The sequence below is a fragment of the Colwellia sp. genome, from assembly GCF_013214175.1.
GTDB lineage: Bacteria > Pseudomonadota > Gammaproteobacteria > Enterobacterales > Alteromonadaceae > Colwellia.
Window position 1 is genome coordinate 346028 of the sequence record NZ_JABSPA010000003.1, and the last position, 57671, is coordinate 403698.

General features: G+C 37.8%; 40 protein-coding genes (2 of these 40 running past the window's edge). 25 read left to right on the forward strand and 15 right to left on the reverse strand.

The features are described from left to right. Positions 1-2069, reverse strand: partial view of a PKD domain-containing protein gene (locus HRT55_RS09980; protein ID WP_291620903.1) — the start only. Its footprint begins 3325 nt before the window's first position; only the first 2069 of its 5394 coding nucleotides appear in the window; it begins with the start codon at positions 2067-2069; its stop codon lies beyond the left edge, outside the window. 331 nt (positions 2070-2400) lie between these two features. Further along, complete coding sequence (locus HRT55_RS09985) at positions 2401-3753, reverse strand: sodium:alanine symporter family protein (RefSeq protein ID WP_291620904.1); 1353 nt, start codon at positions 3751-3753, stop codon at positions 2401-2403. Positions 3754-4438: 685 nt separating this feature from the next. Between HRT55_RS09985 and HRT55_RS09990 the strand changes: the two genes are divergently transcribed. From HRT55_RS09990 to HRT55_RS10005, 4 genes are all read left to right on the forward strand, one after another. Next, positions 4439-5443 carry a hypothetical protein gene (locus HRT55_RS09990; RefSeq protein WP_291620905.1) on the forward strand — a complete coding sequence of 335 codons (1005 nt, stop codon included), beginning with the start codon at positions 4439-4441 and terminating at the stop codon, positions 5441-5443. A gap of 245 nt (positions 5444-5688) precedes the next feature. Continuing rightward, complete coding sequence (locus HRT55_RS09995; RefSeq protein ID WP_291620906.1) at positions 5689-6039, forward strand: hypothetical protein; 351 nt, start codon at positions 5689-5691, stop codon at positions 6037-6039. A 527-nt stretch (positions 6040-6566) separates the two neighbouring features. Then, positions 6567-6926, forward strand: a complete 360-nt coding sequence (locus HRT55_RS10000; protein ID WP_291620907.1) for a hypothetical protein — start codon at positions 6567-6569, stop codon at positions 6924-6926. Between the two features lie 228 nt (positions 6927-7154). Then, positions 7155-7637: an FKBP-type peptidyl-prolyl cis-trans isomerase gene (locus HRT55_RS10005; protein ID WP_291620908.1), complete on the forward strand. Its 483-nt coding sequence runs from the start codon at positions 7155-7157 to the stop codon at positions 7635-7637. 141 nt (positions 7638-7778) lie between these two features. On the opposite strand, the gene HRT55_RS10010 is transcribed toward HRT55_RS10005, so the two are convergent. Further along, entirely contained in the window at positions 7779-8546 is a 768-nt protein-coding gene (locus HRT55_RS10010; RefSeq protein WP_291620909.1) for a hypothetical protein, read from the reverse strand. Between the two features lie 342 nt (positions 8547-8888). Next, the gene (locus HRT55_RS10015; protein ID WP_291620910.1) at positions 8889-10172 is read right to left on the reverse strand and encodes a lytic murein transglycosylase; all 1284 of its coding nucleotides are present in this window, start codon (positions 10170-10172) and stop codon (positions 8889-8891) included. Positions 10173-10923: 751 nt separating this feature from the next. On the opposite strand from HRT55_RS10015, the gene HRT55_RS10020 reads away from it, so the two are divergent. After that, complete coding sequence (locus tag HRT55_RS10020; protein ID WP_291620911.1) at positions 10924-11592, forward strand: OmpA family protein; 669 nt, start codon at positions 10924-10926, stop codon at positions 11590-11592. A 513-nt stretch (positions 11593-12105) separates the two neighbouring features. Continuing rightward, the gene (locus HRT55_RS10025) at positions 12106-13599 is read left to right on the forward strand and encodes an ATP-binding cassette domain-containing protein (protein WP_291620912.1); all 1494 of its coding nucleotides are present in this window, start codon (positions 12106-12108) and stop codon (positions 13597-13599) included. Positions 13600-13759: 160 nt separating this feature from the next. Here the strand turns inward: HRT55_RS10025 and HRT55_RS10030 are convergent, their stop codons facing one another. Beyond that, on the reverse strand, positions 13760-13912 hold the full coding sequence (locus HRT55_RS10030) for a hypothetical protein (protein WP_291620913.1): 153 nt from the start codon (positions 13910-13912) through the stop codon (positions 13760-13762). Between the two features lie 487 nt (positions 13913-14399). Between HRT55_RS10030 and HRT55_RS10035 the strand changes: the two genes are divergently transcribed. Both HRT55_RS10035 and HRT55_RS10040 read left to right on the forward strand, forming a co-directional pair. After that, entirely contained in the window at positions 14400-17297 is a 2898-nt protein-coding gene (locus tag HRT55_RS10035) for a pitrilysin family protein (protein WP_291621314.1), read from the forward strand. 315 nt (positions 17298-17612) lie between these two features. Continuing rightward, entirely contained in the window at positions 17613-18215 is a 603-nt protein-coding gene (locus HRT55_RS10040) for a hemerythrin domain-containing protein (protein ID WP_291620914.1), read from the forward strand. A gap of 135 nt (positions 18216-18350) precedes the next feature. On the opposite strand, the gene HRT55_RS10045 is transcribed toward HRT55_RS10040, so the two are convergent. After that, positions 18351-19874, reverse strand: coding sequence for a DUF3360 domain-containing protein (locus tag HRT55_RS10045; RefSeq protein ID WP_291620915.1), 1524 nt, complete (start codon positions 19872-19874; stop codon positions 18351-18353). Between the two features lie 523 nt (positions 19875-20397). Here HRT55_RS10045 and HRT55_RS10050 point away from each other — a divergent pair. Continuing rightward, entirely contained in the window at positions 20398-21750 is a 1353-nt protein-coding gene (locus HRT55_RS10050) for a M20/M25/M40 family metallo-hydrolase (protein WP_291620916.1), read from the forward strand. A 353-nt stretch (positions 21751-22103) separates the two neighbouring features. Next, positions 22104-22886 (forward strand): hypothetical protein, encoded by a 783-nt coding sequence (locus HRT55_RS10055; RefSeq protein WP_291620917.1) that lies wholly within the window; start codon positions 22104-22106, stop codon positions 22884-22886. 259 nt (positions 22887-23145) lie between these two features. Here the strand turns inward: HRT55_RS10055 and HRT55_RS10060 are convergent, their stop codons facing one another. Then, the gene (locus HRT55_RS10060) at positions 23146-26094 is read right to left on the reverse strand and encodes a cellulose-binding domain-containing protein (protein ID WP_291620918.1); all 2949 of its coding nucleotides are present in this window, start codon (positions 26092-26094) and stop codon (positions 23146-23148) included. A 642-nt stretch (positions 26095-26736) separates the two neighbouring features. Between HRT55_RS10060 and HRT55_RS10065 the strand changes: the two genes are divergently transcribed. Then, positions 26737-27459 carry a methyltransferase gene (locus HRT55_RS10065; protein ID WP_291620919.1) on the forward strand — a complete coding sequence of 241 codons (723 nt, stop codon included), beginning with the start codon at positions 26737-26739 and terminating at the stop codon, positions 27457-27459. A gap of 117 nt (positions 27460-27576) precedes the next feature. Here the strand turns inward: HRT55_RS10065 and HRT55_RS10070 are convergent, their stop codons facing one another. Next, the gene (locus HRT55_RS10070; RefSeq protein ID WP_291620920.1) at positions 27577-28527 is read right to left on the reverse strand and encodes a transporter substrate-binding domain-containing protein; all 951 of its coding nucleotides are present in this window, start codon (positions 28525-28527) and stop codon (positions 27577-27579) included. Between the two features lie 540 nt (positions 28528-29067). On the opposite strand from HRT55_RS10070, the gene HRT55_RS10075 reads away from it, so the two are divergent. Both HRT55_RS10075 and HRT55_RS10080 read left to right on the forward strand, forming a co-directional pair. Continuing rightward, positions 29068-29652 carry a chalcone isomerase family protein gene (locus HRT55_RS10075; protein WP_291620921.1) on the forward strand — a complete coding sequence of 195 codons (585 nt, stop codon included), beginning with the start codon at positions 29068-29070 and terminating at the stop codon, positions 29650-29652. A gap of 305 nt (positions 29653-29957) precedes the next feature. After that, positions 29958-30569 (forward strand): DUF5610 domain-containing protein, encoded by a 612-nt coding sequence (locus tag HRT55_RS10080; RefSeq protein ID WP_291620922.1) that lies wholly within the window; start codon positions 29958-29960, stop codon positions 30567-30569. Between the two features lie 136 nt (positions 30570-30705). Here the strand turns inward: HRT55_RS10080 and HRT55_RS10085 are convergent, their stop codons facing one another. After that, complete coding sequence (locus HRT55_RS10085; RefSeq protein WP_291620923.1) at positions 30706-32532, reverse strand: DUF885 family protein; 1827 nt, start codon at positions 32530-32532, stop codon at positions 30706-30708. Positions 32533-33071: 539 nt separating this feature from the next. Between HRT55_RS10085 and HRT55_RS10090 the strand changes: the two genes are divergently transcribed. After that, on the forward strand, positions 33072-35621 hold the full coding sequence (locus HRT55_RS10090) for a hypothetical protein (protein WP_291620924.1): 2550 nt from the start codon (positions 33072-33074) through the stop codon (positions 35619-35621). A 60-nt stretch (positions 35622-35681) separates the two neighbouring features. Here HRT55_RS10090 and HRT55_RS10095 read toward each other — a convergent pair whose 3' ends face one another. Further along, positions 35682-36800: a c-type cytochrome gene (locus tag HRT55_RS10095; protein ID WP_291620925.1), complete on the reverse strand. Its 1119-nt coding sequence runs from the start codon at positions 36798-36800 to the stop codon at positions 35682-35684. Positions 36801-37280: 480 nt separating this feature from the next. Between HRT55_RS10095 and HRT55_RS10100 the strand changes: the two genes are divergently transcribed. Further along, positions 37281-38816 (forward strand): DEAD/DEAH box helicase, encoded by a 1536-nt coding sequence (locus tag HRT55_RS10100; protein WP_291620926.1) that lies wholly within the window; start codon positions 37281-37283, stop codon positions 38814-38816. A 292-nt stretch (positions 38817-39108) separates the two neighbouring features. Here the strand turns inward: HRT55_RS10100 and HRT55_RS10105 are convergent, their stop codons facing one another. Further along, the gene (locus HRT55_RS10105) at positions 39109-40206 is read right to left on the reverse strand and encodes an endonuclease/exonuclease/phosphatase family protein (RefSeq protein ID WP_291621316.1); all 1098 of its coding nucleotides are present in this window, start codon (positions 40204-40206) and stop codon (positions 39109-39111) included. Positions 40207-41140: 934 nt separating this feature from the next. Between HRT55_RS10105 and HRT55_RS10110 the strand changes: the two genes are divergently transcribed. After that, complete coding sequence (locus tag HRT55_RS10110; RefSeq protein WP_291620927.1) at positions 41141-41998, forward strand: phytanoyl-CoA dioxygenase family protein; 858 nt, start codon at positions 41141-41143, stop codon at positions 41996-41998. Positions 41999-42214: 216 nt separating this feature from the next. Then, entirely contained in the window at positions 42215-42976 is a 762-nt protein-coding gene (locus HRT55_RS10115) for an ABC transporter substrate-binding protein (protein WP_291620928.1), read from the forward strand. 136 nt (positions 42977-43112) lie between these two features. Here the strand turns inward: HRT55_RS10115 and HRT55_RS10120 are convergent, their stop codons facing one another. Next, positions 43113-43568, reverse strand: coding sequence for a hypothetical protein (locus HRT55_RS10120; RefSeq protein WP_291620929.1), 456 nt, complete (start codon positions 43566-43568; stop codon positions 43113-43115). A 244-nt stretch (positions 43569-43812) separates the two neighbouring features. Continuing rightward, a complete protein-coding gene (locus HRT55_RS10125; protein WP_291620930.1) occupies positions 43813-44472 on the reverse strand; it encodes a peptidylprolyl isomerase in 660 nt (219 codons plus the stop codon). Positions 44473-44822: 350 nt separating this feature from the next. Here HRT55_RS10125 and HRT55_RS10130 point away from each other — a divergent pair, with 350 nt between their 5' ends. The 5 genes from HRT55_RS10130 (at position 44823) to HRT55_RS10150 (ending at position 49718) form a co-directional block, all read left to right on the forward strand. Further along, the gene (locus tag HRT55_RS10130; protein WP_291620931.1) at positions 44823-45083 is read left to right on the forward strand and encodes a DnaJ domain-containing protein; all 261 of its coding nucleotides are present in this window, start codon (positions 44823-44825) and stop codon (positions 45081-45083) included. A 122-nt stretch (positions 45084-45205) separates the two neighbouring features. Beyond that, positions 45206-45667 carry a hypothetical protein gene (locus HRT55_RS10135; RefSeq protein ID WP_291620932.1) on the forward strand — a complete coding sequence of 154 codons (462 nt, stop codon included), beginning with the start codon at positions 45206-45208 and terminating at the stop codon, positions 45665-45667. 74 nt (positions 45668-45741) lie between these two features. Then, complete coding sequence (locus tag HRT55_RS10140) at positions 45742-46389, forward strand: hypothetical protein (protein ID WP_291613647.1); 648 nt, start codon at positions 45742-45744, stop codon at positions 46387-46389. 50 nt (positions 46390-46439) lie between these two features. Continuing rightward, a complete protein-coding gene (locus tag HRT55_RS10145) occupies positions 46440-47372 on the forward strand; it encodes a hypothetical protein (protein WP_291620933.1) in 933 nt (310 codons plus the stop codon). A 321-nt stretch (positions 47373-47693) separates the two neighbouring features. Continuing rightward, positions 47694-49718, forward strand: a complete 2025-nt coding sequence (locus HRT55_RS10150; RefSeq protein WP_291620934.1) for a tetratricopeptide repeat-containing sensor histidine kinase — start codon at positions 47694-47696, stop codon at positions 49716-49718. 50 nt (positions 49719-49768) lie between these two features. Here the strand turns inward: HRT55_RS10150 and HRT55_RS10155 are convergent, their stop codons facing one another. Beyond that, positions 49769-50980, reverse strand: a complete 1212-nt coding sequence (locus HRT55_RS10155; RefSeq protein WP_291620935.1) for an EAL and HDOD domain-containing protein — start codon at positions 50978-50980, stop codon at positions 49769-49771. A 380-nt stretch (positions 50981-51360) separates the two neighbouring features. On the opposite strand from HRT55_RS10155, the gene HRT55_RS10160 reads away from it, so the two are divergent. The 3 genes from HRT55_RS10160 to HRT55_RS10170 all read left to right on the forward strand — a co-directional run bounded on the left by HRT55_RS10160 (position 51361) and on the right by HRT55_RS10170 (position 56355). Beyond that, the gene (locus HRT55_RS10160; RefSeq protein ID WP_291620936.1) at positions 51361-52158 is read left to right on the forward strand and encodes a PEP-CTERM sorting domain-containing protein; all 798 of its coding nucleotides are present in this window, start codon (positions 51361-51363) and stop codon (positions 52156-52158) included. A 281-nt stretch (positions 52159-52439) separates the two neighbouring features. Continuing rightward, a complete protein-coding gene (locus HRT55_RS10165) occupies positions 52440-54746 on the forward strand; it encodes an EAL domain-containing protein (protein WP_291620937.1) in 2307 nt (768 codons plus the stop codon). 175 nt (positions 54747-54921) lie between these two features. After that, positions 54922-56355 (forward strand): catalase, encoded by a 1434-nt coding sequence (locus HRT55_RS10170; RefSeq protein WP_291620938.1) that lies wholly within the window; start codon positions 54922-54924, stop codon positions 56353-56355. A 132-nt stretch (positions 56356-56487) separates the two neighbouring features. Here HRT55_RS10170 and katG read toward each other — a convergent pair whose 3' ends face one another. Beyond that, positions 56488-57671, reverse strand: the 3' portion of a protein-coding gene (katG, locus tag HRT55_RS10175; RefSeq protein WP_291620940.1) for a catalase/peroxidase HPI. The gene runs 1039 nt beyond the window's last position; the window shows 1184 of its 2223 coding nt (coding positions 1040-2223); its start codon lies beyond the right edge, outside the window; it ends in the stop codon at positions 56488-56490.

Genomic DNA, 57671 nt, shown 5'->3' on the forward strand with positions numbered 1-57671 from the left:
GTAGCAGTATCAGTTGTAGCAAAATCCAAAGTGTACGGTGCCGGATCTGAGATAATTATCCCATCATCAATGCCTTGAGCAACATCAAACGATTTAATTAGTATATGGGTTAGGCCGCCAGAATCTTTTACTTGTAATCGAACATACTTTTCGCCAGCAACGCTATATTTATATTTAAACTCACTTGAAGAAAGAAAGTGGCTATCCCAAGTGTTGTCGTTATCAACATCCCAGCGATACTTTAATTCACTGCCGTCTTGTTTATCAGAACTCTCTGATGCGTCAAAGGTATATTCTTCACTAGTATCGCCATTTATTGGCGAATAAACGAAGCTAGCAACAGGTTTTACGTTACTACCACAATTGAAACACGGATGATATTTTTTAACCACCACAAGCTCATTGTCTACTGTCGTTATATAATACGCATGATTTTTTTCTGAGTAGGTAAATAGAACGTTGCCGATAACTGATATTTCATTAATAACTTCATATGTTGTCAAATTTAAAATACTTACGGAACCATCGAGTAACACAAGGTTGACAATATTTTCTATCTCGTCATAAATTATATGGGTAATATGTTGAGAAAAGTCTACTAATTCACGAACTAATTGAAAGTCCAGGGTGCTATACATAGCGCCAGAAGATGTGATCAGGTTGGCACCATCAGGACTTAACCAATAGTCATTACTGTAATCCCAATTATAATAAGCATTTGAAAGTTGACTAATTGATACTCCTGTAACGTCAAACTTGCGAATAGAACCGCCTTCAAACGCGTAAACAATTTGTCTTTTTTCGTCATAAATAAGTTTAGAACCTTGATAAACTGAGGATACAGACGCTAACAGTTGTCCGGTTGATAAATCATAAGCATGAACAGCCCCCCATTGGCCAGATCCCGGCGAGACAATAATTTTTTCATTGTTAGTAATGACAAAATCAAAAGGGTCTATTTGTAAAGAAAGCACTGATAATTTTTCAAAAGTATTGGCGTCTATTACGGCAATAGAACCGGTTTGCTCGTCGTTCCACCAATAAGAGCTATGTTCTTGGTGCAAAAGGGATACATATATCCTTTGGCTCCGTGAAGAATAAACAACTTTTTCAGGCATATAATCGAAGGTGATAACCGATAATTCGTTACCTGTTTCTATATCTAACAAGGTCAACGAATTATTATTTTTATTGGTTAAAACGATTAACTTTAATTCACCAATAACCGTAATATTGTCGTCTTGAACCTGGTCTTTGTAGCCAATAATGTTAATTAATTGGTTGTTTGAGTCATCTTCGTCACTAATGCCGTCATTATCGTCATCGGTATCGCTGTTATCTCCTTGGCCATCGTTATCAAAATCGTATTGTTCGAGGGCATCCCACGGGAAGGCGTCCTCATCATTATTGAGGCCATCATTGTCATTGTCGAGATCTACCATATTCATGATGCCATCTTCATCGCTATCTATATCATTTGCAGCGGCCAGTATCTGGCTAAAGTGAACTTGGGCTGACAGTCGTGATACCAGTGATAATTTTGTGATGGCGGAAAACTTACTGTCCGATAAATCGAAATCATTAATTGAAAGGTTTATGGTATTAAGTGCATCTATTTGATCTTGCGCAAGTGTTATACTTTCTGAGAAGTCACCGTCATCATCGAGTGATTGCATCAAACGTAAAAAATTTACCAGTGGTTGATAGGTTATGTCGCGTGTATCAAATAATTCAAACGGGGTGATAATCGTGTCAGCTTGAACACTTGGAAACTCTATTGAGCCTATTTTGAAGGTTACGGTATCGCCTTCTTCATAACTAAACTCGCCTGTTATAGATGTTTTACCATTTTGGCCTGAGCTGGTTTCATAGCTTAAATTTGCAATTGGCGAGTCAATGATCTTACCCGTGAAAATGGTTGGCTCTGGTGTTGGTTCTGGTGTTGGCTCTGGTGTTGGGGCTGGTGCGGGAGTTGGTGTAGGTTTTTCATTACTAGTCTCGGAGTCTCCCCCACAAGCTGTCAGTACAGACAATAAGATACAAGTAATTAAAAGTTTAATTAGCGACATGATTAAATCCATTTAAGTTGATAAGTTTTATTCGTTTTTATTATAAAATCTATAAAATCTATATTATCTAGTTAGTTAGCTTTCCTCAAGCTTCTTTATCACCTTTACATTAAAATCCTTTTCAACCCAAGTAAAAAGTTATAACTAGAGTATAACTAGGACACCCACTGTTAATTACTTGGCTCGTCTAATAACATTTGACTGGATTTTAGTAGGTTGTGGCGGTGGCACCCAAAAGATAAGGGGGAGTAAACGCACTGCTCAATAGGGCGCCACTGGGGTTCCAAAGGGGAGGCACTGCGGTACGTAGCCCCTTGGGAATTCTCATCATTTATAAGTAATCTTTTATATATTTTTGTGTAGCTTTTCTTACCTTTGAGGAAAGTAATAATGTTGATATCATGGTGGGAATTGCCATTAAAGCATACATGAAGGTGATGAAATTTATCACCATAGACAAGGATGCTACAGCGCCTACGATAATAAGTATCAGGTAAAACTGCTTATAAACCTTTTCAAATGTTTTACCAAACAAAAACTCACTACATTTACTGCCGTAATACCAAAAAGTTAACACAGTGCTAGTACTGAGAAAAAACACCATTACCATTAACAGATAGCTGCCTACGTTTGGAAATGTTTGCTCAAAGGCATAAACCGTCATGCCAACGCCTTGATGATCTGTTTGCCATGCACCGGTAACTAATACCGCTAAAGCAGTACATGTGCAGACAATTAACGTATCAACAATGGGGCCAAATGAAGCAACAAATCCTTCTCGAATGGGTTCGTTGGTTTTAGCTGCTCCATGGGCTAAAGATTCAGTGCCTATACCCGCTTCGTTAGAAAAAGCACCTCGTTGAACTCCGATAATAATAACAGTACCTATAAGTCCTCCGGCAGCAGATCCTGGATTAAATGCACCTGAAAAAATAAGCATAAATGTTTCCGGTATTTTATGGTAGTTCATCACCAGTAGCACTAATGTCATTATAAAATAACCTATGACCATTATAGGAACAACTTTAGTGGCTACTGCGGCAATTCGTGTTAATTTCCCCATGACAATCCAAGAAATCATCATAAATAATGCCAGGCCAACTAACAGATCGAAAGTGAAGTGATTGTCTGTTTCCGCTAACCCATAGGGGATGGCAATAACATCTCTTAATATTTGCACTAATTGGTTTATTTGAAAAAGAGGCAAGGCACCAAATATACAGCCGATGCAAAACAACCAAGCGAGGGGCAGCCATTTTTTATCTAAGCCTTCTCTAATCACATACATTGGCCCGCCCTGTAATTTACCACTACGGTCCTCACCTCGATACATAACAGCTAAAGATGCGGTATAAAATTTGGTTGCAATACCAACGATTGCCGTCAACCACATCCAAAATATTGCTCCTGGTCCACCCATGGTAATGGCGACAGCTACCCCGGCAATATTTCCAAGACCTAGCGTTCCTGACAGCGCGACAATTAACGCTTGAAAGTGACTAATATCTCCTTTGGTATTCTTTTCATTGTCATACTTGCCACTAATGATGCTAATAGCATGTGCAAGTCTTTTATAGGGAGCTAGTCTAGAGTGAATAACAAAATAGGCACCACCGCCGACAAGTAACAAAACCATGGGAAGTCCCCAGGCAAAGTTAACTAAAGTAACTAATATATCTTCCATTTTAACCTTTTTTTAAATGTGACAACGTATTGATAAATCAGCTAACACTATATTCTAGGTTAAAAAAAATTTACAGTTATTAACTCAGAAAAATTAGATTATTTGTCGCAGTGACAGCCAAAAGGAAGAGTGAGACTGTCTCCACTCTTTATTCCCTGCCTTTGGATTCCCCCAGAGCGGCTAGTAAACGTATTCTTTAATTCTCTCAACTGTTGTTGAGGCTTTTTCAAGTAAAGGCGCTGATGACGAAGACTGCCACTATTCATGGACGACTTATATTCTGATCTTAGTGGCAGGAATAGTGGTTTACGCTAGTTGAAATTAAAGGTTGAATGTTCTGCTGAGTAGGGCGTCGCAGAATCTTATTCTGCCACCGATAATAACTTGGTGGTAATTATTGGGGAACCCTCAGTATCTGACCCCATTTATTGTCAAAGCTTGCACAATAAAGAGTTCAGCTTGACGGCTTAATGGAATGCTTTGTGGCTTTCTTAAAGTGACTTCAATCTTTGCTAATAATACCTGCACTTTAATTTTATAATTAGGCTGTTCTAACAAGGGGTCAATTCGCCACCTCGTGCGTGGATTTTTTACATCTGGCTCTGTCTCTGATGATACAATCAATTTATATAGATAAAATCCAGCTAATCAATACTATTGGTTGGTAAATTACAAGGTTACTCCTGTGGAATATAAACAAATTGAATTTAAAAAGATCACTATTGATCACTTAACATGCCAGTCTTGTGGTTCTAAGCAGCATAATGTTATTGGAAAACTGACTTATTTGTATTTTTTTTTAGAAGTCATCCCCTTTGTCCCGGTTAAAAAATCCATCAATATCGTCTGTAACCATTGTGATAGCTCTTTTGATGTCGACTCACTTTCATCGTCTGCCTATAAAATACTTAGTAAAAAACTATTCAAATTATATGCCTTGGTCCCCATGTATACTGGCGTTATTCTGATTTTACTGGCGTTGTCTTATTGGCAGTATGATAAATATCAGGACAATTTACTCAGTAAAGAATATATTGAAAGCCCTAAAGTTAATGATTTTTATTATATTAATCAAAAGAGTATTAACGATAAAATACCACCCAATAAAAAGTATGTCTTGGGCAAGGTGGTCAGCCTTACTCCTAACACTGTTTCTTTGGTATTTTCACGCTTTCTTTTTGAAAACGAGTCCTCCTTAGCAAGTGACATACGAGGTGCCAAGGTCATAGATGCCAAGTATTTCAATAAAAAACATCATGTATTTACCCGCGAACAACTGATTAACTTCTATCAAAACGATACGGTATTATTGGTGCTACGTCCGAAAAACTTAAAGTTGTTTGGCACCATAGTTCTGACAACCAACATCGGTGTTAATAGGAAGGTAGAAGGTTATCGTGAAAATAGAATCGGTTTATCTTTTATGTTAGATGCTGATAATAAAGAAAGTTTAGAAGATGCCGAAAGATTTTTCTTGGAATCTGCCAATAAAGGTTATGTTCAAGGCCAACTTAATTTAGCTCGTTTGTATCTTGACAGCAATAAAATAAACCAAGCATTAGAGTGGTCAAAAATAGCAGCATTAAAAGGTTATGATTTGGCGATAGAATTTTATACTCAACACTGTAGCCTTAGTGAAGATTGTGATGTAGCCGCCTTTAATGCAGAACTCATCGAAGTAGGATTTTAATTAACTGGGCTAATTAACTGGGCTAATTAACTGGGCTAATTAACTATGCACCTACTGTTAATTTTTATTCTAACTTCAGCTTCTCCAACTGTGATGACTAAGTCTTTATAAACAAAAGTATCTGACTTTAGGTGTGTTCATATCAATAATAGTTTGTTATTTTAATGTATTCTGTCATCAGATTAGCTTATTAGGTAAAGCCCTCTAAGCCACTAAAAAAACAAATTAAATTGGGAGAATGAACAATGGTAAACATGTTAATTACATATCAACTTAATGACGGTGATGTTATTGAAATTAATCATCCAGAAGAGTTTGAGTTTAGAGATTTAGATGGCAACAGTTTAGGCAATGCTGAGGTTATCAAGCTTCATAATAATGATCTTATATTGGCTGAAGCCGCATTTGTAATTTCAGCCGAACATGAGAAAATTATTATACCAAGCGATGCTGCATTCATGGAATCAAAAGCAGGAGTAAAACAACCGTTCGATTTTAATGGTCTGGTAAAAGTCTGTGGTTTTTCTTCTGTTAAATATAAATTTGATAGACAAGGTGATGAGAGCTCTGCTTGGGTTGTCGCCTATCCTCTGTAATAATTGAGCGGCGCTTTGGGGATTGAAAAGGGGCTCGAAAGTTCCCCTTTCGTGCAGTCGTCATCCGACGCCAAGCAGGGAGCCGGGCTCTAAATAACCCCTTAAGTACTAAGGTAATGAAAAGGCTGGAGTTGTTTTCGGATGAATTATCTTACCAGCTCAATTACACGTTGAACTCAAATTAAATTATAATTTCACTGTCGCCTAAAAGCGACATAACTCTCATCTACCAAAAAATATCTACTCGTTGTTTTCTAAGAATTTATAACGCTATTCACTAATAATTTAGATCCAAATAGCCACGTTATCTTTTCATCTGTTGTCGGGTGGCGACAGTATTACCATCGTTTTCTTTCAACGTCTGCTGAAAATAGTTTAAAAACAGCTTATTACCACTATGGTGTGTTTTGTGCTAACCAAACCAACAAAGGTAAAATATAAATTAAGAGCTATTTATTATGAAAGTTGCTTGAGTTGCTATCGACATTCACAGAATAAAAGGCTTAACATCAAAAAAGGTAATTTACATGTCTAAGAATATTTCTACTTCTCTCCAGAAAACAGCAACTCGTTGCATTAAAATTGATAATTGGATTTTTGAAATTAAAGCTGTTCGAGCGATACGCGTAGAGGAATATGGGCAGCCTTATTCTGGTATCGCAAATATAAATATTAATGGCGATAAAGCTTATATTGATGGATTAATGACAAACTCAAATGTTGAGTTTGGCCGAGAAGATTTTGCGGCTTTTAAAGCCTATTTACAACAATTAGACATTACTAAAGTCGACTTTGACCGTTATAAAAACCAAGAAGCTATTGCTAAATCATTGGATGTTCCACCATTAACTGCCCGTTCAACAGCGTTAAAATTAGTGACCATCTGATGATTCATCAATAAATAGGCGCATGGTTATCCAATTAAAATAATAGTGTGCAGGGGAAGATGTATTGCTTACTTTAAAGTTATGATTTTAATATCATGACTTTAAAGGAACTTAGCTATAAAATCAGCTTTCCTATTAGTCATAACGAATTGAAAAATAACTTTTCCAGACGCCATGTTAAATTTACTAAATCACAAAACACCCTATTTATTAGTCGAGAGTAAAAAGATGTTAATACGCACTTTGTTGGTCAGTTCTGCTTGTTTCTTGATGTTTTCTTGCGGGAGTTCAAACAATTCTAGTAGCGTGTATAGCCCTGAAGAAATCAATGCGCACTGGTTAAAAATGAACCTTAAACGAGAGGGAGTGGTAGTCACTGACTCGGGGTTGCAGTACAAAATTTTAGAACATAGTACTGGTTGTAAACCTGACGCTGATTATAAAGTTACAGTGCACTATAAAATGTTGTCAGCTAGATCGAAACGAATTATCGACAGTAGTTACCAACGCGGTAACCCCAGTAAGTTTCAGCTAGCTAAAATGGTTAAAGGATGGCGTGAAGGTGTACCTATGATGAAGGTTGGTGAAACTTGGGAGCTTTATATACCGCCCCATTTAGCCTATGGCAGCAGAGGTTCACCAGGATCAGTTGCGCCCAATAGCGTACTTATCTCACAAATCACACTTGTTGATGCACGTTGTCAGGATTAGGCACTAAATCAAGTAATAAGTAATAAATGGGTCAGTGACAGTTAATAATGATAATTAATTGTTATTGTCACAGACCCTTTAATTCTGTTTTAACTCGGCTTTAATTAATCCATAAACCTTCAAGTTTTATATTCACAGCTATCATTTAGAAAAAGAAAACTTAGCCCAAGTCGATGTATCTGTATCTACTGCCTTTTCGGGATAAGTGAATGTCGTAGAGTCCTCATTGTGATAAATGCCGCTTACGCTAATCATTATATTCCAAGTATCACCAATAAATTTCTTTCGAAGAATTTGCATTTCCCTATGAGAACCCTTCAAGAATTTGGGTTTCAAGCCATCCTCTGATTCTACTCTGCCCGCATAAGGTACCCAAAAGCCACTCCAATCCTTTAGATTCCAACGGTCAGATCTACTCCATTCCTTGCCGTTGAATACTCGTTCTCCCAATTGAGCTGAGGCATGAAGGTTATGTAGATAACCCGTTTTAGCGTTCTCTATATAAATATCAATGACAGCATAATCTTCGGCTTTGCCTTTGGCGCATACGTATAATGAGTGGTCATCATGCATTAGATAAACGGCAGTTTTTGCAGGTAATTCGAATTTTATTGCTGATTGCCATTCGTCTTTGTCACAACGACCATCGAATAGCGGTGCTTTGTTGGTAGCGTTTATGGTGATGGTTTCGGGGGCACTATCTTTGGATGATTTGCCTTCGGACGCATTGGCTTGCGCAGTTACTAGTGAGAGAATTATGGTCGATAAAGCAACAGTTGATACAAATGTTTTTGACAGTTTATGCAGCATGTTTTCCTTTTCCTTGGCGGTTACAATGCAATCAGATAGTAAAGGGTATCTGCGGGGTTCCAATTGATTCTCGGTGAGTGGTGCTTTATTTACGCTCAATTGCAGTTTCAGCTTAGGCATCAAATAAATGGGGCAGAGTAAGTTTAAATGATTTTTCGAAGTGTCGATGACAGCCGGTTTTCATGGACGACTTATATTCTGAACTTAGCGGCAGGTTTTGACTGTAAACACAAAGTTGATGATATATGTTTTCACTGAGTAGGACGTCTCAGGGGTCTAAGGGCAGCGGTCGTTCCCCTTTTCGTGTAGTCGCCCCTGGGTGCTGTCGTCACTGCGACTTTAAGTAGGAAAGTAAACACCAAGCCTTGGCGTTAGCGCCAAAATATCGATATAACATAGCGCTATGGCAGTGACTTATTCAGGCATCAAGCAACTTTCTCATTAACTCTCTTGATTGGTACTGGGCGTAATAGGCTCAACTTTACTCATCACTAACTTCATTGTTAAAAAAACTTCTTTATTTGGATATCCATCGGCAATCAGTTGATGTTGTAGCTGAAATAAGCGAATGGCATGTCTGCTTTTAGGCCCCCATATGCCATCGGGCTCACCGGGTTCAAATGCTAACGAATTAAGCTGGCTTTGTAAGTTTTTCATTTCAGCAACACTATAAGGTTTCACCTTAGTTTGCTCTTTTTGAAAAAACTCAATGTCTTTAGCGCCAACTAATTTATTGGCCAATAAGCCTACTGATAGCGCATAGCTTTTCGACAAATTCCAGGTCATGATCACATTGAAATTAGGGTAAAGTAAAAATGCTGGCCCTTGATGGCCGGAAGGTAGATAAAGCTCAGCTTGAATATCATAAACAGGTAATGGTTGATTGTTAGTTTTTTGAACGCCTAACTGCTGAAAATAACTAAGTGGGTAATATTGATCAAAAGCTACTTTATCGAAGGCAAAGTTATCTGGTAATTTAACTTCTCTGCCCCAGCGCTCTTTGGCTTGCCAACCGATTTTACTTAAGTAATTAGCCGCCGTTGTTAATGCATCAACCTCACTGTTCCAAACATCCACTTTGCCATTATTATCACCATCAACCGCATATTTTAATAACGCTGAAGGCATAAATTGCATATGCCCCATTGCACCGGCCCAAGAGCCCTTTAGTTGCTCAATAGAAACTTTTTCTGTTTCAATTAAGCTGAACAAGTTTAATAATTCTTGAGTAAAAAACTCACTACGGCGTTGATCACAGGCTAACGTTGCTAAGGCATCAAGTACCGATATTTTACCTTTGTGTTTGCCAAAAACGGTTTCTAAGCCCCAAAAAGACACTAAATATTGGCGGGGAATACCGTATTTTTTTTCTAATGAGTCAAATAGCTTTTTGTGTTGTTTTAATTTTTCCTTACCTACTCGAACATGGTAAGCAGTAACCCTTGCCTTAATATATTGCTCAAAAGTTTGGCTAAATTCCGGTTGTTTTTTATCTAAAGCAATCACTTGCTCAATAGGGGAAATATTATCAATAACCGTTTGAGTTATATAGGAAGAAAACCCGGCGGTTTCAGCGCGTTCAACTAAATTAACTTTGCATTGAAGAAAATCTTGATCTGCAATTGTTGCATTAGCAAGTATAGGGAAAAGTGAGCAGATGATGATTAATTTTTTACTATTAAAAAGATTTAGTATCTGATTAATAAATGGCTTTGACGAGTGCATAAATGAGCATTCCTTGGCTAACACTGAAATTGAAAATATAATACCAATTGCACTAACTAAGTGATCATTTTCAAATGGCCTAAAGTTCCAATAACATCGTTGCTTTCAATCCCAATAGCCAGCTATTGCTCAATCAAGCGCCTTGTTCTTGAAAATTTATTCTCATTGAATTATGGAACCTTAATTAATCCAAATGGTATAAGAAGTAATACCATGGCTAAATTTTACATTGATAACAATGATTAAATCATCGTTTTAATTAAAAATAACATGTACTTTCATAGTTCAGCCAAGATTTTACTTTCATTTTAGCTGTTCGAGTGGCATGGGAATTCCAAAACCGATCTTTATATAAATGGTCTGTAACGCCCATTTTATATGGTCGCCATCGCGATGCTAAGCAGAAAATGAAAACTCCAAACAATGGCGTTGCACACTGGTTATTACTTCATAAAAAATAGGTGTTCACTTGATATGGTTGGACAAGCTAAATAGCTTGAATTATATATATTACAACACGTTATTCTAGTGATTGTTTAAGGGAACTTGAACCTCATACATATTAAGTATAAAATTATTTAAGTTTTAGATTTTTACGTTTTCGTAAAATATTCAAACCCGACCCCTAATCGGTTTTTTTTATGTTTTTAATTCATATTAAAAAAGCAGTAGTCGCAATAACCTCTTAAAGTAATTTATTAATAGCCATAGCTTCTTCGAAGTCACTATAAGGCTAATACAGGAAACCTCCATGAAAAAATTGATCATCACCGCTTCAGCTATATTGTTGTTACAAGGCTGTACAACATTTGACCCCTACACAGGTGAAAGTAAAACGACCAAAATTGCTATCGGAGCAGCTACGGGTGCCAGCTTAGCTGCTGTTGTCGCTTATATTGCTAATAAAGATGAAGACAGCAATACACGTAATAAACGTATTCTGGCCGCAGGAGCAGGTGGCGCGGCTATCGGCGGTGGTATTGGCTTTTATATGGACGCTCAAGAAGCGAAATTACGCAAGCAACTACGAGATAGTGGCGTAAGTATTCAGCGTGAGGGTGACAAAATCAACCTGATCATGCCGGGCAATATTATCTTTGCTACAAACAGCGCTAACATTAATAGCAACTTTACTGAGGTGTTAAGTTCAGTTGCTTTAGTACTTGAAGAATATAACCAAACCGTCATTGTAGTTGCTGGCCATACAGACTCTAGTGGTTCTGCTCAGCATAACCAAAGGTTATCTGAAGACCGTGCAAATTCTGTAGCTCAATTCCTACGTAGAGAAAAAATTCTTAGTGATCGTTTTGAGATAATAGGCTTTGGCGAAGATCAACCTGTAGCAAACAATAATACAGCTGGTGGGCGCGAGATTAATCGTCGTGTTGAAATTACATTATTACCTATTATTGAGTCATAAAAAGTAGCGAAAAATTAACAACGATACAATTTTAAATGTTAATTTTTGACTTCTGGCTTAATTGAATTTTAGTAATAAGCCGCGGCGACGCCACCCAGAAGAAAGAGTGAGACAGCCTCACTCTTTCTTTTTTATATTCATCTCCTGGAATATCTCTGAGCGGTTAATAAATGTTTTCTTAGTTCATTCAAGTGTTATCGAACCTTTAAATCGAGGGCGCTGAAGGTACGGCGGTACGTCGTTCCTTGGATGTGATCGCCACTGCGATGCCAAGCAAGGAAATAAACTCCATGATTTTGAGCTTATCACTCGCGATTGCAGATAATTGTAGTGGCCACCACGATGCAAAATAGAAAAAGACGCCAAGCCTCAGTTAAATATAACTAATAATATTTTGATCGTAGCTTTTAAATAAGCAACATTAGTATAATTAAACATCCACACTTCACTTTGCTACCTCCCATGTTATCTATTGAGCAATTACACTTTCAGCTATCTAGCAAATCACCGAATATGTCACCGAACTCATTACCGAATTATTCACCGAGTAAATCACCAAATGAGTCATCGTTATCCATTGAGCAATTATCTTTAGAAAAAGGTGAGTCACTGCTTGTACTAGGCGATAACGCCAGTGGTAAATCTGTCTTAGCGCAAATATTGGCAGGGCAGATAACGAATTATCAAGGCAGTGTTACTTTAACTGAAAAATTCACTACCTTAAGCTTTGAATTAGAAGCGCAAACCTTAGCGCAAGACCGTCTGAATGATCGCAGTGATTATATGGAAGGAGCGGTAGATAATGGCCGTACCGCGCGCGAAATAGTTATTGATGACAATCCTTTCTTACAAAGTGACTTAGACGAAATAGTTGCGCTATTAGCTATTGAAAAGTTGCTTGAAAAACCCTTTAAAATATTATCTACCGGTGAAACACGAAAGGTATTAATGGCACGAGCGTTAATGTTGAAACCGCAAGTAATGTTACTAGATGAACCTTATGCAGGGTTAGATATTGGCTCGCAGGCACATTTAAGTAGCGTGCTTAATTCGTTGGTGGCGCAAGGTGTTAGTATTATTTTATTTGATTTTTATCATCAAAGCCTACCCAGTAGTATTGAAAACCTGGTCTACATGCAAAAGGGTAAAATAGTACTTTCAGGTAAACGAAAGGACGTTATTGCTACTGAACAATGGCAGCAACTTAATGAAAGTCATTATAGTCTGCCACACCATTTACCCGACTGTTTAACTTACGATAGCCTGGGGAAAAACAAAACCTTGGTGTCGGTTAATAATGTTTCAGTAAGTTTTGAGCAAAAACCAATATTCAACGCACTCAACTGGCAGTTTGAGCTAGGTCAACATTGGCGCATTATTGGGCCAAATGGCTGTGGTAAATCAACCCTATTAGCAATGATTTCTGGCGATAGTGCAAAAGCTTACGGCAAAGATATTCATTTATTTGGTGTAAAGCGTGGCAGTGGTGAATCTATTTGGGATATAAAGCGTCATTACGGCTTAGTGAGCGCACAATTACATCGAGATTACCGGGTATCAACAACGTTAATCAAAGTGGTACTCTCAGGTTTTTACGATAGCATTGGTTTATATGATAGCCCGAGCCGACAGCAAGTAATTATTGCTCGTCAATGGTTAGTTTTACTAGGGCTAGAGCAGCATGAAAATACTTACTTTAATCAACTTTCATACGGTGAACAGCGTTTAGTATTAATTGCCCGCGCAGTGGTGAAATTACCGATGATTTTGATTTTAGATGAGCCATGCCAAGGCTTAGACAATCATAACCGTGAGAAAGTTTTAGCGTTAATGGACTATATTGCGGCAAACAGTAAAACCCACCTTGTATTTGTCAGTCATGATCTAAGAGATCAGCTTAAATGTATCACTCATGAGCTTGAATTTGTAATTCAAAGCAGTGATGAAACAATAGAAAGTGACGGTGGAAACCCTCTAGGCTACATTGCTAAGACAACCAAAAAGTAACGAGTTCTGTTCAAATATATAGAAATAAATAAACGTAATAAATGGGGCAGAGTTAACTATTGATAGGTTTCGGCGACGACAAACATAGCATTACTACTCCAAGCAAGGCAGGGCGATGGAGTTCGCCCTTTTAAATTGCTATGCAATAAAACTCAGCCAGTTATCGTCGGGTGAAATCACTTTGGCTCTTTACGCTTAACTTTTGTTCTTTATAAGATTGGATCATAGTTTTACTTCTATTTTTATTTTCTTCTTTATGCGAGTTAGCGCCTTTAAATAGTGCTACTTGGCTAATGTCTTTATTGTTCATCATCGTTATCCTTGTTTTATTAAGAGTTACCAGTCAAACATCTTCATATATGTGGTGACTTGTTGTTAAATGTCATTGAAGCACTGCAGTGAGTGAGTAAATGATACCTAAGTATTACGGATGTTACTTTGCAAGGAGTGACAACCACTATGCCATTTGCGCCAACCTGAGTTTATTTGGCTGTAATAGGGCTAAAGAGTAAATAAAATGCTCAGAAATAAAGGGGTCGATGACAGTTTAAAAGTAATACTATTTTCTTAACTTTTTTTCGCGGTGGCTATGACAGCCAAACGAGCATGGTCGCCGTTGCTTGAGGGTGATTTTTACCACAAGCTTAACGGCAGGTAACGTCTGTGTAACTAATTTGTTACGCAATGTCACATAGTGTCGTAGCTTTAACTCGCAAAACTAATGAAAAACTTTGCAAAGTTACATAAAATACAGCGATAAAATATAGGGAACAATGATGGAAGCTAAGATGAAACATAATATGAAAAAGAAATATTTGGCAGCGGTGATAGCTGCAAGTTTAGCGTTATCCGCCTGTATGGCAACCACTGACGGTACAAGTTCTGCCGCTGGCGCTAGCAATAGCGCGGCAGCTGAAAATAGTGCCAATAAAGTCTTCAGTCAAAAATACTTATTCAAAGAATTAGCGAATGGTTTACGGGTATTAGTGGTGAAAACGGATTATCCAGATCTTGTCTCAGTACAAATTCCTGTGTCAGTAGGCTCTCGAGATGAAGATGAAGCGGGTAGAACCGGCTTTGCACATTTCTTTGAACATATGATGTTTAAAGGCTCTGAGAAATTCCCACAAGATGTTTATTCAGATTTATTTAAAAATGCCGGTGTTGATAATGGTGCTTACACCACTAATGATTACACCAATTATCACTTAGATTTTTCTAAAGCACATTTAGATAAAGTATTAGAAATTCAAGCGGATCACTTTAAAAACCTTAAATATACCGATGCACAATTTAAAACTGAAGCATTAACGGTAAAAGGCGAATACTTAAAAAACAATGCTAGCCCAATTCGCAAGCTATTAGCTGCTGTGCGCAAAGAAGCATTTGATACTCATACCTATAAACATACCACCATGGGTTTCTTTGAAGATGTCGAAGCAATGCCTAACCAAATTGCTTATGGCGAAAAGTTCTTCGCACAGTTTTATAAGCCAGAATATGTTTCTTTAGTGATTGTTGGCGATGTTGAGCCAGAAGCGACAATGGCGATGGTAGAAAAGCATTGGGGCAGTTGGAAAAAAGGTGATTTTGTTAATGAAATCGCGCCAGAGCCAAAACAAGAAGCCGCGAAATATGTTCATGAAAAATTTGATGGCTTACCCGGCCATTGGTTATTAGTTTCTTATAAAGGCTCTGATTGGCAACCGAAGAAAAAAGATCGCGCCGCTTTAGATTTAATCTCTGAATTGTATTTTTCAAATAATTCAGCTTTGTATCAAGAACTAGTGGTAGATAAGCAGTTGGCGAGCCAAATGTTTAACTACAACCCTGAAACAAAAGATGCTGGTTTACGTCACGTATTTATCAAAGTGAATGAAGAAAAAGATTTAGCCATTGTCCGTGATGCAGTAAACCGTACCTACGTACAAGCACGTACCGAGCTAGTTTCTGTGGAAAAGCTTGATAACTTAAAATCTAATTTAAAATACAGTTTTGTTAATGGCTTAGATTCTTCAGAGTCTATCGCTTCTACACTTGCTGGTTATATGCACTTTGATCGTGATCCAGAAACGATTAACCACCTGTATAACAGTTTTGACAATATTTCGGCACAAGATATTAAAGACATCGCTAATCAATACTTCATTGATACAAACCGCACAACAGTGACTTTATCAGCATTAGATAAAATTGCTGGCTTTGACCAAGAAGTTGACCTAAACGGCGCAGTGGCAAAAATCGAAATGGAAAAGGCTCACCCTAGTGCTCCGCTGTTTTCAGTATTAGATAAGACCAATGATTCGCCGTTGATTGATGTTAATTTCCTATTTTATACCGGTGCTGCAGCAGATCCAGTAGGTAAGAAAGGTGTGGCGGCATTAACCGCGCGCATGTTAACCCAAGGTGGTTCACAAACGCGTAGCTATAAAGACATTCAGAAAGGTTTATATCCTTTAGCAGGACAGTTTTCGTCTCAGCTTGATAAAGAAATGATGTCATTTACTGGTCGTGTTCACAAAGACAATGCGACGCAGTGGTATCAATTGATCAGTGATCAATTATTGAATCCGGGCTGGCGTGAAGATGACTTTAAACGTCTGAAAAAAGAGTTAATTGATGGTATTAAATCAGGCCTTAAATCTTCTAATGATGAAGAGTTAGGTAAAGAGGTGCTTTATAGCCAACTTTATCAGGGCCATGTTTATGAAAACTATAATAGTGGTGATTTGTCTGACTTAGCAACAATCACTATTGAAGATGTTAAAGCTTTCTACAACACTCAACTTACTCAAGCTAAATTAAACTTAGGCATTACTGGCGCTATGCCGAGTGCTTTAAAAGCACAGTTAATGTCTGACTTAACAGCATTGCCTGTTGGTGATGAAAAGCGTCTAACTATTGCCAAAGCGCCGGTTTTAAAAGGTCATCATGCGACAATAATAGAAAAGAATGCGCAATCAACGGCAGTATCTTTTGGTTTCCCAATCGATACTCTTCGCAGTGACAAAGACTGGGCAGCGCTTTGGTTAGTGCGTTCATACTTTGGTGAACATCGTAGTTCTAACAGCTACTTGTATCAACAAATACGTCAAGCCCGTGGTATGAACTATGGTGATTATTCTTATATTGAATATTTCCCGCGTGGTATGTACCAAACTAAGCCTGACGCAAACTTAGGCCGTTCAAGCCAAATTTTCCAAGTTTGGTTACGTCCTTTACGTTCAAATAATGATGCGCATTTCGCTACACGTGCAGCTTTATATGAGTTGGACAAACTGATCGAAAATGGCATGAGCGATAAAGACTTTCAGGCGACACGTAATTATTTAACTAACTATGCGCCGCAATTAGTGGCTAGCCAAGACCAGCAGTTAGGTTATGCACTTGATAGTGAGTTTTATCAAACCGAAGAGTTCGTTAAGTATGTACGTGGTGAGTTTGCCAAACTATCGTTAGCCGATGTTAATCGTGTTATTAAAGAGAACTTACAAACTGATGATATTCATTATGTTTTCATCTCAAGCGACGGTAAAGACATGAAAAAACGTCTGTTGTCTGAGCAAGTATCACCGTTAACCTATAACAGTGAAAAACCTGCAGAGCTTTTAGCTACCGATAAAATTATCGAAAGCTATCAGTTAACGCTGCCAGCGGAAAATGTTGAAGTTATTGCGGTAGACAAAGTTTTTAAATAGGGTTTTTAAATAATACTTTTAAATAAGTCGCTGCCATAACTTAGCAGCGAACCTACCTTAATAAAACACCACGCTTGCCGTGGTGTTTTTGTTTTTAATAAAGGCTAATAAATGGGGACATAGTAAAATAAAGTTAAATTAACTCTGACCCTAATTAAGTCGAAACAGTAAGTAGGAATTCGCCCTTTCTGGAGCTGTGATTAGTGTTGTTTATGAAACAGTGTTGTTCGATTGTGTATATATATTGCTGTATTTTAAGCTCGTATACTGACTGGTAATTAATCTTCAGTAATTAATAGTCAACAAGGGGTTGTTATGGACATTGCAACAGTTATCGAGCAACAGCGGAAAGTAGAACAAGCATGGCAAGTAGAGCAACGTAAAGGCTTACCTGCTGTAATTAAAGATCTGCTATTACCGCTAGAAAGAGATCAATGGTCGCAACATGCTCGCTATGGCGGCAAAGCGTCTTTTTTTATTCAATATCATGGCGATCTATTGGCGACAGCGGCTTATCTTAAGCAGTCATTGCAAGTATTGCTCGATAGTTCTCAGCTTGTCTTTAATTGGCAGCACTTGAAAGATCCCTTATCTGCAGCACAGTATTTAGTCGATAGGGCGCATAACCATCACCGGATTGAAGATCAGGTTTATTTTCCTCAGTTTAGGAAAATTATGCCGCAGCTTAGTAAGGGCATCGATCTGCTGGATAAGGATCATCAGTCTTTAGATTTAGCATTAGATGACCTAAGTACTAGGGTAATGAGCATGGTTATGACTCTGAACCAAGGAGATGTTATTGATAAACAGCAGGTAAAGGTATTGACCGATAATATCTTATACTTGCAGCGAATATTGCAAAGGCACCTGCATGATGAAGAAGAAGTGATTATTCCGATATTTTTATTATCGGCTTAATTACTTAAAGTGGAAACTAGAGGGAGTTACTAAGACAGTAACTACCCCCTTATTTTGGCCTTAATATTTGCCTTTGTTATTAATAAAGGGTTATTAACAAATGATTATTAAAAAAAGGCTGTTAGCTTCTCATTATTAATCCAAGCTTGGAATTAATGCCGGAATACCAGGTAACATACCTACCGCTGCCATGACCCCAGTTAACACCACAAACATAACACTCGGAATAATCCAGCGACTCATTTTAGTTAATCCCGCACTACGCTCTTTACAGCCAACCAAGCCAAGGTTGTCGAGCAGCATAGTCAACGCCCAACCAAAAGCTGGGTTAACCAGGGCAGAGGAAAAGACCACAATGGCTGCTGATTGTGTTGTTTTACCTTCCCTAGTCATTTCCATACCTGCTTCAAGCAAGGGAATAAATACTCCCACCACTAAGGCGACACAAAGCACAGGTTGCCATATAGCGAGATCCATAGGATAACCCCAAAGCGCCGCGATGATACAAAACAGCGCAGTGAGTAGAGCGCCAGCGGGGATAGGCCTTTTAGCGATAGCTGCGGGTACGATATAAGTTCCCCAAGACGAGGTAAAGTTAGCGCCACCGAGTAGTGAACCGACAGTTTGGCGAATAGAGGCACTGGTCATGGTATCGTCGATATTCATGTGTACTTTTTCAGTACGTTCAGGGTAGTTAATCTTTTGAAATACTTGATGACCTAAAAAATCAGGAGACCACATTGCTACGGCTAAAATAGCGAAAGGCAGTACCACGACAAAACTTTCTAGGGTAGGTAAACCAAGCATCCAACCGGTATTTTCGCCCCACCAATACATTGGACTCATGTTAGGTAAGCCAGGCCCGGTATGAAATTCAAAAGGTGCGCCCATCGCAAAGGCGAGTGTGCCGCCTAGTAAACAACTAAGTGGCACTGCTAACCAACGTTTACGCCAATGTTCAAGTAATGCATATAAGATTATCGTGCAAAAAATAACGACAAAGGCAATATGTGACATGCCTATGTCATTTGCCCAAGTGAACAGTTTATCTACCTGTGAAATGGTACCGACAAAGCCAAGGTACAGTAATAAACCTCCACAAACGCCTTTACTGGTAAGGTTCGCCAGCATGCTACCGCCTTTGGTTATGGCTAAAATAAAGCCAAAGATGCCAATGAGTAGTCCAAGCGCCATTGGGTGACCGCCAGCAGCAACCACAATAGGAATGAGCGGAATAAGCGGGCCATGAGTACCTGCTAGGTTCGCCGTGGGCAATAAAAAGCCAGAAAAAAGAATGATAAAAAGGGAAACAATGAGTAATTCATAGCGGACATTTTCTAAGATAAAGCTTTCATCAAGACCAAGAGACGAAGCGAAGGTTGCTGCTATTGCGCCTACCATAACCACTTTACCAATAGTCGCTGCCATGGCAGGTATCGTATCTTCTAGCTCAAATCTATAATCTCTAAAAGGTAAATTAGGTCGCCAGCGTTTTGGCGCCATTATTTGCAATTCGTGTTCTAGATATTCTTCACGAGTATTAAATGCTGAACTTGGCTTGTGTTTTTGCTGGTAACTTTGACCTTCGCCATTTAGTCCATCGCTATTTCTTTGAGGCTCATCCTTTTGCTCATCTACTGATTCAGATGTATTGCTCATTATTTATCCTTACTCACTCGCTTAAAAGTATTATGTCTTTTAGTGGTGTCATGTTGGCTGTGTCTATTTGATTTTAATGTAGCATGTATCACTAACAACAAAGCCGGGTAAGAATAGGCAATTAGTCGTAGAACACTCATGTAGGTGTCTAAAAAACGAGCTTTTGCTCTTTTTCTTGCTCAGATATACCATGACAATAAAAATATCCCACCAGTAATAACTACACCGCTTGATAGTAAAACCTTAATTATGCCTCATCTTTTAAGTGCTAAATTTTTGTTTGTTATTCCGGCAGTAGAACTATTTTTTTGGCTAATCTTTTACCTGTGTCAGTGAAAAAGTAAAGAAATGACGTTGCACGTGCTGAATAGTAGTGAGTTAAGTTGTTATTCAACCAGCTTAATCCCCATCTTAGTGAAGCAATCACAAGGTGGTGCAGTGTCACTATTATTTACACTAATTATTTGAAACTACATCGCTTTTAATAGATATTAACGGCAACTTTATTTTATGTCAGATAACGATGTTTAAAATTATTAACACACCCGTATTGCTTTTGTTAGCCACAGCATTAACTTCATCATTAAGTTCTTTAGTTATAACGAATGCCCATGCAAAAACACCATTAGATATCAACGAACAGAGCATAGTTAAACAAGTTGAATTAGGTTTGGAGCAAGCACTTAACGACATTGAGCAAGCGGTAAATATAAATAGTGGCTCAATGAATATTGCCGGGGTAAAACAGGTCGGTTTATTGGCAAAGCAACAACTTTTAGCCATTGGATTTGAAGTGCAATGGCTTGATGGCAGTGCTTTTAATCGAGCAGGTCATATTTTAGCTACTCATCAAAGTAGCAACCCCAATGCCGTTAAAATTTTAATGATTGGTCATTTAGATACGGTATTTGCCAAGAACGATGATTTTCAAAAGTTTACAAGGCTCAGTGAAACACAAGCTTCCGGCCCTGGTGTAGCTGATATGAAAGGCGGTAATACCATTATCATTGCTGCATTGCGGGCATTAAAAACACTTGATTTACTAGATAATGTCAGTATAAAAGTGCTGTTAACCGGCGATGAAGAAAGCAGTGGTCGGCCTTTATCTTTATCAAAACAAGCCATAGTTGATGGTGCGATTTGGGCTGACATTGCTCTGGGTTTTGAAAATGGTGATAACAATATAAATACCGGCATGGCGGCACGTAGAGGTTATACCGGCTGGACTTTAAACGTTGCAGGCAAACCAGCACACTCGTCGCAAATATTTAATGATGAAGTGGGTTATGGAGCAATTTATGAAACCGCTCGTATTTTAGAGGCTTTTAGATCCCAGCTAGAACGAGAAGAAAATCTGACTTTTAATCCCGGCATGATTATCGGTGGTACCAGTATAGATTTTGATATCGATAAATCATCAGGTTCGGCCTTTGGTAAAAGTAATGTTATTGCCCAAAAAGCCAAAGTAAAAGGTGATTTAAGAGCACTTTCAAATAAGCAGCTAAAAAGCGCTAAACAAACTATGCAAAACATAGTTAAAAATAATTTAAACCACACCCAAGCTGAGCTCATCTTTGCCGTGGGTTATCCTCCTATGGCACTCACCCAAGGTAACTTAAACTTATTGGCGCAATATAGCCAAGTCAGTCAAGATTTAGGCTATAACGCGGTAAAACCGGCAAATCCACGAAAAGCAGGAGCAGCTGATATTTCATTTGCCGCTGAACATGTTGATATGTCACTTGATGGTTTAGGCTTAATGGGCTCTGGTGCACATACTAAAAACGAAACTGCGGATTTAACTTCCTTAAATAAAAATATAGAAAAAACTGCAATTTTGATTTATCGCTTAGCTAAGCAAAAAGCGAAACATTAAGCGAAACAAAAAGCGAAACGCAAATAACCTCTCATTTTCGATGAGTTTACTGATTAGCCAAAGTAAGCTCATCGACAACATCAACTTCAATACCATCATCGAGCTCAAATAAAATATGCCTAAGTAACAACTAGCTAAATCGGCATTGTTGATAATTTTTTTTTCAGCCTAACTTACACCGCTGAATTTATGGACTTTTTTTGTCTAAATTTAATATCAGATTATTTATACTCTTTTAATACTTAAAATAAATTATTCTCTAATAACTTGAGATACGATTATTTTATATTTTGGAATGAAAAATGCTTATTTAATGAATATCTTAAGATATTGTGAAAAAGAGGTAATACAAAATGAAAAATATAATCAAAGGGTTTATAGCATTATTTTTTCTCAGCATATCATCAATTTCCATAGCGACAATTTTGGATATCGATTTTAATGGTAATCAATTTTTACTTGAAACATTTGAAAGTGCCGAGACGGGCAGTGATTTTTATAGATATGGTAATCCATCAGGATCATCTGCTAATCCTGTATATCCAGGAACAGCAGATTTAATACCATTATTTTCGGATGCGGCACACATTTATACCCATATAAATACGCTTAATAATAAGTTAAGTTTTGGTATTATTTTAGAAAAACCAAATGGTAGTGGTGGTGGTTTATTTTCCGCTGATCTTGATTGGGCTGGACCAGCTGTATTATCTTTCGTTGATGATCCTGGTGAATCTGGAACTATTAACGCAGCAGGACCCCAAAGCATCAGTTTAAAATGGGTAGATTGTTGCACTGATGGTTTTGTTATCAGTGGTTTTGATCCTAATGATTTATTTATAGATCTTACTAATGTACTTGGTTCAGACTTAACCGAAGTGATATTCCTAAGCCCCGATCGAAATAATACTAACTTTTCCTTTCCACAGGACGAATTCAATATCAGTATTGCTAATTGTGTTCCAGCAACGGACCCAAATGCTTGTGTAATAATCACGACTCCTGAGCCATCTATTGTTTTTCTATTTGTTTTAAGTTGCTTTGGTTTGTATTCATCTCGTAGATTGTTGGATGTTAAAGAAGGTCGGAATCTAAAATTGAGTCAAGTGGTGAATATTCGAAAAACAAGCCATTAGCTAATGCTCGGCATACGTTAACGGACATTACTGATACTTGGGCTATGGTTTACGCTAGATGATGTTCGTATTTTTTCTGAGTAGGCGCCATAGGAATTCCAAAGGCTAATCTTAAGGTAAGCAAAGTGTAACGTTTCTTGTCCTGGATATACCAAAGGTACAATTATGAATAAAAAATGCCTGTCAGTTATAAACCGACAGGCATTTGTTAGCAATAGTATGCTATTCCTTTAAAGGGCTTTTATTTACCCGATTGTGGCTATTGCGGATTAAGACCTAATTTTTGCAGCACTAGTTTGAAGTTAGCACGACGCTCTTTAATGGCATGAACTTCACCACTTACTGGACAATGATCGTCTGGACAACCACGGTTGACGATACCTGATACCGCATCAACAAATGCGGTACCTACCATGCCACCATCAACATACTTTTTCAGCTCTGCGTGGTAATTCCAATCTGCATATGGTCCACCTTCATTATCGTAGGCTTGCACAGAGCTAACCCAGAAGAATAAACCGGCAATCCACTTAATTTCTTTATGTTCTTCAGAGCTACAAATTAACCCTGGGTTTGAACATAAATCTAAATCCGCATAGAGCGGGCTATCGGGTGCTGCTGCAACGGTAGTGCCATCAATCGTTGTGCCAATGGTATCTGGATCAACGTGTGAACGACCGACGAAGTGATTAAGGGTACCGAAGTTTTGGCGACCAGTGGTTTGAATAACACCACGTCCCCACCAACCACAACCTTCAACACTTTCATCGCTACCGTCCCAGATGAAGCTACCTGCTTTTTGACCAACGTACTGCTGACATTCTTCACGCTCAAAGACTTGCTTAGAAGTATCTATAGCCGTGGGAACCGTATTACAGTGACCTGCGTTAGTCCAGCGACCTACTTTTCCATTAACTAAAAGCCCTTGTTCAGCAAGTACTGCGTCTGGTGCTGCAAAGATTGGCGCTGGCGCACCGTACCACTTAGCGTGGGTATTGGCCGTTTGTTCCATGGTATTATCACGAGGACAAGAGTAAGCATGATCTTTACCCGATACTGGGTGAGTACCATAATCCGCATATTTCTGACCTAATTGACCACAACTTGCGGTCATTGGGTAATCAATTTTTGCGCCGTATTTAACTTCAGACCAGTTATTCTCGTCACACGCATCGAAACGTATAGTTTCTTGCATACTTTGTGATAGGAATGCGGCAATAGCGACTTTAGCGTATTTGGCATTGGTTGCATCATCAGCAGTGTTATCGACTAACCAGAACTTATCGCCAGCAACACCAACATTGTGCATTGAGTTTAAGCCAGTTAAAAAGTCAGCCCATTTATAAATGGTTGATGGCACCCAAGATGAAGTAGGTGTTTCGTAAAGGAACACTTGGCTATCCATTACCGACTCAATACCAGATAAATCACTGTTTAAAGTAGCGATACTGGTTAGTGGCGTGACACCAGAGCCACTACCTACATAGTAAAGTGGTACCTTAAAGCTCTGGTAGCTAGCAATTTTACTGGTTAGGGCTGTGCTATCGGCATCAAATAATATCGCGAATATATTGTTGTGAGCAGCTTTGCGTATTTTACTTTCGCCAGCAGTATTGCCCATAAAGTAAGTGGTTGCTTGCGCTGTTGGCACCGAAGATAATATTGCTGGCGCTTGCACAAAATCAGTGACTTGTTTGACGTATTCTAAAGCGTTATGCCATTGCTCACTTGATAAGCTTGCAGAGCCGCTTGATTTAGTGAAAGCAATAAAGTCAGCTTTTGCATCGCCTTTATAAAGTGCCAACTTATCAAGTAAATCAGATGTAGCTTTAGAGGCCGCATTCCATACAGATCTTTTGCCTGAGTGCGTAGCGTAAGCAAAGTCACCAATGCTTAACGACCAACCGAACGTTGCGCTTGGCGCCAGCGTAGTCAGTATTAAGTTTTGCGCTTGAGCCCAGCCCTTAGCATCATCGCTTAAGGCATCAATGTCACTAACGCTGATATTGTTAGTATTGGTGGTCGCTAAAGCGGAAGTTAGCGCTTGTTTCACGGCAATTATGCCTAAAGACACGCCTTTATCTGCGGTAATACTATCAAGTACATCAGTATTGATAATTATAGATTCAGAGCCAGCCAGTTTTGCTGTTTGAATTAGTGAGATGAAAGCACTGGTTAACTTGGTGTCATCAGATAGCTCTGTGCTGTTGATTAGGTTAACCGTAATCATATCAGGCAGTGTTGAAGATGGACCGCCAACAACAAAGTCACTCGGCCAGCCATTAACTTTTAAACTTACCGGATCTTTAGCATTTGGTAACGATAACAGTGGTGCTGTACCTTGTGCTGTACCGTCACAGTTTACTTTCCAAGTCCAAGTGTCATCGCTACCGGGACGAGAAGCGGTTTCCCATTTAGCGGTGAAAGCAATGTAGTCATCATTAACGAGAATATCGCCACCTTTGGCTGTTGTGCCTTGAGTCCAAACGCTGTAATCAGCACATTGACCACCTGGCGTAGGAGTTGGGTCAGGCGTCGGATCTGGGTCCGGTGTCGGATCAGGTGTAGGGTCTGGAGTCGGATCTGGATCCGGCGTTGGCTCAGGATCCGGCGCAGTACCATCGACCAGTGTCCATGCACTTTCCCATGCACTACCAGTACCTGGCGCATAGTGGTAAGCAGATGCTGACGAACACCATCCAGCGATATTACATTGATAAACCTTGCCACCATTGCTAACTAAATCACCTGCGGCATAAAGAGTACCAGCCGAGTAGGCGGTAGCTGTTGGATCTGGTGTCGGCTCTGGATCAGGAATCGGATCTGGTGTTGGCTCGGGCTCGGGGTCAGGTGTAGGGTCAGGAATTGGATCTGGCATTGGATCTGGCATTGGGTCCGGTGTTGGGTCTGGATCAGGTGTTGGCGTGCCACCAGTACATTCATCTTTTAAAGCCCAGCTATTATCACTACCAGGAATTGCTTTAGTCCACCATTGAGCAGTGTACGCACTACCATTATGTTGCATTACATCACCGGTATTCGCGTGATCAGGGTTTCCTTGCCAGTCTACCTGAGGGAAATCTGGATATGCATTGATACCTTCACAGCTCTGTGCTGCAAAGGCGTTGCTCGAAATCACTGTGCTCGCAGCAAGTGATATAGCAATAAAAATTTTACTTGGTTTAAAACCAGCCTGTTTGAGTTTCATTCAAATTCCCCATATTTAATTTATTATTTTTTTAATACCGCATGGACAATGCCTGAAGCTTGTTGGTTAAACGCTCCTGTATCGCCTTATGTTTTTGTATGTTTTTCATGCGTATTTCAAGCTATCACGCATTTGACAGCGCTGTCAAATGCCGATTTAGCTAGAAATAGTGTTTAATGTGAAAATGACTTTAAAGACAAAAGTGTCATAAGTAACTAATAAATATAAAGTTATAAAGGTGTTTCTTTTACTTTATTTGGAACCTTATTTTTTTGTAAAAAAATAAGGAATAGGACGTTAATGAGATGTTATTTGTATGTGTGGGGAGTTATTGAAAATACGAAAAATATATTCTAGTTATTTCTCATCATTGTGCACCGACTATTATAATTTAAGTCTACTATATTTTTCCATCACGACTGCCAAGCAGGGAAACAAAAACCCAAGCAGAATTTTGAATTCAATATGAAATATAAGTAAATATAGTACAAAAATAAATCAGAAAACTTCTATGAAATTTCTATAATGGCAAATTATAGATTTATTATAAGACTATATTTACTGACCTTGCTTCAATCGAGTTAAATAAATCGCAGTAAGCGTTGCGATTACATTTATAACAACAATTGAAAGGAAATATTCATGCGAAAATTATTTTTACCCTTACTAATGGCTACTACTTTATGTTCTCCAGCACTTTTTGCTGCAGAATTTTCTGAAAGTATCAAACAAGCAATGTCGTCAGATATACGTACCGACAGAGAAAAAGCTCGAGATAGCAACCGAAAGCCAGTGGAAACGTTGCAGTTTTTCGGCATAAAAGATGATATGAGGGTATTAGAATTGGTACCTGGTGGTGGCTGGTACACCAAACTACTTGCACCAGCCCTACGTGATAAAGGACAGTTTTATTTAAGTCTTGGTACCAAAGGACTTAAGGAATCACTGTTGAAACAAAACCCTTTTGATAAAGTTAAATTAGTCGGTAGTGAAGGTTATGAATTCGAAAACTTGAACTTTAATGTAAACGATCTTGATGCGGTATTAACATTTCGAAACTACCATAATTTTGATGAAAATGAACGTGTCAGTGTAAATAAAGCGGCTTATAAAGCATTAAAACCTGGCGGAATATATGGTGTAGTCGATCATACTCGCAGACATATGCAAAAGAAAAATGATGAAAACGGTCGTCGTTTTGACCCTGTTCTAGCCATTAAAGAAATTCAACAAGCGGGTTTTGTTTTAGTGGATTACTCTAACTTACATTACAAATCAGATGACGAATTACGTTTTGAAGTTGGACGAAAAACCGTACGAGGTAACTCAGATCGTTTCACGCTATTATTCAAAAAACCAGAGTAAGCTGCTTTCTTACTTATAAATGTAATGAAAGTAATAAAGATAATATATGGCGTCAAAGTTAAATTCACTCAATGACATTACTCTGACGCTATTATTCACAATATTAAAAAGTGAGTATTATTTCGTTGGCTCTAGGTATCGTTTTTCAGAAAAGTTTTCAGCTAAAAATGTTTGTAAGCCGCTTAATTGTTTGTCTGAAAACCATTTTTTGTGTGCTTGGTAATAGTCTTTAGTTTGATATACCTTGGCTAATATTTTATTAATATCGTTAATTACCCCTTGGCCTAATTCACTTTTTGAACAATTGAAATGGGCAATAAGGTAAGGGGGTGCATCAGCAATGGTGTATTGCTCTAACAGAGGTTTTTGTGTTTCATTTGGGGTTATATCTACAGGCAAGGCGAGGACAAAATTAACCCGTGATTTATATAACATTGACCCTAGCGCTCTTACTCGCTGGGTGCCGCCGCGGTAATAGATGTTTACTGGGTTTATCTGTTTTATTTGCTGGTCAAGAAAGTTACCAAAAGAGACATCCTGGGCAATGCCCATAATTTGTTTTGGTAATGTTCTAAATACACTAAGAAGGTTTTTAATTTCTCCTTCGGAATTGAATAGTTCGTTAGGTAAAGGGGATTTTGCATTAAAGCGATAAAGCTTATGGGTCAGGTAAAAGCTTTGCGGATCAGAAAAGAGCGAATATTCCCTACGCTCAGGTGTTACCGCTCTATTGGCGACACAGACATTATCATTGCTGTTAAGTGTTTTAATTATTCGGGGCGCAGTCACACGCACTATTCGAACATCATATTTTGGTAATTTTTTTAACTGTTGAATGATTACGTTTTCAATATAGGAAGCAGTTGAGGTTTCAGCAGAGTTTTTAGCTAAAAGATCTATATTTTCAATCTTGTCTTCGACTAACCAAAGAATTCTTTCTTTAACCACTTTTTTATTTATTTGCTCACTTTGCGCCGTGGTGCTAAAAATAACACTATAAAAAGCGCTAATAAAAATAGCCAAGCTAATGAATGAGGCTAGCATGGGTGGTGAGAAAAATAACTGCAAGGGAAAATATCTTCTGAGTAAAATTTCAGCTTATTCTAACTGTATTTTAGTTAATAAAATAGCTTTCAAATGTACAAAATTCATCCTCTGTATAAGGCTATAATTTAGCCTGTTAGCTTAAGGATAAACCAGCTATCGGCATTAAGACTTTACTAAATTTCGCGGAACGTTTATTCGCTTCATATTACACAGACGTTTAGGGGGCGATCATTGTTTTTCATATAGTCGCCACTGTGACTTAGGAGAGAAAACGTCATGTTGAATGATGAATACAACAAAAGGTGAACGTTAATCACTCCTTCTAACAAAATAAAACTATCAACATACCAACCCTTAAATTCATCACACTTTACAACGATTTAGCTGGAATACTTTACATCGCTTTGTTGTTAATACTGTTAATCTGCATTTCTTATTTTTAAACAATTGAATGCCTTATTCATTTTTAAATAGCAGTCAAAATTAATAATTAACAATTTAAGACTAAAAATCATAGCTGCACATTAATAATTTATGAGTTGTAATCTACTAGGAAAAATTATGAAGCCGTTGATAAATACACTTGCCATTATACTCTTGAGTTTGTCTATTAATGTTGGCGCCATAAGTGTTGCTGATATTGAAATTTCTGAGTCTATTAGCTTTGATGATAAAACCTTGCTAGTGCAAGGCGCGGGTGTTCGTAGTAAGTTTTTTATCAACCTCTACGTGGCAAGTTTGTTTAGTGAGCCAGAGATCAACAGTAAAAGATTAAGCGCAACTAAAAGCTATGCAGTGCTTAACAGTCAGAGTATTAAAGCCATTCGCTTGAATATTGTTTCCGGTTTGATCACCTCGACCAGGATGCTTGATTCAATTGAGCAGGGCTTTAAGCTTGCCACCGATGGCGATAGCAAAGAAATAGATGCTCATGTTACTGAGTTTATTGCTGTTTTTGATCAGCCAATAGAGAAGCAGGACCAATTTACTTTTATCAGTGAACCAAATGTAGGTATTCACGTATTAAAAAATAATAAACCTTTAACTAGCATTAATAACGAAGCCTTTCGCCAAGCATTATTGTCAATTTGGTTGGGTACTAGCCCGGTCGATAAGGGTCTAAAAAGAGATATGCTCGGAAAGTAATTTATTGAGCATCTATATTAAGTTAAGCCAAAAATTAAAATAGTGGCGGAGTACATTTAAATAATTTTGCTCTGGCCTCTATGTTCTAACCTCAAGGTATGACTCTTATTTATGACTTCAAGTTACTACTTCAATTCATGTCCGTCATTTATCAGCTTACCTTGGCTCTAACCAATCAATACCAATTAAAAGCTTAGTGATTAACGGCTAAGCTAGCTGACCTAAATTCATACAGTTAACACTTAAGTTATACTTGATAATGCCGATACTTCTTATATAGGCGTTGATAAATTAAGGTAGCTATTATGAGTTCATCAATTAACCCGAATGCGACATTTAACCAAGATGTTCACTCGTTAGCAAAAGCGCAGGATAAAAAAGACAGCGGCGCCATAGGCCAGCAAGTATCGGGTCTTGCCGATAATAAAAAAATGACAGAGGTACAAGAGCCCATTTCGGTCAGCCAGAAAAAACAACTTAACGCGGCAATTATTGAATCGTCACTAAAATTTAGTAAATCAATAGGCGACCAACCACTGTCACTGCTGTTAAAAACCGCCTTACAGGGAATAAATGAAGCGCTTAAAGCGGGAGGCGTAGAGACTAGTGTTGAAGGCGCTTATGAATCTGGTATTGATTTTAGCCCCGAAGCGACGGCAGAGCGTATTGTTGCTTTTAGCACCCAGTTCCTAGCTTCTTACCGAGAGCAGCATCCAGAAATGAATGAAGCGCAATCGTTAACGGCTTTTGTTGATATTATTAGTGGCGGCATAGACCAAGGTTTTGCTGAAGCCACAGATATTCTAGGTGCTTTAAAAGTATTAGGAGGAGATATTACCACTAATATTGATAAAACCTATGAGTTAGTTCAGCAGGGATTACAGTCTTTTGTCGATTCTTTTAGTGCAGCAGAATAAGAATAAACTTGCTCTAAATAAACGAGGTTATAATAATTCTAACTCCTGCTCTTTTTTGTGAGGTGAGACAAAAAATAAAAAAGGCCAATAATTGGCCTTTTTAATGGTAATGTTACCGGAAGTTATTAGTGTAAAACTATTTAGCCAATGTCTCCGCTATATAATCATCAATGAAACGTTCCAGAATATTAAGCGGAACAGCACCATTTTTTAACACTACATCATGAAAATCTCGTAGATCAAATTTATTTCCCAACGCGAGTTTTGCTTTCTCTCGTAACTCTAAGATTTTCATCATCCCTACTTTATATGACGTAGCTTGACCGGGCATTACAATGTAACGCTCAATTTCAGAAACAACATCTGATTGTGCCATACCAGTATTCACTTTCATGTAATCAATAGCTTGCTCTCGGGTCCATTTTTTATAATGAATTCCCGTATCAACCACTAAACGCACGGCTCTAAATAGCTCCGCTTGCAAACGGCCAATATTATCGAAAGGGTCGTCTTGAAAACCCATTTCCCATGCAAGGTATTCACTATACAGCGCCCAACCTTCTACATAAGCGGTAAAGGGGGAAAACATTCTAAATAGTGGTAAGCCTTCTAATTCCATTGCAACAGCAATTTGAAAATGGTGGCCAGGTATACCTTCATGATAAGCCAATGTGCGCATTGCGTATTTAGGCGTAGCTTTAATATCATATAAGTTCGCAAAAAATCGGCCTGGACGGCTACCATCAATGGCTGGTTGCTGATAATAAGCGCCTGGAGCGGTTTTTTCTTTAAACTCAGGAATCCTAACAACTTCCATGCCCGCTTTTGGGCGGATTCTAAATGCAGAGTCTAAACCCGTATCTATTTCATCAAGGATTTTTTGATAATCCACCAGTATTTGTGCACGGCCAGCATCACTGTCTTCGTAATAAAAGCTTTCTTGCGCAGCTAAATCTTCGATAGCGGCACTAAAACCCTGAGTAACGTCATAGTTTTGTTCTGCAAGAATAGTCATAATTGCTGACTGAATACGATTAACTTCTTTTAAGCCAATATCATGAATATATTGAGGTGTGTAATCGGTAGTGGTGAAGAATTTTAACGAGCTTATGTAAGCTTCCTCGCCGTTAGGTAAGCGCCAGAAACCATCATCAGTTTTCGCTTTTGATTTTATATTAGTAAAGTAGTCAATTAATGATTTATAGGCAGGGTGCACATAATCTTTAATATTACTTTTCGCTTTAGCGAGCAATTTAGCTTGTTCATCATCACTAATATTACCGCTTTCAGTCATTTTTTTCGCCAACGAGGTATAAAGAATATTTTCCTCTATTGGTTTACCGACAAAAGTGTTCATTTCTTCAAGTACACGTTCAATAACAAACAAGGGTGGAATAATTCCTTTTTCTTCTCTTAACCTTATTCCTTCGAGTTCTTGAGTGAACTTACCTTTCACTAACACTAAACGCGATAAATAGTTTTCAACATCATCGCTGCTATGAATTTGGTGTTGAGCTTCCATAAAACTTGGGTAACCATTTTGTATGCCAAACAGCTGGTTTACTGGGTAACTATGATAGCGGAATTGTTCAGAGTCCTTGGCAAAATTCAGTAAATATAGCGCAATCTCTTTAGAAAGAAGGTCAGCCTCGGTTAAACTGTCATTTTCATATGAATTGAGTGTTTTATGTACTTGTTTTAACTTAACATATAACTCATCGGCTTTAGCAAGGCTTGCGTCATCAAGTTCACCATTATGTCCAGTGATCCCCACTGACTCCAAAAAGCCTAAAGAGGTCAATGTTTCTGGGCTTTCGAAGGCCATTTTTAATACTTCTCGATCGACAAAAGATCTAAACCTCAAGGGTTTATCGGCATTCCATTCATAAGCAGCGAAACTGCCAGCAACCACTATTACTGTAAGCAGCAGTACACCAAGCCATTTAAATATTTTCTTTACCATAATTCCCTCAGATGATATTACTTATTAATTTATTAAAATCATAAGTTTAATAGTTTTGATTTATTATTAACTCATTGAAGTTAACAAAATAGTAACAACAAGTAAAAAAAATGAAGAATTAAGAAGATAAGTAATATCAAAAGGACTTTTTAAATTTTACCAACGGTTATTTAATTGTGCTGCTTTTTTATAGGCTTTGTTGACCTGAGCCGGTGAAAAGCTTAATCTCATTCAGTGCAATAAATACACAGTTTTTATGGAACTATGTTTAGCCTTGAGGAAAACGGATGATGATTTGTTTCTTTTGTGCTTTAAATAGGCTGTTTTGTCGGATTGACTACTTTGGTGGGAAAGTGAATGTTGACTAGTAAATGTTATTTAAACTAAAGATATCATTTATTACGCATATGGAATAATAAAGGCTTAATTTATCAGCCGTAAATATTAGTGTATCGCAGCAACCTGACCTAAATATATGATTTGAATATTTTAAAATATGTTCAAAGATGTTCATGTAAAAAGATAAGGTACAACGACTAATGAGTAGTACAATAAGTCCTCACCTAATAAGGTTTAGCAAACAAATACTAAGTTTAGTTCCTTATGCGAGTAACGACAGACTTGAGTATCTTGTTCAAAAACTCCTACCAGAAGAAAGTAGCGGTCAACACCTTGCCGTTAAAAATGAAATAAAAAAACTTGCTCAACAAGCAACTAAATCAATTGATTTACGTTTGTTTTTTAGCGATTGTGAAATTGTTAAACACAACAAAATTAATCATTATCTTGATTCAGCAGGCAAAGCGTTTTTTAATCAGAAACTACTGGAATATCAAAATCTTTATACCATAGCTATTTATCATGAAGTTATGGAACATGCTCGAGAGAGAGTTGCTAATAAAGGCAAAAATACAAATACAAATAAAAATGAAAATAGCAGTAAAGTTTCAGCGTTCAAAATAGATAAAACTGAGCCGAAACCATTAGTAAATAAAAATAGAATAATTCATGAAATAAAGACGCTTAACTCTTCTTGTAAAGTTTTTCTCAATCCCATTATGGGCATGACTTCTCAAGGAAAGAAAAACATTGGTATAACCGCTAGCATTGAAAAAATGAATAACCGAAAAGTTATTATTAAGACGTTAAATAAAATAGAGCATATAAAATCTAATAAAGTGTATTTATGGTTATATGACCATGATAAAGCAATAGATTTTGATAAAGAGCTCGAGCTGGGATTTGAGATAATAGATAGTCAAAGCAGCTCAGTAAATAATAACTTTGAATACTTGTTAAAATTCTCAACGCCATTAACCGATAAACAAATGCGAGTTTTGTTTTTTCATTACTTAATGCAAAAAAAACGAGCAATAATCGGCCCGACAGAACTCTTTATCAAACCACTATTTGACTCGATAACCTCTAAAGGTTATGAGCAGTTATACCTAAATAAAACCCATGATATCCCGATACTTTGTTATAAAAATAATAATGTCTGGCATGCAAAAGTAGCGATGAAAACTTCAGGTAATGACCAATTATGGGATTTCTTTAGCGATAAACAACAAAATTTTCATTTACCTGTGTTACTCGGACATAAAGATATTCAACATGCGTTGAATGAAAGCAATGCCGTTGATAAGTATGCATTTATATTGAAGTATAGTTATAAAGAAACCTTCAGCTATGCACTCATTTGGTATGACGAATTTGTTAATAATAAAAGTGTTAAAGCGATTTTTAATCGTTATTTCAAAAACGGTCTATTTAGAGTAGTTAAAATATCGTCGTCGTTTATTAATGCTAAAGAAGATGCTTATGTTCCATCAGCGCTACCTTGTCATGTTCATCCTAAAATGGCGGTATTAAATAGGGTTCCGCCTAAAGCGGCTTTAGATGTGATTAGTGACTGCGATCACATGATCACAGTTTCAGATATAAGCAGTTTGTACGAAACTATCTATCAACCAATAAGTGGTGAAATAACTGAATTAAATAACCTATTACCTAAACGCTTCCAACTTAGTACACTTGATGATCTTGCTGAAACTGAAATAGTAACCGCTGAAAGTGATGAATCAAGAAGTGAAGACCGCTTCGTTTTATCGTTTAAAATGGCGATTACACGCAGTAATAACGTGGTGGTAAATATTCCGGGTGAAACACAAAATATATCTATCCAGGGTTTATTAGTCAATCTAGCAAAAGAAACTAAATTTAAAGCCGGCGAAGAAATCGAAATTGAATTAACTGTGCCTTTTGCCGAGGAAGACCGCAGGCTTAAAAAACAAAAATATATTGTACTGGGTTATGACGGTCATGGCGCAGTGCGGTTATTAATGAACTCAATCGAAAGTAAGCATTTAGCTTGTCGAGCCATAAGAAAGTATTTATATCAGCACATTGATACCATTGAAGCCTGTGGTAAACGTGGCAGTCGTATTTATGGCTTGCAGAAAGCGATGAGAAATATTTATGCCCATAATCATTTCTCTATTCCATTCTACTTAAAAGCAACTAAGCATCAACAATATATCAATGCAGCAAGTTTTAGTGGTAACTCAGCGCTTAAACATCTTACTTATAAAAATGAGAGTAGTGAGGATATTATTCTCAATTTGTTGAGTAATAAGAAATTTAGAGAGTCATGTTTATCAATCATCGCCGTGCTCGCTTACCAAGATCTACCCGCTCGTGCTTTCTATATTCTTGTGTTGCCGAAAGATAAAAATGACAATGAAGAGTACTCATTCTGGTATCGTGATTTAGCGGTATTAAAGAAGTCGTCTCAATTACAAGAATATACTAATAAGGTCGCTAGCCTTGGCCAGCCAGCAATTTTAAAGATTGAATTGAAAAAAAGTAATAAAGCTCAGAATATGCATTATCGTGACGAGATCAGTTATTTAAAGAGTTTGAATAAAGACCTGGCTCATGATCTTGAAGTGCAATTAGAAAACACTATTGGCATAGGAGAAGTTACTGATTTAACGGACATCGCAATTGAGATGATCCGCAATGCTAATGTAAGTACTCAAAGAACAACCCATTCAAAAAATAAACTTAGCTATGCCATGCATACGTGAGCAGGCTGACAATATCAGCCTTGCAGTTCTTTTAGTCGGCAACATTTAGCCACCAATAGTTTAGTCGCCAATAGTTTCAATATCGCCACGCATTACTGGATAACCTAAATTCATCCAACCAAAAACGCCTTCCCATAAAACTGCAGTGCGGGTGTAGCCACGATCTCTTAGTTTTTTAATGGTGTAATCTGCTGCGGCACGCGGGCAAGAACAATAAGCAATAATTTGCACATCTTTGGGAATGCCTGCCACGGTTTCATCCAGATCTGCATAGTAGGGAAAAGGAATAGAACCTTCTATATGTGCGGTTTGCCAAACCGAAGGCACACGTGTATCAAGCAGTACCATTTTGTTTTTTGCCAGTAAAGCGGTGTTTAAATCTTTTGATGATACATACATGCCATCTTGTAAAGTAAAGTTTGGGTCATCACCATTTTTGTTAATAACGTATTGCTCAGGTGTTGGCAGTGCTTTAAGTATGGTTCTTTCTTCTTTCCAGCCGAGTGCTTTACTGCGTAAAAAAGCGGTAATATTGTTGATGTCTTGCGCCGATAACTTATCTTTGAAGGGCTGCATTGGTGTGTCTTGTCGACCATTTTGTATGGCATGACGGATAAATTCATCGGTGTTGTGGGCAAGGGCAGATTGATTACCTAGCGCAGGCGCCGTAACACCTTCGCCCTGAACCCCATGACAGCTGGTACAGTTTGCTAAATAGACTTGCTCACCGCGTTTAATATCACCATGAACAGGATTAGTTGATAGCTTTAAGCGCTGAACTCCTGCTTGCTCAAATAACCAATAGGTTAAGTCCCAGGTTTCAGCTAGCGTCATCGGCCCGCCAACTTCATCAAGGTAACCACCCATAGCAGTGCCTTTTCTGCCATAAGACATCGGTCTTAAAATAGCGTGCGGAACACCGGATTCAAATAAGCTTTTGCTGCGCAGCGATGGCGCATGATCATTGACATGGCCTTGTCGGTCTGCGCCGTGGCATAAAGCACAATATTTTTGGTAGTTTGTTGAAGCAAGCTTAGCTTGGGGCTCTGTTAGTTTTCTTGGGGGTGGTAGGCTGCCTAACTCAGCATCTTGAGCAAATAATTCAATAGGCGCAATAAAACCTAATAAACCTATCAAGCAGCCAGCGAGTAATATTCTTTGGAAAAATAAGGACATCATCTTTATATTTTTTATATTTTATTATGACAAGGGTTAGTTAATAGACTAGCGAGCATAAAGGTAAGAAGCAATGCCTACCTTGGTGGTGAAAAGTTTAGTAACATTTTTGTCATCACAAAATGAACATTATCTAGCGGCTACCGATTGGCGTTATTACCGAGATTAGCCGAGATTAGCCAATATTAGCCAAGGTTAGCCAAGCTTGACCAATTCGCGGCTAAGCAACTGAAAATCAAGCGCCAAGTAACTGAGTTAACTCCACTAAAAAAAATGAATCGCTGAATTGTGCATCTCGACAGCTTTTCAGTATATAATAGTGCCCGCTTTCGACTTGGCTGATGCTGCACCGCATAGGAGTCGTAGGGTAGAAAGCTTACGTGTAGGGTAAAACTAGACGTAGAACTTACTGATTAAACTATAAAAATAGAAATAAAAAGACAGTAGCAACACTAATACAAAAACGAATCCGAGTGGTATGGCATGCAGATATTAGACAAAGATTATCAGATTAACAGCGTTAGTAAGGCCATTGGCGCTGGAGAAAACTCCATTATTGCACTGCCTACAGGTGGCGGTAAGAGTATCTGTATCCTTAAATTGTGCCAAGCATTATCCGACAAACATGTCGTGGTTAGTTTGCGTAATGCGGCATTAATTCCGCAGTTATTACACACACTGACCTCTAATGGTTTGACGGTTAGCGTGGTCAAATCTGGCTACACCTATATAGCTGGCGGTGATGTGACTTTAGTGATGGAGCAGTCTTTTGCTCGCAGAAAGCATTTAAATATAAAGTGTGATGTACTGTTACGTGATGAATACCATGTTGGCTGCATGGGCGGCGTTTATATCGCTATGCGTGAAGACTTATCTCCTGATTTGATTATTGGTCTTACGGCTACACCCATCGATAGATTAGGTGTTTATATTGATAAGTCGATGAAATTGATTGAAGAGACGACAACTAAGCAGTTGATTGAATTGGGCGAATTAGCCAAACCGGTTTACAAAGTACCTAGCCTAGCGCAAGAGATAGATTATAGTGCCGTTAAGATGTACCGAGGTGACTTTAGTGTTTCAGGTTTAGACTGCATATTACTGGAACATTGCTCTTTAGTTGCCCAACAAACCGTTGATGATGCACTTTCTCATGGCCGCAAGGTTATGTTATTTGCTAACTCTATTAAACACGTAGAGGCGTTATCTGAGGCGTTTGAATTACTCAATGTTCAACATGAAATTGTTCACTCGCAGCGCTCAGGTAGTGATAATGATGAAAGCATACGTAGATACAAGTCAAACGATGTTAGGCTAATTATCAATATGTCTATGCTGACCATTGGCTTCGATGATCCTGCTACTGATTGCGTTGTTTTAGCGCGACCTACCAAGATTTTAAGATTGTATTTACAGATTATCGGCAGGTGTTTACGTGCCTCTAAGGGCAAGGAAAATGCGTTAATTCTGGATTTAGCTCAATGTATCTCTACCCATGGTTTTGCGGAGGATTATAGAGACTTTACCCGTAAAACGGCTAAGTCTGCAGCGATAATGTCAGAGCGATTAAGTGTCACCAATATAGCTCAATTTGTTGATGGTGAGTTCAGCTACAATGAATCAATAGAGCGTAAGACTGTCAAAAGAAAGTCACCGGTTAAGCGTACTCGTATTATTCAGCCTAAGTTAGTTGCCAGCAAGGAGCTTATTGCTAGAAGTGCAAGCAGGCGGGCTGCATCGTTAGTCAGGCTTAACCCTAGAATGGAAAAATTCGTCAGTACTATCGAGTTAGTTAATATCGTTTATGAACAGCAAGACGAAACTAGCAAGATGCTTGATGAGCTCGCTATGGTTAAGATAGTGGCGCTTATAGGCTTTGCCTACAGTGATGCATTAGTTGATAGTTGTACTAAATTAGTTGAGCTGCTTCATGCTGAAAACCAATCAATTAGAGGTTTACTACCTAGGGTTAGTAATTTGATAACCGAGATAGCTAAGCTAGACCTAGCAATCGCTTAGGTATAACTTAGGTATAGCTTAGCTATAAACCACTATTTATAGTAAAAGGAGCTTCATGCTCCTTTTTTTGTCGATCTTTTATGTGAAATTTAATACTGCATGTTGGCAAAAGTGGTTGCTACGCGCCTACAAAGTGTCAGCCAAAGCAATGTGCTTGATAGAGTCTCAGCGGCAATTTTTGTTACTGCTGGTCTAGCCGACACGGTTTGATAAGACAGAGAATAAAGATATGGGAACTATAATTCCACATCAATTTAGTTAACAACTTTATATCAGCTAACAGTATTAAGCTTTATGCTCTTAACGTTAATGTTATTAAGACAATACCGTGATCGGTACTTTCGCCATCTCGGTCGAAAATAGGGTTAATTAAATGTCGGTCGTAAGTATCGTAGTCACTGACTTGATAGAGACTGTCATGATAACTGGCATCAAATTCACATGATAATAAGATGTAATCGAGTACTGAGCTGCTAGCACCAAAATAATGTGTTGGTTTACGTACTTGTTTTTCTGTTAGCTTCATTTCTTGTCTAACTTCTAGAGTCGCTTCTAGCTTTACAGCAATAGTAGTTTCACTTTCACCATCTTCACCAGTATCACTAGGCTCATTAGTTAGCACTTTTTGAAACAAATCCCAAGCGTCATTTAAACAATACTTAGCCAGGTAGGCATCGCGATCAATGCGTGAGACAAAACGTAAGGTGTTGGTTAGTAAATGACTTAATATGCCATCGGTTAAGTTATTATTAAAGTCGCCCATTAATATCATCGGCTGACCCGTAGCTTCACGCCGCGCTATCATATCAATCATTAATAACGTCGCTTCACTACCACGTTGTATAGTTGAGCCCCAACCACCCGCCATTTGCGCTTTTAGGCTTTCAATAATAGTTTTTTCTGGCGATAGACTCTGGCTTTTATCATCGAATTCAATCATCGAACGTTTAGACTTAAAGTGCACCACATAACAATCGCAGTTACCGATATGAGGTACATCAATGGTCGCTCTGATCACTTTTCGGCTAAAAGAAAAGTCACCGCTTAAGCCTAATGTCTGTGCAAGCTCTAGGTCTGGCTTTACCGCATCAACTTCAACTATAGGATAACGAGAGGCAATGGCGACCACAGGACTGCGATAAATAAAGTCATCAATGACTTGAGGTTGAGCAACCACAGAAAAATAATCATAACCTTGCGCGGCGACTAACTCTTTTAACGACTCAGTACTAAAAACTTCTTGAAAACCAATAATGTCAGGTTGATATTCACGCAAATAGTCTGTTATCCAATTTTGTTTTTTTACCCATTGTGCGGCACTATAAATGCGCTCAAACTCATAAAAAGCATTGGGCGGCTCTAGGTAATTAAACAAATTAAAACTAGCAATTTTAAGTTGCGTATCTACAGCTGAAGGGTCTACTGATGTGGCGTTCTTTAATGCGGGGAGTTTCTGATTGATTGCTTTTATCTCTGAGGTTGATGAGGCTAATATAATCGATGAAAATAATTATACCTCATCGCACGACTCTTTATGAAAAGTAATAATGGCTCTATTAAAAACAAAAAAGGGGTCGGTAATAAATGATGCAATCATTTATTACCGACCCCTTTATCTTTATATCAAAGCAGTTCACCAAGTTAATTCACTTAGAGATTAGCTTGGTCAGCCATTCGTTAGTGTTGAAATTGTTTACCGCTGTACCAGCTATCAAGTTTGGCTGGTTGTTTTTGTGCCAGAACAGGAAGGTGCTTTTTTTTGCTGAGTTCTTTAGCTGTGTAGCAAGGGTTGTTATATAGTGCAGTGTTCATTGTTAGTCTCGTTGATAAAAGTTAAAAATTGGTATTTTGCTCCGCTTTTAAAAAGCCAAACAAAGCTGTAATCATAAATTCATCAGGGTTACAGGCTTAAATTATTTAATTAAAGCCCTTATTCGGTAAAGATTGATTTATCAATAATCGCTTGGTTTTTGCGCATGTTAGGGTAATTACTCTAGGGAGTCAATGGTTTGTTTTTTAATCGCATTAGAATGATAACTCTATCAGTGGTTAGCTGGTTTTTAGTTGTTTTGAATCAACTGTTATACAATTGTGCTGTTTTTATTTAGCCGCATTCTTATGGGAGAGAAACAACTTTATTATGGTTTTTTTTGGTGTTTTTTAGTAGGGATTGGTAGAATACCTTTGTCATAATTCGTTGCTATGTTGGTAACTAAAAGATTGGTAAATAAAAACTTGGTAAGTAAAGTTTGTTAAAATAAAATATTTACTTAGTAACAATGAGCAAAAGTCAAAAGTCAAAAGTCAAAAGGTAATAAGTGTAAATGGAAGCTAGCGCCAAAGTGCTTGATAACAGTCCGATAAGTTGTAGCGAAATAAGTAGTAGCCAAATAAAAAGTACTGAAATAAGCACTAAGCAAATAAAAAAGGCGTATAGCGAGCACGGCTACTTTGTTATTAGAGATTATTTTAATGGCGCTGAAATCTCAGCACTTAGAGAAGTCATCTTAAAATTTCATCAGTTATGGAAAAAAGACAACTTCGATTTCTATCAGGAGGAAGCTTTTAATTCTTCTTTAATTACCGGCAGTCAATATTTAGCCCCGGACGATAGGGTCAAACTTTTTAATTTCATCAGCTCAAAAAAAATAATGGCGCTGGTTGATAAGGTTATTGCCAATAAAGCCAACTTTATGAACACGCAACTATTCTTCAATCCTGTTAGCTCTTTGCAAAAAGATTTTTGGCATCGAGACTGTCAGTATGATCATGATTTAGAAGCGCAAAAAAGAATCATGCATGAAACACAAGTTGTACACTTTCGTGTGCCTTTATTTGATGAACTTGGCCTGGAACTCGTACCTGGCTCCCATAAGCGCTGGGATAATGAAGAAGAGTTTAATGTCCGCCAAGAAGAGCAGGGCAGAGAGAGTAGTGAGGCGTTATCTACCGGTAAAAAAATTCACCTTGCCGCGGGCGACTTGTTAGTTTTTTCAGCTGATATGATTCATCGAGGTCTATACGGAAAAGATAGATTAGCTTTTGATATATTAGTGTTTGATTCGGCGGCGGATTATATTGACTATGTTGATGACGATTGTTTACCTGATGCAGTCATGCTGGATAAAATTGTCAATCCAAGGTTATTTACCAATACCATTGAGTTAAAGTCGACCGCCTGATCTTTCCTGCTATTTTTAGACCTTATTCTTAGGCAAGGCTCGGCTTGTTATTTAATATCAGCATAGAGTTAGTGTTGTGAAAAAAAATAAAATAAATGAGCTTTTAAGAAAATACTGGCGTAGCAGTGTCTATAATTAACTATTTAATCGTTAATAAAAATGATGGCATAAAAGTCTCGGTGAACAAGTGTCTTATGCCAATAAATCAGGAATGCAATGTTAACTAAATTAATTGCCTTGCCGTTTTTAATACTCCTTTATTGCGGCAGTCTCTCTGCCGCTGAAAAAGTGAATGTCGGCGGTTACCTTTCTCCACCATTTATTGAACAGGACGGTCAAGGTAACATCTCTGGTATAACACTTGATCTCATTAACTCCTTAAATAAAATTCAGCATGAATATCATTTTAACTTGGTATTAACCAGCTCAAGAAGAAGGTATGTTTTCTTTCAGCAAGGTCAATTCGACCTGTTCTTTTTTGAAAGAAAAGTATGGGGTTGGCAGGATATTGCTATTGTCGAAATTAAATTACCTTTTAAGGGAGGAGATATTTTTATCGCGCTAAAAAGTATAGCTAAGCAGCAAGATTATTTTAACAGCCTAAAGAACAAGTCAATTTCGGCTATGTTGGGCTACCACTATAATTTTGCTGACTTCAATGCCGATCCTAATTTTTTAAGGTCAAAGTTCGATATACAACTATCGTCTGATGAAAGGGTGAATGTTCAGTTAGTGTTATGGGGGAAAATGGATATCGCCATAGTGACCAAGTCTTTCTTAGACAAATACCTGCTCGATAATCCTTCGGCAAAGTCTGAGCTCTTAATCGCCACTAAAATGGATCAAAAATATCAACACACCATTTTGCTCAGGGAAAACACCAACCTTAGTGTTACTACGATGAATATGCTGTTAGATAAGTTAGTTGCATCCGGAGAATATAATAAAATAATGCAAAAATATGGAATTACTCCGTAGTTTGTTACCTAAGGATTTTACCTGAATCTTTATATTGCTTAGCTAGCAGCTCATTGGACGTTCCCCACTTCATGTTGTCGCCACTATGACGCCCAGCAAATCAATTAATCAAAGGTAACATGGCTAGTTTAATTTATTACTGCTTGCTGCCTCGACGGCTTTTATAAGCGACTAAAGCTGTCAATAAAAACGCTAAGAAAAATAAACCCAAGGTGGCACTTGTTTGATCTGCTTCGACTTCCTCAGGGTTAACAATAATTCGGTCTTTTTCCTTTAGTTGATAAACTTGATAAAAATCGCCATCTACTTGCACAGCTTCCATGGTGACATATTTACCTAAAAGCGCTTGTGAGTCTTTGTCATCACAATAATCAGTCCTAAATTTAACCGATAAATTATAAGTAGCAGCAGAGTCGCTAAGGGTTAATGATGCAGCGCCTTTAGGGGGGCAATGTAATTGAAATATAGTGCCGTTAATTTCTTGAACATCAGTTAATTCAGTATAGGTTGTTGCGTGTTGGTAACTCTTTAAACCGATAAAGAAAAAGAATGCCGCTAATAATAACAATAAAGTCTTTGCTGTTTTATTCATAATAATTCACATCTGTTTATCTTATTTCAAGGCAAAATAAGTAACTAAAATAGTGTTGTGAAGTTAAACACAGCAATGTGCAAGTTATTTTGATGTATATCAGTAATAGATGTTTTTCTTTTAACTAAATGATTCGCATTGAGTTAGAAGAACAACTTTAATGCAGTCGCCACCGCGGCATCAAGCAGGTTTAAGCTCCAGGTAATGGAGTTTAAACCTGTGATAACGATAAAGAAAAATTCATTTATTTGCTATTTTCGATACGAATTGTTGCTTTAATTATTTTAACTTCTTCGGTGGTTCTACCATTTCGACTGCCTAACGCTTCAATTTTAGCTAAGCTGTCATCTTCATCCTCAACAACTTTACCAAAAACAGTGTGTTTGCCATCTAAAAAAGGTGTTGGTTTAAAGGTTAAGAAAAATTGGCTGCCATCGGTACCAGGGCCAGAATTTGCCATACTTAATGTTCCAGCTTCGCTATGATTTGCTTCACCGTCAAATTCGCCATCATACTTATAACCAGGGTTACCAGCACCAGTACCGGTAGGGTCACCACCTTGTGCCATAAAGCCAGGGATAACACGATGAAAAGTTAACTCATCATAGAAACCAAGTTCCGTTAAGTAAATGGTACTAGAAACATGCATAGGTGCTGAATCGGTTAATAGCTTGATAGTGAGTTTGCCTTGATTTGTTTGCAGATCCCAAAAATAATCTTTACCTTGAGTGAAGGTAAGTAATGGCGGTTTAGTTAAGGTGGTTTTCCATCTTGTATCTGTTTTATCTATTACTTGCTTAGTAATAAAACTATCGGCTTTTTCTATTGCGGGGTCACCGCCAAAACAAGCAGTTAACGTCAGTGAGAGAAAAAGGCTAGTAATAAATTTTTTGTTATTATTCATATAAAATATCTTATGGTTTTAATTCAATTTGTTGAAAGTATTTTAACTTATCAAGGGTTGTCAGATATTATCAGCAATCAAGTGGCAGATAACAGCGTTAATGAGTAAATTCACCATGAAAAAACGTTAGCAAGAATGTTTTGATTAGATTAAAATACCCCTAACCCTTAGCTCTATGGTGTTTGACCTAGATTTTCCTATTATGTTTGGTACAGCTATACATTTTAGCAAATTTTTATCAGGGGCTTAGATGAGGGTTTTAATAATGCTCATGCTGTTCTTCAAGGGCAAATAAGTAAATATAATGATGTTGTTAAGATAAAACTTCAACCAGAGGTAGTTGTAAATATATGGATCACTTTGAACTGTTAGGTGTAGGTAGAGATGCGACGACCATCGAGATCAAAAAAGCCTATCGAAAACTCGCGAATAAATATCACCCAGATAAAAATACAAGTGCTGAGGATGGAGAAAAATTTCAATTAATTCAAAAGTCCTATGATGCTATTTCGGATCCTAAAAAGCGTGCTTTGTATTTGAAAAGTAACTATACCATTATAACGGACCCCCGAGAGGTTGCTGATTCCTTTTGGCACAATGCCTTAAGTTAGGTATTAAGATAGGTATTAAGTTAGGCGTTGAGCTAAATGCCAGCCAATATCTCACATAGAAAATACACAAAACTCTTAATTTGAACACACAACTTTTAACACATGTAGCTAGGAAACAACCTTTGCAATCTGACAAAAATATACCTGATTATTTAACCGACGATTTTTCTATGTATTTAGAAAATATGACCTCGTTAACGGATCCTGAAAACCCTGAATTATTATCTATTTATTTAGATAATCTATTTGTCCAGTTACAGGCTATGCCTTCACTATTTACCGGTATGGTTGATCAGTTAGCCATGGCTATAACCACCAAAATCAGAATTGATAGTAAAAATTTGGCCTTAGTCGACTTAAGCAATGAGCCTTCTTGGGCAGAGGTAAAACCATTCGTTGGTGTACATGCCGATGCCAGAGCCTGTATAAGCGAAATGATGAACGATTGCGAACATGATTTAAAAATTGCTGTGTTAGTTATTCATTTTTATAACCGCTATGATGCGACACCTTTAAAAGCTGTAGCGGATGATTATGAGCAAATTGATGATTATTCATCAGATGATTTTGATGAGAACTACTAGGTAAAAGTGAATTGTCCTAATTAATTTAATTAGGCATCTAATAACAAATACAAAGACTTTTTTAAGGAATAACCGTGACAAAAAACGCACTCATTCTGGCTACTGATATTATCGAAATAGCACAACAAAGCGGTAGACGCGCAGGTACTTCATTAGAGGCTATTGCTGCTGAACATGGTGATGAAACCATGATGGCGGTATTAACCGAGATGGATATTTTAACCGTGGCTAAAATTGTTAGAGAGCACGATGCCACCATTCCTTCTATTGCTACTTGGTTAATGGATGCCGAGTCGATTAAACAGCTATTAAATGTTGAGCCGTCTTATTGGCAGAATATGGATGAAGATCATGTTTTTTGTGCGCAAACGGAAGCACACAGTTTATTATCACAAATTTTTCTTTCTACTGATGATGAAGAAAAACAGTTAGAAGTATTAAAAGCCATTGTTGAAGATGACTTTGGCCTATTATATTTGTCTCTGCCGTTTGTTGGTCATGATTTCTCTGAAATAGAAGAAGACGAAGAGCAAACATCTGGCAGTATCGAAGAGTTGCTAATGAAAATTAAATCATTAGATGAAGATGCCTATCGTGAAGTTATGGTAGTAAGTAGCAATGGCACGCTAGAAAACGTTGAAAAAGCGTTGAAAGATAATGCCAATAAACAAAGAGTAACCTCAGTAGAAATAGACACTGATGATATGTTTGCGCCACTGTAGAATTTAAAAAAAGATATTACCATACAGCTTTATATAACTAGGATTCATTAATGAAAATAGCAGAGTTAAGAAATCATCCTTTTCTACTTTTGGTATTAAAAGACGGAGAAAGTGATGGCTATTTTTCTCCCGAGTTTATAGCTAAGCTCAAACAACAATTAATCGATATGTCGTTACGGATTGCTTCGGATAATTTATCGATAATTTATACCGATCAAATTAAAAAAGGCTGTGAAATTGTTCTAGGTATTAGCAATTTAGGTTTATTAGATCTGTGTGATAACGATGCTGATAAAGCAAAAGAGATTATAAAAACTCAAGGCATTGTTTATTGCTTTCGAGCGGGTTGGGCTAAATATGCGCAACTAAAGAAAGTATCACCCTTATTCTTTGAAGGTATTTCGATCAGTACTTATGGCTTAGCCATCAATGACACGGCTGATATCAGCCTTATGCATGCCAATTTAATGAAAGAAAGCTATAAAAGCGCTAAGTTATTAGATGTTTATAAAAGCATTGCCGCGAACTATAGTGCAAATAAATCGGTGATTGAAGATGATACCGTGTTAAGTGAAGATATATTGGAGGTTGAATTACAACGATTTCTTAATACAGCAATTGCATTATTACTCATTGATTCGGATAAAAAAGTATTTACCACCTCTTTATATCAAGTCTTAAAAACTTATCTTATCGACACAGAAAAAGATGTGCTGCTTGAGAAGTTGCAAACTTGTATCGTTAAACTCATCGAGCAACTATCGATACCCACTAGAAGTTACTTGCAAGAAGTTGAGTTATTAGATTTCTCTGAATTTAAGGCCATTATTAAACAACAAACAGATATCGCTACTTTTATTCAAGAGATATTAGAGCTACCTATTATCCTTTTGGTAGAATTGAATGATGATTTTGAAGGTGGTTACGATTTTCATGCCGATGATGAAGATGATCTTGCTTATTTAAGACCTGATGAAGTCTAAATTCCTTGGCTGTATTTAACTACCACCTAAGTAAGTGATATTTAAATACAGCTAATTCTTATTTTTGTTTGTTAAAGCAGACTTGTTTTTTACTGTAAAAGTAGAGCCATTAACGAGTCAAAACCTCATTGCTTGCCATTTTTACCTGCAAGCCAAGTCAGCTATCCTCCCTTTTTATGCGGTCAACCTCGGCCGTGATGACACTCTTTTCTGAAATTCACTAAAGCGCCATCTATCGGTCAATTAATTACTATAATTAAATTCTAATATCGGTTGCTAGTGGTTTATTGTCTTATGATGCTAACTAAGCAGACATTGTTCATGTTTTCACTTTTCTTTTTAGTCTCTTTCTCCTGGGCTAGCACTGAGAAAACCTTGCTGGAAGAATTAGCCAGCATAGAGTCTTTAGTTGTTGCTGATCCTGAACAGGCACTTAGGGTAATAGAGCAGCTCAATAAGAGTAAAGTACAGTTAACGGCCGTGCAAAGAGTCAAGATCATTAGGCATAAAGTGGTAGCAAACACTTACTTAAATCATCATGCCTTAGCACTTGAAACCATTGAAGAAGTTAAGGGAATCGCCAACTTGGCAAGTGATAAGGTATTCTTTTGGCATTACTACAATACCAAGGCTATCGTTTATTGGCATATGGATAATATTGAAGAGTCGCTGAACGCTAACTTAAAGGCCTATGGTGTAGTTAAAAGTATTACCGAGTTCAGCAATTTTCAAGCCATTAGCCAAGGTAATGTCGGTTATGCTTTTATCAAACTAGGATTTTTTAAGCAAGCTGTCAGCTATTTAGAGTCCGCGCTAGCCATAGTGATAACCAATGATAATGTTACTATTTTAGCGTCAACCTATAACAATCTTGGGGAAGCTTACTTAGGGGTGAAGAACTATCAAAAATCTGCTGAGCTGCTAGAAAAATCACTGGCGATACGACTTGAACATCAGCTGACGTTTCATTCCTCATTTTCTTATCAGAACCTTGGCCTGCTTTATTACCAACAACAACAATATCAAAAAGCTGAAGCTGCTTTTAATAAAGCGATCGTAATAAGAGAGCAGGCGGGTTTTGTTAAGGGCATACTGGTTAGTAAGCTGGCCTTAGTTAAGGTCTATATTGCCAGTAATAAACCTGTGTTAGCAGAGCAAGTGATTGCAGCCGTCATAGTGGCAGCGATAGCACAAAATAATAATACTAGTTTGTCAAAAGCTTATAACTTGCAGAGACAGATATATGCGAATCAAGCCGACTACCATAGAGCCTATCAAGTATCGCTACTTTATCAGCAAACCCTAGAACAAGTGGTGTCGCGTAAAACAAGTGCTAAACTGGCTAGTTATCTCAATACTTCGGAGGCAATTTCTAAAGATCTCAATATATTAACGTTAGAAAAGAATGCTGAAATTAAAGCCTTGCAAGTTAATAGTGAGCGACAAAAAGTCAAAATAATACTTATTTCTGGCCTTGGTATGGTTATCATTTTGGTTGTTTTTTTAGGGACGCTACAAAAGAGTAAAAAAGTCATCGCAAAATCAAATGCCGAGCTCTCTTTAACCTTAACTGAATTACAGCAGACTCAAGAGAAACTCGTTAAATCGGGTAAGATGTCTGCGCTAACGACTTTAGTTTCTAGAATGGCTCACCAAGTAAATACCCCTTTAGGTATAGCGGTAACAGGGGTTTCTCATATCCATGAAAGAGTTACATATTTTGGCAGATTAGTGGCAGGAGAAGGCCTTAAGAAGTCAGATATTGATTCATTTATGACTGACTTGAACAAAGGTTGTGAGCTTTCATCAAATTCAATGAGCAAAGTCGCCAGTTTAATTAGTCAATTTAAAATGATTTCTGCAAACTTAGAAGCCGAAACACTACAAGAGTTTGAGATATTCGATCATATATCTAAACATACTGATTTAATTCTGATATTACTTAAACAAGATAAACCAGTGATAAATATCTCCGGTAGCAAGGTGCAGATGCAAGGCTATCCGGAAGCTTTAAATAAAGTTTTCAGCCAACTCATTGCTAATTCTATTGATCATGCTTTTGCCCAGACCTTAACCCCAGAAATAGAAATTGATATTACTAAAGTAAATGGACATATTGAAATTACTTATCAAGATAACGGTAAAGGCATTGATTCCGCTATTGTGAACGATGTATTTGAACCCTTTTATACCACTAACATGGGTAATAAAAATTTGGGTATTGGTCTAAGCATAGTGTACAACCTAGTGGTGCAGCTTATGCAGGGCAATATTCAATGTATTCCTAAACAAGGTAAGGGCATCATGTTTTGTATTACTTTACCCCTAAGTGTAAAGCCCACTTAGGAGATAATGAATAAGCCGGTATAGCCCTAAATACCTAAATACCTAAATACCTAAATACCTAAATCACTACACCACTGGCTAGCACTGAGAAATTCTTGCTGAATGGCTTGCTTGTTTAAGTCATGGCTGGTAATTAATTGATTCATATTGCCATTACTACCTGAGATGAATGTTGTTGTTAACATTAATAGCTCACCCAGGGGGCCTTCTTGCGTAAGTAAAGCCTGTTTAATCGCGGGAGCCAATGGCATGGTTTTGATTATTTCTGCAAGCGGCATGGATAACATCAGTTCAATGGCACTGAGTAGACCAGTAATAAAAGCAAATTCACTAACCGATTGAAAGCTATTACTATGACTTAGCTCGACCATCATTTTTCCGGTAATAAGTGCTTGTCGGCACACTTCATCAGCCGTTTCTGATGTTAAATTTGATAAGGCTAAAATAGCGACAAATTGACATAAAGACTCATCGCCTAAGTAGACCGCAGCTTGTTTTAGCGAAGTAATTTCAACTTTAGAGCCGGTTGAAACATTGTTGACCATTTTCAATAAACCTATGGTGAGGTTGACATCGTGACTGATAATTTTAGCCACCTTGTCGTAATTTATTGGTGTATTAAAGGTTTCACTTAAAAGGTGCAGCATCTGCGTTTTTTGACTGGTTATTTTTTGTCCTGCGACTATTTCAGTTTGATGATAAAAATAGCCCTGAAAATAAGTAAAACCGATCTCGACCAGTGCTTGTCTTTGGTATTTTGTTTCGACTCTTTCAGCGGCTAGTTTTATCTTATGAGGCTTCATTCGTGGTATGGCAGAAATTATACGTTTGGGGTTAATTTTTTCTAAGTTTATTTTTATGATGCTTATATAAGGAAATAAGCTATCCCAATGACGATCTAAGTCATATTCTGTTAAGGCTATTTGGTAACCCTTGCCATGATAATAGCCAAGAATTTTTAATAAGTTTTTTGTTGGTTTTTTATGACCTACCAATTCAATAACAATGCTGCTTTTATCAAACATTAACGGATATTTATGAATTAAAGCGTACTCAGTAAAATTGACAAAGGCGACCTTACCCATGCTTAATGTTTGTATATCTCCATAAATATGGTTTTGGATAATCAATTTAGAGCTGGCGACATCGGGATCTATTTCGGGGAATTTATTGTCAGGACTATCTCTGAAAAACAGCTCATAACCAATAGTTTCTAGCTCATGGTTTAATATGGCCTGACGAGCAATATAGGTATTTTTCATACAAGATAATATGTTGAAAAGCTTTAGTTAACTATACACTCAACCAAGCAAACAGGCGGTGTTATCTTAACTTTTTAGTCGAATTAACTAGTAATAAATAACTAGGACAGCCTAAGTTGTGCCTTTACTAAGGGTTGTCACTGTTGAAACTTGTTAAGAGTAAAACCCCAAACCCTTCATTTATGCATCGTTTTATTGACCAGCTATTGACCAGCTATTGACTTGGTATTGTTGCCTAAGTGTCAGTTTATTTAACACATAGTTTACATGTTACTGCTATTACCTTGTTATCCATCTGATATTTATATGGTTTTGTTTCTGGTTCGGTTCTTGCATTTTGTAAATTATAAAAATACTAATAACTTTAAGGAATAATCGATATGAATAAATGGGCAAAATTTTTAATCGCCGCAAGTTCAGTTGTTGCTGCTGCTAACACCCAGGCTGCTGCTATTTTGGTGTTAGGAGATAATTATTCTGAAACATTTATTAGTCCGTATTTAGAAAGTCTTGGTCATACAGTAACCAGCGATACTAACTATTATGACTGGGATGGCACTATGTCAGCCGATACCGACGTTATTCTTTATCTTTATGGTTATGACTATGGTTATGGGTTAGGTGAGTATGGTAATCAAGCTGCAGCTAATCAGTCTGTTTTAGATTTTGTTGCCGGTGGCGGTGGTTTAATTTTCACTGAATGGTATGCCTATAGCGAACTTGATGAAGCTGACGAGCCTGTAGCTGTCTTAATGCCAGTAACTTACAATGGTGATTATTACTATGAAGCTGCATGGAACGTAACCGAAGGTTATGCAGATCATGATTTAGTTGATGGCCTTTTATCTACTTCATTTACCGAAAACATTGCCGTGGACGCAAACGATACATATTCAAATGTTATTGCAAAAGATGGCACTACTGTTGTCATGGAAGATGGTGCAGGTATTCCATTACTGTCTTACAGCAACGTTAATGGCGGTACTGTCATTCATATTAACGATGGCATGACCTATGACGATGGTGTTGTTAGTGATGAAATGTTATCGGTAATTGCTAGCTCAGTCGCCTATGCTGCAAAAGGTTCTGTCGCTGTTCCAGAGCCAGCTTCACTCGGTATTCTTGGTTTAGGTCTCGCGGTAATGGGGTTATCTCGTCGCAAGAAGAAAAACCAGTAAATTAGCTAAAGATATAACACTTGCAGATAACAGCCTTCTACTTTGCTTAACCGCCAGCTAGAAGGCTTTTTTATAAACAGAAAATAACAGTGCTGTTAGTGATATTAAGAACAGCTTTATTTTAAAACAAACCGCATAACAATCAATCATCATTACTCCGTAAGCAAAATGTTTTTTCATATCTTGGCAAAAATAGCTCTAATCCATTGAGTTATTAGTTTTTATTATTTATATTCAAAGGCAGGTTTGATTACTCTCTCATTGAAAGGGCTAAATTTTCTGTGCAAAATAGAACGAATAAAGAGTTAGCGTTACTGTCATCAACGGCTATAACAGCAATAGTTTTATTACCAATTATTGCTCTGAGAATCTTTAAGCAAGAATATATTGTCGCCTTGGCAGATCTGTTTTTAGTCATTATGCTAATTTCTGCTTTTTCCTATACTTATAGAACCGGTAAAGTAGAGTTATCAGCCACTATCATTGCAGTACTTGCATCAGTCACTTGGATTTTACTGTTATCTTTTAAAGGTTTTTTCTATTCTTTTTGGGCCTTTCCTTTAATCATCGCAGCATTTTATTTACTCAGGCCGCTATTTGCCTTACTGCTCTTTACTTGCTCTTTTAGTACTTTTTTTATCAATACCTACCTAGATTATAATTGGGTATTAATGCTGATTATTTTACCTGCATATACTATAACCAGTGCCTTTGCTTATATCTATTCGGTCACAGTAGAAATAAACAATAGTAAGATTCAAGCGAATCAAAGATTATCAAGATATAGAAATGAAATCCTTGAACTCATTGTAAATTCAAGCTCATTGAATAAAGTTCTGCGTGCCATTGTAAGTTCGGCTGAATTTGAATTTAAAGAGGTACGCTGTAGTATTTTACTACTTAACGAAGCGAGAACTAATCTAACTGTGGGAGCAGGGCAGTCCCTGCCTGATTTTTATAACCAAGCTATTGAAGGTGTTGAAATCGGTGAGGGTGTTGGCTCTTGTGGCAGTGCTGCATTTACCGGTAAACGTGTCATTGTTGAAGATATCGCTACACATCCTTTTTGGGCTCAGTGGGTTGAGTTGGCAGCAAAGGCAAAGTTAGGCGCTTGTTGGTCAGAGCCGATAATCTCTTCATCGGGTGAAGTTATTGGTACCTTTGCTATTTATCATGAACAAAAGGCCAGCCCTACGAAAGAGCAATTTGATTTAATAGATAATTTCTCTCAACTTGCCAGTATTGCTATTGAACGTGTGCAAGCGAATAAAACCATTTGGCGCCATGCTAACTTTGACTCGTTAACTGGCCTACCTAATCGAAATATGATGAGAGAACACCTTGGTTTAGCATTAAAGACTTGTCAAAGAAATCGCACCAAGCTGGCCATCGTTTTCTTAGATCTCGACAACTTTAAAGATGTAAACGATACCTTAGGTCATGATGTTGGTGACGCGCTATTGGTAGAAGTCGCTAAGCGGATAAAAGCTGTTATGCGTGAAAATGACATTGTTGCCCGTTTAGGTGGTGATGAGTTTGTCATTATTATCAATGATCTTAAAGGTTTAGATAGCCTTAATAGAATTTGCCAACAGATAATTAGCACATTGAGTACACCTTATTCACTGGTGGGGGAGACTATTCATACCTCAGGCAGCCTTGGTGTCACCATTTACCCTGACGATGCTACCAATATTGATATCTTGCTAAAGAATGCCGATCAGGCCATGTATAGTGCAAAAAGCTTAGGTAAAGAAAATTACCAATTTTTTACTGCCTCTATGCGTGACGCGATTAATAATAGAGTGGCGTTAATCAGCGATATAAGAAAGGCCATAGATAACAAAGAGTTTAGCCTGGTTTATCAGCCAATCATTAATCTATCAAACAATGAAATATACAAAGCGGAAGTATTAATACGTTGGAATCACCCTACTAAAGGTTATATCAACCCTGAGCTATTTATTCCCCTTGCAGAGGAAACCGGGTTAATCATTGAGATCAGTGATTGGGTTTTTAAAGCGGCAGTTCAAACCATTGATACTTTACGAACTGAATTTCATCCAGATTTTCAGCTGAGCATTAATACTTCTCCGCTGCAGTATCAAGCAGATAAAGGCAATATTATTAACTGGCTGGTCAGCCTGCAAAAAGAGGGTATTGCACCCGGTGCTATTGCTTTAGAAATAACAGAAAACTTATTGATGGAATCAGGCGATAAGATTAATGATATTTTTGAATTGATTCATAACGCCGGTATTGCTATTTCGATTGATGATTTTGGCACCGGCTACTCTTCGCTGTCATATTTAAAGTTATTTAAAGCAAACTATTTAAAAATAGATAAATCATTTGTACAGAAAATGCTACCAGAGAGCGATGACTTAGCGCTTTGTGAAGCCATTATTATGATGGCAAAGAAATTGAAGATGAAAGTGATTGCTGAAGGCATAGAAACAGAGCAACAACAGCAGCAATTGCAACAGCTCAATTGTGAATATGGCCAAGGATACTTATTTGCTGAGCCTTTACCATTCGAGCAGTTTAAAAACTACCTGGCAGAAAATAAGCTTAGATCTTTGTCTTGAATAGCAATTTTTACCGGCACAAATTTTACTTAGCAATTGTACCAATAACATAGCTAATGAAATATCTTATTTAATTATAAAATATTGAGCCAGTTCAATAGATTGTTGATAAATATCAGCTAGAATTATTAGGTGTTTAATTAACCAGTTAACATTTAACTTGAGGTTTTTGAATATGTCTAAAAAGAAACTAACCACCGCTGCTGGCTGCCCAGTGGCTGATAATCAAAACATTATGACCGCAGGTCCACGCGGGCCGCAACTTTTACAAGATGTTTGGTATTTAGAAAAATTAGCACATTTTGATCGTGAAGTGATACCCGAAAGACGTATGCATGCAAAAGGCTCTGGTGCCTTTGGTAAGTTTACGGTTACCCATGACATCAGCAAATATACTCGGGCAAAAATATTTTCAGCAATAGGTAAAGAAACCGAGTTATTCACTCGCTTTACTACCGTAGCAGGTGAGCGTGGCGCCGCCGATGCCGAGCGCGATATTCGCGGCTTTGCCGTTAAGTTTTACACCGAAGAGGGCAATTGGGATTTAGTTGGTAATAACACGCCAGTGTTTTTCTTAAGAGACCCGTTAAAATTTCCCGACTTAAATCATGCGGTAAAACGTGACCCTAAAACCAATATGCGTAGTGCTACTAATAACTGGGACTTTTGGACCTCATTGCCTGAAGCATTACATCAAATTACTATCGTAATGAGCGATCGCGGTATTCCAGCCACATACCGTCATATGCATGGTTTTGGCAGTCATACCTTTAGCTTTATCAATGCCGATAACGAACGCTTCTGGGTCAAGTTTCACTTAAAATCGCAACAAGGTATTAAAAATTTATCCGACTCTGAGGCCGAAGCCATCGTTGGTAAAGACCGAGAAAGTCATCAAAGAGACTTATTTGAATCTATTGAAAATAATGACTTTCCCAAGTGGACCTTAAAAGTGCAAATCATGCCGGAAGCGGATGCCAAAAAAGTCGCTTATCATCCCTTTGATTTAACTAAGATATGGCCACACAAAGATTATCCGTTAATTGACGTTGGTGTAATGGAATTAAACCGCAATCCGGAAAACTTCTTTGCTGATGTTGAACAATCAGCTTTTAATCCCGCCAATGTCGTACCTGGTATCAGTTTTTCACCGGATAAAATGCTGCAAGGTCGATTATTTTCCTACGGTGATGCTCAACGTTATCGCTTAGGGGTTAACCATAATCACATTCCGGTAAATGCGCCGCGCTGTCCGGTAAATAGTTATCACCGAGATGGAAAAATGCGCACCGATGGCAATCACGGAGCAACTATCGGCTATGAGCCAAACAGCAAAGGTGAGTGGGCTGAGCAACCAGATTTTTCAGAGCCGCCACTAGATTTACAAGGTTATGCTGCTCATTGGGATCACCGAGAAGATGAGGATTATTTTTCTCAAGCAGGTGACTTATTTCGCTTAATGTCTGCAGAGCAGCAACAAGTCTTGTTTGATAATACCGCCGGTTCAATGAGCGATGTGCCTGATGAAATAAAGCAGCGCCATATTAAGCATTGTACCGCGGCGGATGCTGCTTATGGTGCCGGGATAAAAGCGGCATTAGGTTTATAATCTGTTATTGGAGTTGATATAAGAGCTATTAAGAAAAATTGATATAGCTTGATAGCTGATGTAACAATTAAAAAGCGAGTACAACCAAGGGCGGTACTCGCTTTTTATTCTAAGTTCAGTGAAAGTCTAAGCTTATTTTAAGTCAAAGCGATCTAATTGCATGACTTTAACCCAAGCGGCAATAAAGTCATTAATGAACTTCTTATCGGCATCGTCTGAGGCGTAAACTTCAGCAATGGCTCTTAATTCAGAGCTAGAGCCAAAAATTAAATCAACCGGTGTTGCTTGCCACTTTAATTGACCTGAAGCGCGATCATGACCTAAGTAAATCCCAGCTTTAGCTTCATCTTTACTCCACACGGTAGCCATATCTAATAAGTTGACAAAGAAGTCATTACTTAGCACTCCAGGATTGTTGGTGAATACACCGTAAGATGAGCCATCGTAGTTGGCATCAAGCGTACGCATACCACCAACAAGTACCGTCATTTCAGGAACATTTAGACCAAGAGAGTTGGCTTTATCTACCAACATTTCTGCTGGTGACATATAACTTTCATCGGTATAGAAGTTACGGAAACCATCAGCCTTTGGTGCTAAGTAATTAAACGATTTAACATCAGTTTGCGCTTGGCTCGCATCAGCACGACCGGGAATAAATGGCACGGTAACTTGAGTGCCCGCTTGCTTGGCGGAATTTTCGATGGCGGCAGCGCCAGCTAAGACGATTAAATCAGCCAGTGAAACTTTGCTCGAAGACGATTGCTTGTTGAATGTCGCTTGAATACCTTCAAGTTTAGCTAATACTTTGCTTAACTCTTTCGGGTTATTTGCTGCCCAACTATTTTGTGGCGCAAGGTTTAAACGAGCACCATTAGCACCACCACGCATATCAGTAACTCTATGACTAGACGCTGCTGCCCATGCTGTTTTTACTAACTCAGCAGTAGTTAAACCTGAGTTAACAATTTGCTTTTTTAGCTTGTCGATATCTTTGTTGGTAATAAGCGGGTGTTTTACTGCTGGAATAGGGTCCTGCCAAGTTAATACTTCACTTGGCACTTCTACGCCAACATATCTTGCTCTAGGTCCCATATCTCTGTGAGTTAACTTAAACCAAGCTTTAGCAAAGGCTTTATCAAATTGCGTAGGGTCTTTTCTGAAACGCTCAACAATTTTGCGAAAGCTAGGATCTTCCTTCAAAGCAATATCGGTAGTGAACATAATAGGTGCGTTACGCTTATTAGGGATGTGAGCATCAGGCACTAAATTAGCCGCTGCTTTATTGTCAGGAATCCACTGTTTTGCACCTGCGG

What these genes read in the sequence shown, in the direction of transcription:
- HRT55_RS09985 (WP_291620904.1), bottom strand. Translation starts at nt 3,753, where the DNA reads ATGGAAGATATATTAGTTACTTTAGTTAACTTTGCCTGGGGACTTCCC.
- HRT55_RS09995 (WP_291620906.1), top strand. Translation starts at nt 5,689, where the DNA reads ATGGTAAACATGTTAATTACATATCAACTTAATGACGGTGATGTTATT.
- HRT55_RS10000 (WP_291620907.1), top strand. Translation starts at nt 6,567, where the DNA reads ATGTCTAAGAATATTTCTACTTCTCTCCAGAAAACAGCAACTCGTTGC.
- HRT55_RS10005 (WP_291620908.1), top strand. Translation starts at nt 7,155, where the DNA reads ATGTTAATACGCACTTTGTTGGTCAGTTCTGCTTGTTTCTTGATGTTT.
- HRT55_RS10015 (WP_291620910.1), bottom strand. Translation starts at nt 10,172, where the DNA reads ATGCACTCGTCAAAGCCATTTATTAATCAGATACTAAATCTTTTTAAT.
- HRT55_RS10020 (WP_291620911.1), top strand. Translation starts at nt 10,924, where the DNA reads ATGAAAAAATTGATCATCACCGCTTCAGCTATATTGTTGTTACAAGGC.
- HRT55_RS10025 (WP_291620912.1), top strand. Translation starts at nt 12,106, where the DNA reads ATGTCACCGAACTCATTACCGAATTATTCACCGAGTAAATCACCAAAT.
- HRT55_RS10030 (WP_291620913.1), bottom strand. Translation starts at nt 13,912, where the DNA reads ATGATGAACAATAAAGACATTAGCCAAGTAGCACTATTTAAAGGCGCT.
- HRT55_RS10035 (WP_291621314.1), top strand. Translation starts at nt 14,400, where the DNA reads ATGAAAAAGAAATATTTGGCAGCGGTGATAGCTGCAAGTTTAGCGTTA.
- HRT55_RS10040 (WP_291620914.1), top strand. Translation starts at nt 17,613, where the DNA reads ATGGACATTGCAACAGTTATCGAGCAACAGCGGAAAGTAGAACAAGCA.
- HRT55_RS10045 (WP_291620915.1), bottom strand. Translation starts at nt 19,874, where the DNA reads ATGAGCAATACATCTGAATCAGTAGATGAGCAAAAGGATGAGCCTCAA.
- HRT55_RS10050 (WP_291620916.1), top strand. Translation starts at nt 20,398, where the DNA reads ATGTTTAAAATTATTAACACACCCGTATTGCTTTTGTTAGCCACAGCA.
- HRT55_RS10055 (WP_291620917.1), top strand. Translation starts at nt 22,104, where the DNA reads ATGAAAAATATAATCAAAGGGTTTATAGCATTATTTTTTCTCAGCATA.
- HRT55_RS10060 (WP_291620918.1), bottom strand. Translation starts at nt 26,094, where the DNA reads ATGAAACTCAAACAGGCTGGTTTTAAACCAAGTAAAATTTTTATTGCT.
- HRT55_RS10065 (WP_291620919.1), top strand. Translation starts at nt 26,737, where the DNA reads ATGCGAAAATTATTTTTACCCTTACTAATGGCTACTACTTTATGTTCT.
- HRT55_RS10075 (WP_291620921.1), top strand. Translation starts at nt 29,068, where the DNA reads ATGAAGCCGTTGATAAATACACTTGCCATTATACTCTTGAGTTTGTCT.
- HRT55_RS10080 (WP_291620922.1), top strand. Translation starts at nt 29,958, where the DNA reads ATGAGTTCATCAATTAACCCGAATGCGACATTTAACCAAGATGTTCAC.
- HRT55_RS10085 (WP_291620923.1), bottom strand. Translation starts at nt 32,532, where the DNA reads ATGGTAAAGAAAATATTTAAATGGCTTGGTGTACTGCTGCTTACAGTA.
- HRT55_RS10090 (WP_291620924.1), top strand. Translation starts at nt 33,072, where the DNA reads ATGAGTAGTACAATAAGTCCTCACCTAATAAGGTTTAGCAAACAAATA.
- HRT55_RS10095 (WP_291620925.1), bottom strand. Translation starts at nt 36,800, where the DNA reads ATGATGTCCTTATTTTTCCAAAGAATATTACTCGCTGGCTGCTTGATA.
- HRT55_RS10100 (WP_291620926.1), top strand. Translation starts at nt 37,281, where the DNA reads ATGCAGATATTAGACAAAGATTATCAGATTAACAGCGTTAGTAAGGCC.
- HRT55_RS10110 (WP_291620927.1), top strand. Translation starts at nt 41,141, where the DNA reads ATGGAAGCTAGCGCCAAAGTGCTTGATAACAGTCCGATAAGTTGTAGC.
- HRT55_RS10115 (WP_291620928.1), top strand. Translation starts at nt 42,215, where the DNA reads ATGTTAACTAAATTAATTGCCTTGCCGTTTTTAATACTCCTTTATTGC.
- HRT55_RS10120 (WP_291620929.1), bottom strand. Translation starts at nt 43,568, where the DNA reads ATGAATAAAACAGCAAAGACTTTATTGTTATTATTAGCGGCATTCTTT.
- HRT55_RS10125 (WP_291620930.1), bottom strand. Translation starts at nt 44,472, where the DNA reads ATGAATAATAACAAAAAATTTATTACTAGCCTTTTTCTCTCACTGACG.
- HRT55_RS10130 (WP_291620931.1), top strand. Translation starts at nt 44,823, where the DNA reads ATGGATCACTTTGAACTGTTAGGTGTAGGTAGAGATGCGACGACCATC.
- HRT55_RS10145 (WP_291620933.1), top strand. Translation starts at nt 46,440, where the DNA reads ATGAAAATAGCAGAGTTAAGAAATCATCCTTTTCTACTTTTGGTATTA.
- HRT55_RS10150 (WP_291620934.1), top strand. Translation starts at nt 47,694, where the DNA reads ATGTTTTCACTTTTCTTTTTAGTCTCTTTCTCCTGGGCTAGCACTGAG.
- HRT55_RS10155 (WP_291620935.1), bottom strand. Translation starts at nt 50,980, where the DNA reads ATGAAAAATACCTATATTGCTCGTCAGGCCATATTAAACCATGAGCTA.
- HRT55_RS10160 (WP_291620936.1), top strand. Translation starts at nt 51,361, where the DNA reads ATGAATAAATGGGCAAAATTTTTAATCGCCGCAAGTTCAGTTGTTGCT.
- HRT55_RS10170 (WP_291620938.1), top strand. Translation starts at nt 54,922, where the DNA reads ATGTCTAAAAAGAAACTAACCACCGCTGCTGGCTGCCCAGTGGCTGAT.